Source organism: Telluria sp. AC161 (genome assembly GCF_979258535.1).
The window spans coordinates 1-57671 of the sequence record NZ_OZ409861.1; the positions used below are offsets into that span (position 1 = coordinate 1).

General features: G+C 59.6%; 29 protein-coding genes, 8 tRNA genes, 12 rRNA genes, 1 pseudogene and 1 riboswitch. Of the genes and pseudogenes, 29 read left to right on the top strand and 21 right to left on the bottom strand.

Going from position 1 to position 57671, the window contains the following annotated elements; all coding sequences use genetic code 11:
- Window positions 1-250: 250 nt before the first annotated feature.
- The 5 genes from ACZ0AJ_RS00005 to rrf (ACZ0AJ_RS00025) all read left to right on the top strand — a co-directional run bounded on the left by ACZ0AJ_RS00005 (window position 251) and on the right by rrf (ACZ0AJ_RS00025) (window position 5434).
- Window positions 251-1783, top strand: a 16S ribosomal RNA gene (locus tag ACZ0AJ_RS00005).
- A gap of 85 nt (window positions 1784-1868) precedes the next feature.
- Window positions 1869-1945, top strand: a tRNA-Ile gene (locus ACZ0AJ_RS00010).
- A 24-nt stretch (window positions 1946-1969) separates the two neighbouring features.
- Window positions 1970-2045: transfer RNA gene (locus ACZ0AJ_RS00015), tRNA-Ala, on the top strand.
- A 244-nt stretch (window positions 2046-2289) separates the two neighbouring features.
- Window positions 2290-5165: ribosomal RNA gene (locus ACZ0AJ_RS00020) — 23S ribosomal RNA — on the top strand.
- Window positions 5166-5321: 156 nt separating this feature from the next.
- Window positions 5322-5434, top strand: a 5S ribosomal RNA gene (rrf, locus tag ACZ0AJ_RS00025).
- Together the 16S, 23S and 5S rRNA genes with 2 tRNA genes alongside form the textbook arrangement of a ribosomal RNA operon.
- Before the next feature lie 165 nt (window positions 5435-5599).
- On the opposite strand, the gene ACZ0AJ_RS00030 is transcribed toward rrf (ACZ0AJ_RS00025), so the two are convergent.
- The 13 genes from ACZ0AJ_RS00030 to cobT all read right to left on the bottom strand — a co-directional run bounded on the left by ACZ0AJ_RS00030 (window position 5600) and on the right by cobT (window position 18734).
- Window positions 5600-7066 (bottom strand): cobyric acid synthase, encoded by a 1467-nt coding sequence (locus ACZ0AJ_RS00030; RefSeq protein WP_499453077.1) that lies wholly within the window; start codon window positions 7064-7066, stop codon window positions 5600-5602.
- Window positions 7063-7956, bottom strand: a complete 894-nt coding sequence (locus ACZ0AJ_RS00035; RefSeq protein ID WP_499453079.1) for a cobalamin-binding protein — start codon at window positions 7954-7956, stop codon at window positions 7063-7065. The genes ACZ0AJ_RS00030 and ACZ0AJ_RS00035 overlap by 4 nt, the downstream gene beginning before the upstream one ends.
- Window positions 7953-8933, bottom strand: a complete 981-nt coding sequence (cobD, locus tag ACZ0AJ_RS00040; protein WP_499453081.1) for a threonine-phosphate decarboxylase CobD — start codon at window positions 8931-8933, stop codon at window positions 7953-7955. The genes ACZ0AJ_RS00035 and cobD overlap by 4 nt, the downstream gene beginning before the upstream one ends.
- Window positions 8926-9870 (bottom strand): adenosylcobinamide-phosphate synthase CbiB, encoded by a 945-nt coding sequence (gene cbiB, locus ACZ0AJ_RS00045; protein WP_499453083.1) that lies wholly within the window; start codon window positions 9868-9870, stop codon window positions 8926-8928. The genes cobD and cbiB overlap by 8 nt, the downstream gene beginning before the upstream one ends.
- Window positions 9864-10424, bottom strand: a complete 561-nt coding sequence (cobU, locus tag ACZ0AJ_RS00050; RefSeq protein WP_499453085.1) for a bifunctional adenosylcobinamide kinase/adenosylcobinamide-phosphate guanylyltransferase — start codon at window positions 10422-10424, stop codon at window positions 9864-9866. Before cobU ends, cbiB begins: the two co-directional genes overlap by 7 nt.
- Complete coding sequence (locus ACZ0AJ_RS00055) at window positions 10421-11731, bottom strand: cobyrinic acid a,c-diamide synthase CobB (protein ID WP_499453087.1); 1311 nt, start codon at window positions 11729-11731, stop codon at window positions 10421-10423. Before ACZ0AJ_RS00055 ends, cobU begins: the two co-directional genes overlap by 4 nt.
- Window positions 11731-12357, bottom strand: a complete 627-nt coding sequence (gene cobO, locus ACZ0AJ_RS00060) for a cob(I)yrinic acid a,c-diamide adenosyltransferase (RefSeq protein WP_499453089.1) — start codon at window positions 12355-12357, stop codon at window positions 11731-11733. The genes ACZ0AJ_RS00055 and cobO overlap by 1 nt, the downstream gene beginning before the upstream one ends.
- Window positions 12354-13133, bottom strand: a complete 780-nt coding sequence (locus ACZ0AJ_RS00065; RefSeq protein WP_499453091.1) for an ABC transporter ATP-binding protein — start codon at window positions 13131-13133, stop codon at window positions 12354-12356. The genes cobO and ACZ0AJ_RS00065 overlap by 4 nt, the downstream gene beginning before the upstream one ends.
- The gene (locus ACZ0AJ_RS00070; protein ID WP_499453093.1) at window positions 13130-14152 is read right to left on the bottom strand and encodes a FecCD family ABC transporter permease; all 1023 of its coding nucleotides are present in this window, start codon (window positions 14150-14152) and stop codon (window positions 13130-13132) included. Before ACZ0AJ_RS00070 ends, ACZ0AJ_RS00065 begins: the two co-directional genes overlap by 4 nt.
- A gap of 60 nt (window positions 14153-14212) precedes the next feature.
- A complete protein-coding gene (locus ACZ0AJ_RS00075; RefSeq protein WP_499453095.1) occupies window positions 14213-16045 on the bottom strand; it encodes a TonB-dependent receptor domain-containing protein in 1833 nt (610 codons plus the stop codon).
- Between the two features lie 65 nt (window positions 16046-16110).
- Window positions 16111-16346: riboswitch (cobalamin riboswitch) on the bottom strand.
- 20 nt (window positions 16347-16366) lie between these two features.
- The gene (locus tag ACZ0AJ_RS00080) at window positions 16367-16909 is read right to left on the bottom strand and encodes a histidine phosphatase family protein (RefSeq protein ID WP_499453097.1); all 543 of its coding nucleotides are present in this window, start codon (window positions 16907-16909) and stop codon (window positions 16367-16369) included.
- The gene (locus ACZ0AJ_RS00085; protein ID WP_499453099.1) at window positions 16909-17691 is read right to left on the bottom strand and encodes an adenosylcobinamide-GDP ribazoletransferase; all 783 of its coding nucleotides are present in this window, start codon (window positions 17689-17691) and stop codon (window positions 16909-16911) included. The genes ACZ0AJ_RS00080 and ACZ0AJ_RS00085 overlap by 1 nt, the downstream gene beginning before the upstream one ends.
- A complete protein-coding gene (cobT, locus tag ACZ0AJ_RS00090) occupies window positions 17688-18734 on the bottom strand; it encodes a nicotinate-nucleotide--dimethylbenzimidazole phosphoribosyltransferase (RefSeq protein ID WP_499453101.1) in 1047 nt (348 codons plus the stop codon). The genes ACZ0AJ_RS00085 and cobT overlap by 4 nt, the downstream gene beginning before the upstream one ends.
- Window positions 18735-19196: 462 nt before the next feature.
- On the opposite strand from cobT, the gene ACZ0AJ_RS00095 reads away from it, so the two are divergent.
- The 7 genes from ACZ0AJ_RS00095 (at window position 19197) to ACZ0AJ_RS00125 (ending at window position 27983) form a co-directional block, all read left to right on the top strand.
- Window positions 19197-20729, top strand: a 16S ribosomal RNA gene (locus ACZ0AJ_RS00095).
- Between the two features lie 82 nt (window positions 20730-20811).
- Window positions 20812-20888, top strand: a tRNA-Ile gene (locus tag ACZ0AJ_RS00100).
- A gap of 22 nt (window positions 20889-20910) precedes the next feature.
- A tRNA-Ala gene (locus ACZ0AJ_RS00105) sits at window positions 20911-20986 on the top strand.
- 220 nt (window positions 20987-21206) lie between these two features.
- Window positions 21207-24098 (top strand): 23S ribosomal RNA (locus ACZ0AJ_RS00110).
- A 157-nt stretch (window positions 24099-24255) separates the two neighbouring features.
- Window positions 24256-24368: ribosomal RNA gene (gene rrf, locus ACZ0AJ_RS00115) — 5S ribosomal RNA — on the top strand.
- Between the two features lie 49 nt (window positions 24369-24417).
- Window positions 24418-26775: a TIGR02680 family protein gene (locus ACZ0AJ_RS00120; protein ID WP_499453103.1), complete on the top strand. Its 2358-nt coding sequence runs from the start codon at window positions 24418-24420 to the stop codon at window positions 26773-26775.
- Window positions 26772-27983: a TIGR02679 family protein gene (locus ACZ0AJ_RS00125; RefSeq protein ID WP_499453105.1), complete on the top strand. Its 1212-nt coding sequence runs from the start codon at window positions 26772-26774 to the stop codon at window positions 27981-27983. Before ACZ0AJ_RS00120 ends, ACZ0AJ_RS00125 begins: the two co-directional genes overlap by 4 nt.
- Here the strand turns inward: ACZ0AJ_RS00125 and ACZ0AJ_RS00130 are convergent.
- Window positions 27980-28255 (bottom strand): hypothetical protein, encoded by a 276-nt coding sequence (locus ACZ0AJ_RS00130; protein WP_499453107.1) that lies wholly within the window; start codon window positions 28253-28255, stop codon window positions 27980-27982. The two genes, ACZ0AJ_RS00125 and ACZ0AJ_RS00130, sit on opposite strands and share 4 nt — an antisense overlap.
- A gap of 143 nt (window positions 28256-28398) precedes the next feature.
- Here ACZ0AJ_RS00130 and ACZ0AJ_RS00135 point away from each other — a divergent pair.
- The 7 genes from ACZ0AJ_RS00135 (at window position 28399) to ACZ0AJ_RS00165 (ending at window position 36732) form a co-directional block, all read left to right on the top strand.
- Window positions 28399-29931, top strand: a 16S ribosomal RNA gene (locus ACZ0AJ_RS00135).
- An 82-nt stretch (window positions 29932-30013) separates the two neighbouring features.
- A tRNA-Ile gene (locus ACZ0AJ_RS00140) sits at window positions 30014-30090 on the top strand.
- Between the two features lie 22 nt (window positions 30091-30112).
- Window positions 30113-30188, top strand: a tRNA-Ala gene (locus tag ACZ0AJ_RS00145).
- 228 nt (window positions 30189-30416) lie between these two features.
- Window positions 30417-33308 (top strand): 23S ribosomal RNA (locus tag ACZ0AJ_RS00150).
- 127 nt (window positions 33309-33435) lie between these two features.
- Window positions 33436-33548: ribosomal RNA gene (rrf, locus tag ACZ0AJ_RS00155) — 5S ribosomal RNA — on the top strand.
- 176 nt (window positions 33549-33724) lie between these two features.
- The gene (locus tag ACZ0AJ_RS00160) at window positions 33725-35203 is read left to right on the top strand and encodes a DUF2868 domain-containing protein (protein WP_499453108.1); all 1479 of its coding nucleotides are present in this window, start codon (window positions 33725-33727) and stop codon (window positions 35201-35203) included.
- Complete coding sequence (locus tag ACZ0AJ_RS00165; RefSeq protein ID WP_499453109.1) at window positions 35200-36732, top strand: DUF3482 domain-containing protein; 1533 nt, start codon at window positions 35200-35202, stop codon at window positions 36730-36732. The genes ACZ0AJ_RS00160 and ACZ0AJ_RS00165 overlap by 4 nt, the downstream gene beginning before the upstream one ends.
- Here the strand turns inward: ACZ0AJ_RS00165 and ACZ0AJ_RS00170 are convergent.
- Window positions 36710-38824 (bottom strand): TonB-dependent receptor family protein, encoded by a 2115-nt coding sequence (locus ACZ0AJ_RS00170; protein WP_499453111.1) that lies wholly within the window; start codon window positions 38822-38824, stop codon window positions 36710-36712. The genes ACZ0AJ_RS00165 and ACZ0AJ_RS00170 overlap by 23 nt on opposite strands.
- A gap of 548 nt (window positions 38825-39372) precedes the next feature.
- Between ACZ0AJ_RS00170 and ACZ0AJ_RS00175 the strand changes: the two genes are divergently transcribed.
- The 5 genes from ACZ0AJ_RS00175 to rrf (ACZ0AJ_RS00195) all read left to right on the top strand — a co-directional run bounded on the left by ACZ0AJ_RS00175 (window position 39373) and on the right by rrf (ACZ0AJ_RS00195) (window position 44526).
- Window positions 39373-40905: ribosomal RNA gene (locus ACZ0AJ_RS00175) — 16S ribosomal RNA — on the top strand.
- An 84-nt stretch (window positions 40906-40989) separates the two neighbouring features.
- Window positions 40990-41066, top strand: a tRNA-Ile gene (locus tag ACZ0AJ_RS00180).
- Window positions 41067-41090: 24 nt separating this feature from the next.
- A tRNA-Ala gene (locus ACZ0AJ_RS00185) sits at window positions 41091-41166 on the top strand.
- 244 nt (window positions 41167-41410) lie between these two features.
- Window positions 41411-44286: ribosomal RNA gene (locus tag ACZ0AJ_RS00190) — 23S ribosomal RNA — on the top strand.
- Window positions 44287-44413: 127 nt separating this feature from the next.
- Window positions 44414-44526, top strand: a 5S ribosomal RNA gene (rrf, locus tag ACZ0AJ_RS00195).
- A gap of 172 nt (window positions 44527-44698) precedes the next feature.
- Here the strand turns inward: rrf (ACZ0AJ_RS00195) and ACZ0AJ_RS00200 are convergent.
- The 5 genes from ACZ0AJ_RS00200 to ACZ0AJ_RS00220 form a co-directional block, all read right to left on the bottom strand.
- The gene (locus tag ACZ0AJ_RS00200) at window positions 44699-45040 is read right to left on the bottom strand and encodes a DUF1840 domain-containing protein (RefSeq protein WP_258838209.1); all 342 of its coding nucleotides are present in this window, start codon (window positions 45038-45040) and stop codon (window positions 44699-44701) included.
- 69 nt (window positions 45041-45109) lie between these two features.
- Entirely contained in the window at window positions 45110-46663 is a 1554-nt protein-coding gene (locus ACZ0AJ_RS00205) for a putative ABC transporter permease subunit (RefSeq protein ID WP_499453113.1), read from the bottom strand.
- On the bottom strand, window positions 46660-47394 hold the full coding sequence (locus ACZ0AJ_RS00210) for an ABC transporter ATP-binding protein (protein ID WP_499453115.1): 735 nt from the start codon (window positions 47392-47394) through the stop codon (window positions 46660-46662). The genes ACZ0AJ_RS00205 and ACZ0AJ_RS00210 overlap by 4 nt, the downstream gene beginning before the upstream one ends.
- Before the next feature lie 8 nt (window positions 47395-47402).
- A complete protein-coding gene (locus ACZ0AJ_RS00215; protein WP_499453117.1) occupies window positions 47403-47909 on the bottom strand; it encodes a hypothetical protein in 507 nt (168 codons plus the stop codon).
- Window positions 47910-47985: 76 nt separating this feature from the next.
- Window positions 47986-49527: a YifB family Mg chelatase-like AAA ATPase gene (locus ACZ0AJ_RS00220; RefSeq protein WP_499453119.1), complete on the bottom strand. Its 1542-nt coding sequence runs from the start codon at window positions 49525-49527 to the stop codon at window positions 47986-47988.
- 237 nt (window positions 49528-49764) lie between these two features.
- Between ACZ0AJ_RS00220 and ACZ0AJ_RS00225 the strand changes: the two genes are divergently transcribed.
- Both ACZ0AJ_RS00225 and ACZ0AJ_RS00230 read left to right on the top strand, forming a co-directional pair.
- Complete coding sequence (locus tag ACZ0AJ_RS00225; RefSeq protein ID WP_499453120.1) at window positions 49765-50691, top strand: ABC transporter ATP-binding protein; 927 nt, start codon at window positions 49765-49767, stop codon at window positions 50689-50691.
- Between the two features lie 9 nt (window positions 50692-50700).
- Window positions 50701-54282, top strand: coding sequence for an ABC transporter permease/M1 family aminopeptidase (locus ACZ0AJ_RS00230; RefSeq protein WP_499453122.1), 3582 nt, complete (start codon window positions 50701-50703; stop codon window positions 54280-54282).
- A 248-nt stretch (window positions 54283-54530) separates the two neighbouring features.
- On the opposite strand, the pseudogene ACZ0AJ_RS00235 reads toward ACZ0AJ_RS00230, so the two are convergent.
- Window positions 54531-54764: pseudogene (locus ACZ0AJ_RS00235) on the bottom strand (accessory factor UbiK family protein); the annotation flags it as partial.
- Between the two features lie 273 nt (window positions 54765-55037).
- Here ACZ0AJ_RS00235 and ACZ0AJ_RS00240 point away from each other — a divergent pair.
- The 3 genes from ACZ0AJ_RS00240 to ACZ0AJ_RS00250 are packed head-to-tail and all read left to right on the top strand — an operon-like array spanning window position 55038 to window position 57545.
- On the top strand, window positions 55038-55772 hold the full coding sequence (locus ACZ0AJ_RS00240; RefSeq protein WP_499453124.1) for a TorF family putative porin: 735 nt from the start codon (window positions 55038-55040) through the stop codon (window positions 55770-55772).
- A gap of 19 nt (window positions 55773-55791) precedes the next feature.
- On the top strand, window positions 55792-56130 hold the full coding sequence (gene glnK / locus ACZ0AJ_RS00245) for a P-II family nitrogen regulator (RefSeq protein ID WP_137171558.1): 339 nt from the start codon (window positions 55792-55794) through the stop codon (window positions 56128-56130).
- 14 nt (window positions 56131-56144) lie between these two features.
- Entirely contained in the window at window positions 56145-57545 is a 1401-nt protein-coding gene (locus ACZ0AJ_RS00250) for an ammonium transporter (RefSeq protein ID WP_183556644.1), read from the top strand.
- Window positions 57546-57671 lie beyond the last annotated feature (126 nt).

Consider the following 57671-nt stretch of genomic DNA (forward strand, 5'->3'; position numbering starts at 1 on the left):
CTCTGCTGCAGCGAACAAAACGATTCGCTACTAACAGCAAGATGCACCGAATAAAGTTCTTTAAAAATTAACAGTCGATAAGTGTGGGCGTTTGATGAAGGTGCCAAGAATTTCGGTTCTTGATTACTTAAATTATCAAATGTTCACAAAAAAGAAATACGTTGTCTCAGCAATGAGATAGCGGTCAGTATTTTGAGTGAGCGACCCCTGCCGCAAGGTAGGGTGGCAGAAATGCCAACAAACAGAGATTGAACTGAAGAGTTTGATCCTGGCTCAGATTGAACGCTGGCGGCATGCTTTACACATGCAAGTCGAACGGCAGCGCGGGGCAACCTGGCGGCGAGTGGCGAACGGGTGAGTAATATATCGGAACGTACCCAAGAGTGGGGGATAACGTAGCGAAAGTTACGCTAATACCGCATACGATCTAAGGATGAAAGCAGGGGATCTTCGGACCTTGTGCTCCTGGAGCGGCCGATATCTGATTAGCTAGTTGGTGAGGTAAAGGCTCACCAAGGCCACGATCAGTAGCTGGTCTGAGAGGACGACCAGCCACACTGGAACTGAGACACGGTCCAGACTCCTACGGGAGGCAGCAGTGGGGAATTTTGGACAATGGGCGAAAGCCTGATCCAGCAATGCCGCGTGAGTGAAGAAGGCCTTCGGGTTGTAAAGCTCTTTTGTCAGGGAAGAAACGGTGAGGGCTAATATCCCTCGCTAATGACGGTACCTGAAGAATAAGCACCGGCTAACTACGTGCCAGCAGCCGCGGTAATACGTAGGGTGCAAGCGTTAATCGGAATTACTGGGCGTAAAGCGTGCGCAGGCGGTTTTGTAAGTCTGACGTGAAATCCCCGGGCTCAACCTGGGAATTGCGTTGGAGACTGCAAGGCTAGAATCTGGCAGAGGGGGGTAGAATTCCACGTGTAGCAGTGAAATGCGTAGAGATGTGGAGGAACACCGATGGCGAAGGCAGCCCCCTGGGTCAAGATTGACGCTCATGCACGAAAGCGTGGGGAGCAAACAGGATTAGATACCCTGGTAGTCCACGCCCTAAACGATGTCTACTAGTTGTCGGGTTTTAATTAACTTGGTAACGCAGCTAACGCGTGAAGTAGACCGCCTGGGGAGTACGGTCGCAAGATTAAAACTCAAAGGAATTGACGGGGACCCGCACAAGCGGTGGATGATGTGGATTAATTCGATGCAACGCGAAAAACCTTACCTACCCTTGACATGTACGGAAGACCGAAGAGATTTGGTTGTGCTCGAAAGAGAACCGTAACACAGGTGCTGCATGGCTGTCGTCAGCTCGTGTCGTGAGATGTTGGGTTAAGTCCCGCAACGAGCGCAACCCTTGTCATTAGTTGCTACATTTAGTTGAGCACTCTAATGAGACTGCCGGTGACAAACCGGAGGAAGGTGGGGATGACGTCAAGTCCTCATGGCCCTTATGGGTAGGGCTTCACACGTCATACAATGGTACATACAGAGGGCCGCCAACCCGCGAGGGGGAGCTAATCCCAGAAAGTGTATCGTAGTCCGGATCGCAGTCTGCAACTCGACTGCGTGAAGTTGGAATCGCTAGTAATCGCGGATCAGCATGTCGCGGTGAATACGTTCCCGGGTCTTGTACACACCGCCCGTCACACCATGGGAGCGGGTTTTACCAGAAGTAGGTAGCTTAACCGCAAGGAGGGCGCTTACCACGGTAGGATTCGTGACTGGGGTGAAGTCGTAACAAGGTAGCCGTATCGGAAGGTGCGGCTGGATCACCTCCTTTCTAGAGTAGCACCACGAAACTGAGAAGTTTCATTATCAAGCGTCCACGCTTATCGACTGTTGAACAAGTAAAGAACAGTTTTATCGGGGCTGTAGCTCAGCTGGTTAGAGCACCGTGTTGATAACGCGGGGGTCGTTGGTTCGAGTCCAACCAGCCCTACCAATCAGCACCAAGCATCACCTGAATGGGGGATTAGCTCAGCTGGGAGAGCACCTGCTTTGCAAGCAGGGGGTCGTCGGTTCGATCCCGTCATCCTCCACCATTTAGATGGTAAAAGTTCAAACGTAAGCCTGGCGAATACGCCAACGCGGTTTAGGTTTGGTCTTTTCGAGATCACTGTTTTTTCGTTCTTTAACAATCTGGAAGAAGTAAAGTTTTTAAGTATGTAGCGCAAATCGGAAACGAGATGTGATGCATGCTTGGGTAGTAGTATTTGTATCATTGCAACACAGCTGTACTCTTGTACCTGTGACGATCTCTGTTGTCAGCAGAGGCCAACGTTATAGGGACAAGCGAATAAGTGCACATGGTGGATGCCTTGGCGATTACAGGCGATGAAGGACGTAGTAGCTTGCGATAAGCTGCGGGGAGCTAGCAAACGAGCTTTGATCCGCAGATTTCCGAATGGGGAAACCCGGCCTTTATAGGTCATTGCATACTGAATACATAGGTATGCAAAGCGAACGCGGCGAACTGAAACATCTAAGTAGCTGCAGGAAAAGAAATCAACCGAGATTCCCAAAGTAGTGGCGAGCGAAATGGGATGAGCCTGTATGTAATAGTCGATCGGATAGTGGAAGCCTCTGGAAATAGGCGCCATAGAGGGTGATAGCCCCTTACACGAAATTCGAACGGTGGTACTAAGCATACGACAAGTAGGGCGGGACACGAGAAATCCTGTCTGAACATGGGGGGACCATCCTCCAAGGCTAAATACTCGTAATCGACCGATAGTGAACCAGTACCGTGAGGGAAAGGCGAAAAGAACCCCGGGAGGGGAGTGAAATAGATCCTGAAACCGTGTGCATACAAACAGTAGGAGCGGACTTGTTCCGTGACTGCGTACCTTTTGTATAATGGGTCAGCGACTTACATTCAGTGGCGAGGTTAACCGTATAGGGGAGCCGTAGAGAAATCGAGTCCGAATAGGGCGACAGTCGCTGGGTGTAGACCCGAAACCAAGTGATCTACCCATGGCCAGGATGAAGGTGCGGTAACACGCCCTGGAGGTCCGAACCCACTAATGTTGAAAAATTAGGGGATGAGCTGTGGGTAGGGGTGAAAGGCTAAACAAACTTGGAAATAGCTGGTTCTCTCCGAAAACTATTTAGGTAGTGCCTCAAGTATCACCATCGGGGGTAGAGCACTGTTATGGCTAGGGGGTCATTGCGACTTACCAAACCATTGCAAACTCCGAATACCGATGAGTGCGAGCTTGGGAGACAGACATCGGGTGCTAACGTCCGGTGTCAAGAGGGAAACAACCCAGACCGCCAGCTAAGGTCCCAAAGATTGGCTAAGTGGAAAACGAAGTGGGAAGGCTAAAACAGTCAGGATGTTGGCTTAGAAGCAGCCATCATTTAAAGAAAGCGTAATAGCTCACTGATCGAGTCGTCCTGCGCGGAAGATGTAACGGGGCTAAGCCAGTCACCGAAGCTGCGGATATGTCTTAGGACATATGGTAGGAGAGCGTTCTGTAAGCCTGCGAAGGTGTCTTGTAAAGGATGCTGGAGGTATCAGAAGTGCGAATGCTGACATGAGTAGCGATAATGGGGGTGAAAAGCCTCCACGCCGTAAGCCCAAGGTTTCCTGTTCAACGTTCATCGGAGCAGGGTGAGTCGGCCCCTAAGGCGAGGCAGAGATGCGTAGCTGATGGGAAGCAGGTTAATATTCCTGCACCGTCGTATGATGCGATGGGGGGACGGATCGCGGAAGGTTGTCTGGCTGTTGGAATAGCCAGTTTTTGACTCATAGAAGGTGCTTAGGCAAATCCGGGCACGTAATTCAAGGGGTCGAGACGAGGAACTTAGGTTCTGAAGCAATCGGAAGTGGTTCCAAGAAAAGCCTCTAAGCTTCAGTCATACGAGACCGTACCGCAAACCGACACAGGTGGGCGAGATGAGTATTCTAAGGCGCTTGAGAGAACTCGGGAGAAGGAACTCGGCAAATTGGTACCGTAACTTCGGGATAAGGTACGCCCTAGTAGTTTGATTGGTTTACTCCATGAGGATGAACGGGTTGCAATAAAATGGTGGCTGCGACTGTTTAATAAAAACACAGCACTCTGCAAACACGAAAGTGGACGTATAGGGTGTGACGCCTGCCCGGTGCTGGAAGATTAAATGATGGGGTGCAAGCTCTTGATTGAAGTCCCAGTAAACGGCGGCCGTAACTATAACGGTCCTAAGGTAGCGAAATTCCTTGTCGGGTAAGTTCCGACCTGCACGAATGGCGTAACGATGGCCACACTGTCTCCTCCCGAGACTCAGCGAAGTTGAAATGTTTGTGATGATGCAATCTACCCGCGGCTAGACGGAAAGACCCCATGAACCTTTACTGTAGCTTTGCATTGGACTTTGAATCAATCTGTGTAGGATAGGTGGGAGGCTTTGAAGCGGACACGCTAGTGTTCGTGGAGCCAACCTTGAAATACCACCCTGGTTCATTTGAGGTTCTAACCTTGGTCCGTTATCCGGATCGGGGACAGTGCATGGTAGGCAGTTTGACTGGGGCGGTCTCCTCCTAAAGTGTAACGGAGGAGTTCGAAGGTACGCTAATTACGGTCGGACATCGTGATGATAGTGCAATGGCATAAGCGTGCTTAACTGCGAGACCGACAAGTCGAGCAGGTACGAAAGTAGGACATAGTGATCCGGTGGTTCTGTATGGAAGGGCCATCGCTCAACGGATAAAAGGTACTCTGGGGATAACAGGCTGATTCCTCCCAAGAGTTCATATCGACGGGGGAGTTTGGCACCTCGATGTCGGCTCATCACATCCTGGGGCTGTAGCCGGTCCCAAGGGTATGGCTGTTCGCCATTTAAAGTGGTACGTGAGCTGGGTTTAAAACGTCGTGAGACAGTTTGGTCCCTATCTGCCGTGGGCGTTGGAAATTTGAAGGGGGCTGCTCCTAGTACGAGAGGACCGGAGTGGACGAACCTCTGGTGTACCGGTTGTCACGCCAGTGGCATTGCCGGGTAGCTAAGTTCGGAAGAGATAACCGCTGAAAGCATCTAAGCGGGAAACTTGCCTTGAGATGAGATTTCCCAGAGCCTTGAGCTCTTTAAAGGGTCGTTCGAGACCAGGACGTTGATAGGCTGGGTGTGGAAGTGCAGTAATGCATTAAGCTAACCAGTACTAATTGCCCGTACGGCTTGTCCCTATAACCTTGGTAGTCCAGGGTTGCAAGAGTTCAGCTGTTGTTGATACAAATACGACCCCAAAATAAAAACTACTTCTTCCAGATTCAGAGTGTCACCTGACGTAGGGTGGACGGCTATGCCATCCACGCGTTCAAGCGACATTCGTACAAGTTATGCCTGATGACCATAGCAAGTCGGTCCCACCCCTTCCCATCCCGAACAGGACCGTGAAACGACTTTGCGCCGATGATAGTGCTGCAACCAGTGTGAAAGTAGGTTATCGTCAGGCTAGTTATATAGAAAAGCCCCACTCAGTGATCTGAGTGGGGCTTTTCGCTTTGGGCGACGATATTCACACAACCAAATAACCCGTGCCACCCGACCGATGTGACGCAAAAAAAGCCCGCTGATTCACATCAGCGGGCTTTTGCGCATCCAGAGGAATCGCGCCTGCTTATGCCCGATCCTCCAAATCAATCAACCTGTCCAGCAATCCTTCTACTGACGCCGCAATACGATCCAGACTGGCTTCACGCAGTTGCGCAGTATTGACCACCTGCTCGCTGCGCGATCCGGCCCAGCGCAGCAGGGCGCTGCAGGCATCCGGATGATCGAACAGGCCATGCAGATACGTCCCCATGATCTGGCCATCTGCCGACATCGCGCCTTCACCGCGTCCGTCGATTGCAAACACGGGCCGCGTCATCGCAGCACCACTCGATACGCCCATATGGATTTCATACCCACTGACGCGACCCGACGCATCGCCCGGCATGAAGGCACACAGTCCCTCGACCCGCGTCAACTGCTTGTCACGTGTGAGCTCGGTATCGATATCGAGTAGCCCGAGTCCATTCGACACACCTGGCGTACCTTCGACACCATGCGGGTCACCAACTGTCTTGCCCAGCATCTGGAACCCGCCGCACACGCCCATGACCTTGCCGCCGTAACGCAGGTGGCGCGCAATCTGCTCACGCCACCCATGCGTATCGAGCCAGGCCAGATCGCCGCGCGTGTTCTTGCTGCCCGGGAGGATGATCAGGTCGGCGCCGGGAATCGCTTCCGCCTCACGCACGAAACGCAGATCGACATCGGGATGCGCGCGCAGCGCATCGAAATCGGTGTGGTTACTCATGCGCGGCAGGCTGGGCACGACCACGCGAAACGCGCCCTTGCCCGTTTGCGCCGCCTGCACGGCGTCCTCCGCATCGAGGAACAGCCCGTGCAGATAGGGCAGCACGGCGAGTACCGGCTTGCCGGTCTGCGCCTCGAGCCAATCCAGCCCGGGTTCGAGCAGCTTGATGTCGCCGCGGAAGCGGTTGATGACAAACCCGATCACGCGGTCGCGCTCCGACTGCGACAGGCACGATAACGTGCCGACCAGGTGTGCGAACACGCCGCCGCGATCGATGTCGGCAACCAGGATGACCGGGCAGTCGACTGCTTCGGCAAAGCCCATATTGGCAATGTCGCGGTCGCGCAGATTGATTTCGGCCGGACTGCCGGCGCCTTCGACGATCACCGCCTCGTACTGGGCCAGCAGGCGCGCATGCGATTCGAGCACCGCGCCCATCGCGATCGGCTTGTACTGGTGGTAGTCGCGCGCATTCATGTCGGCGCGCACGCGGCCATGGATGATGACCTGGGCGCCAGTGTCGCTCGATGGCTTGAGCAGCACCGGGTTCATGTCGGTGTGCGCCTCGATGCCGGCGGCAATGGCCTGCAGCGCCTGGGCGCGGCCGATCTCGCCGCCATCGCGTGTGACCGCGCTATTCAGGGCCATGTTCTGTGGCTTGAACGGCGCGACCTTCACGCCGCGCTGCATCAACAGCCGGCATAGCGCTGCGACCACCGTGGTCTTGCCGGCGTCCGACGTCGTCCCTTGCACCATCAGGGTTCGATAGGGGAACGTGTTCATTTCGGGCGCCGCTGGCGTGCCTGCTCCAGCGCCTCGCACATCGTGGCGGTGCCCTGGATCATGCGTGGCCCAGCGCGATTGAGCAAATGGCCGTCGAGCGTGAACAGATTATTGCGGCTCACTGCGGTCATGGTGCCGTAGGTTTTCCACAACTGCACGCCGCCGTAGTTTTTTTCGGCCGTCGCGATGATCACTTCAGGATTTTCCTGCAGCACGCTTTCGAGCGTGACCACGGGCGCCGTCACGGCCAGCTTGTCGAAGACGTTCACGCCGCCGCACAGGTGCATCGCATCGGTCAGGATGTGTTTTCCGCTGAGCGTGTACAGCGGCTTGTCCCATACCTGGTAAAAGACGCGCACCGGCGCGCGGCCTGCGTACTGCTTGCGCAGGCTGGCCAGCTGCGTGCGCAGCGCGGCCGCCGCCGTCTTGGCTGCCGCATCGGTCCCCATCAACTGGCCAAGCCGCTCGACGCTGTCCGGAATGGCGTCCAGTGTCTGCGCATCGCTCTGGAACACCGGGATGCCGAGCTGGCGCACCATCTCGATCTGCCTGTCCGAGCTGTTGTGGCGCCAGGCCACGATCAGGTCGGGCTTCAGCGAGATCAGGAGTTCCATGTCGATCTCGCGGTTCGATCCGATGCGTGGAATGCGCTTGGCGGCCTCCGGATAATCGCTATAGTTCACGGCGCCCACGACGCGGGTGCCGCCACCGGCCGCGAACAGCAGCTCCGTCACGCTCGGTGCGAGCGAGATGATGCGCAGTGCCGGCTTGGCGACCGTGACGGTCTGGCCGCCGTCGTCCTTGACCGTAATCGCGGCTTGCGCACAGTTGATCGACAGGCCTGCAATCACGAAAGTCGTCAGGGCAGCCATCAGCATCGTTGTTTTCATCGTTGGTTCCATTCGTGAAGTGCGTGTTCAAAGCGGTGCCATTCAGGTTCGCCTGCCGGCAGGCCGACGCGGATACCGCGTCCGGCATCCCGGAACAGCCGGCACCAGATGCCACGCGCCGCCATGTGGGTATGGAAGGCTTCGGGCTGCGTCTGCGGCCACCAGCGAAACAGCGCCGTGCCACTGCTGGCGATGCCGTGGTCCAGCAACAGGCGGCTCATCCGATCGCCGGACTGGCGCAGACTGGCACGCGTCGCCTGCTGCCAGGCGCTATCTGTCAGCGCAGTCAGGGCAATCTCCTGCGCCGGTCCGCTGATGGTCCATGGCCCCAGCAGGTCAGCCAGATCGCGCAGCAGGCTGTCATGCGCGGCGACGAATCCCAGGCGCAGGCCCGCGAGGCCAAAGAACTTGCCGATCGAGCGCAGCACGATGAGGCCGGGGTGCGAGGCGTGCATCGCCACGCTGAGCGCCGTCGCGGTGTCGCCAAAGGCTTCGTCGACGACCAGCCAGCCGCCGCGCGCCTGCAGGCGTGTGGCCCAGTCGAGCAGGCGTTCTGGCGCGATCGTCTCGCCGGTCGGGTTATTCGGATTGACGACGACGACGACATCGCTGACGTCGACCGCCGCTTCCAGCTCGGCATACGCAACCTGCCGCAACCGGTGGCCATGCTGGCCCCAATGGTGCGCGTGCTCGGCATACGATGGCGCCGACACGGCGACACGCGACGGTGCGCGCAGGCGGGGCAGGGCCTGGATTGCGGCCTGGGTGCCGGCCACCGGCAGCACGTGCGGCGCCTGGTAGTACGCGCAGGCCGCCGCCAGCAGCGCAGGATCCGGCTCGGGCAGGCGCAGCCAGGCCCCGGGCGATGGCGTCGGCGCCGGATAGCCATGCGGGTTGATCCCGGTTGACAGGTCGATCCAGTCGTCGCGCCCATAATGCCGCGCGGCGTCGCGCAGGTTGCCGCCGTGTTCAAGCATGCGGCGCGCCGATCATGGTCAATACCGCCAGCAGGCAGACGACGCCGAGCCAGAGCAGCGTCGTGCGCAGCACCAGTTGCCAGGCGCGCTGGATGTCGCCAGCACAGGCGGCCGGGCCGGTGCCCAGTGGTGGGCGTTGTTCGACCTCGCCATCGTAGACGGCTGCGCCGCCGAGGGATACGCCCAGTGCACCGGCGCCGCTGGCCATTACTGGCCCGGCGTTCGGGCTGCTCCACGCCGGTGCCTGCGTGCGCCAGCAGTGCCAGGCGCGCGCACGCTCCGCACCGGCCAGCAGCACATACGACAGCGCGGTCAGGCGCGCCGGCACATAGTTCATCACGTCGTCGATGCGCGCTGCAGGGCGGCCGAACAGATTGAAACGCGCGCTGCGATAACCCCACATCGCATCGAGCGTATTGGTGAGCCGGAACAGCACCGCGCCCGGCCCGCCCAGCAGGATGAACCAGAACAGCGTGCCGAACACGGCGTCGTTGCCGTTTTCAAGGAGCGACTCGGCGCTCGCCTTGGCCAGGTCGGACTCGCTGGCGTTGGCAGTGTCGCGGCTGACGATGCGGGCGGTCAGCGCGCGCGCTTGGGCCAGGTCGCCGCCGCGCAGCGCCGCGTAGATCGGGATCGTATGGTCGCGCAGGCTGCGCAGGCCGATGCACAGATACAGCAGCGCCGCGTGCAGCCACAGGCCGGCGACATCGGTCAGCAGCACGAACAAGGCAGTCAATGGCAGCACTGCCAATGCCCACGCCAGGCTGCCACGCGGCAGGCGCAGGTTGCCGCGGTTCAGGCGCCGTTCGATGAAGCTTGCCAGATTGCCGAAGCCGACCAGCGGATGCCAGCGCCGCGTCTCGCCCAGCAGCAGGTCGAGCACAACACCGGCCACCAGCAGCAGCGCCACCGTCGACAACGACAAGCCAGTCAGCACAGGGAACCCTTCAGAACAAGTGGCAGGCCGGCCGCCACCAGCACCGCGCGCTCCACGCGCGCAGCCACGGCCTGATTCAGGCGCCCGGCTTCGTCGGCAAAGCTGCGCGAGATTGCGCCCCAGGGCACGATGCCCATGCCGACTTCGTTCGACACGAAGACCACGTCGCCCGGCAAGCCCGCATCGAGCAGGTCCAGCAGGGCCGCGCGCTCTTCATGGAACCGGTCCGGCAGGTTCAATGTGCCGACCTCGGGATACTCCCGGCCATCGCAGAACATCAGGTTGCTGAGCCACAGCGTCAGGCAATCGACCAGCACCAGGCGGCCCGGCAGGCATTCGGTGCGCAGCGTCTGCGCCAGCGCCAGTTCTTCCTCGACCGTGCGCCATTCGGGTGGCCGCTGTTCACGGTGCAGCGCAATGCGCGCCGCCATCTCGCCATCACCCGCGCGCGAGGTGGCGATGTACACGACTTCCCGGCCCGACTCGCGCGCCAGCCGTTCTGCGAAGGCGCTCTTGCCCGAGCGTGCGCCGCCGAAGACCAGCGTCGCGCTCATGGCGCACCGCCAAACAGCGCGGCAACCGCGCGCGGGTTGGACGGGAAGTAGCCGTGGAAGTAGGACGCGAAGAGCGAACCGACGCGGTACACCGCTTCGCCCGGTGTCTGCGTACGCTGCTTGACGGTATGCGCCTGCGGCGGGACGTCGGTGGCCAGCAGCGAATAGTGGAAGGTGTGTCCCCGCAGTTCGCCCTCCGGCGTGGCCAGCGCATGCATCCCGAGGCCAGCCAGGCGCGGTTGCATCGCCACTTCGCCCGGCAGCACGCCGGCCATCTCCCAGCGCCGGCCATCGCTGTCGGTCAAGCCATCGGCCAGGGCCATCATGCCGCCGCATTCGGCCACGATCGGCACGCCGCGCGCATGGGCCGCGCGGATCGATTCCCGCCAGCGCGTTGCGCCTTGCAGCGCCGCGCCATGCAGCTCGGGATAGCCGCCCGGCAGATACACGGCATCGGCATGGTCTGGCACCGCGTCGTTTGATAGCGGTGCAAAGTACCTGATCTGCGCGCCCAGCGCCTTGAGCAGCTCGACGTTCGCCGGATACACGAACATGAATGACGGATCATGCGCGATCGCGATCGTGCGGCCGGCAAGCGGCGTGTCGATCTGCGCCGGGACGGCGTGCGCCGGTGCCAATGCGGGCGCCATCACAGGCAGCGCATCCCACGCCGCCTCATCGAACTCGATGCTGTCGGCCAGCGCGTCAAGGATGCGCTGCAGCTCTTCGACTTCACCCGGCAGCACCAGGCCCAGTTGCCGTTCGGGCAGGTGATGCTCCTGGCGCGCCAGGGTGCCGATCAGGGGAATGTCGCGCAGCGACTCCTTGACCATCGCCGCGTGGCCGCTGCTGGCAACGCGGTTGGCGATCACGCCTGCCATCTGCACGGGGCCATAGTCACGCAAGCCTTGCGCCACGGCGCCGGCCGTCTGCGCCATCGCCGATGCATCCAGCACGGCGAGTACGGGGATGCCGAACGCGCGCGCCAGGTCGGCGCTCGACGGCGTGCCGTCGTACAGGCCCATCACGCCTTCGACGAGGATCGCGTCGGCCTCTGCGGCCGCATCTTGCAGGCGCTGGCGGCAGGCTTCAGGGCCGACCATCCACAGATCCAGATTGTGGACCGGCGTGCCGCACGCGCTCTCCAGCATCACCGGATCGACGAAGTCGGGACCGCACTTGAACACGCGCACGCGCTTGCCCATGCGGATCAAACGCCGCGCCAGCGCGGCCGTGACGGTGGTCTTGCCCTGGCCGGAGGCCATTGCCGCCACCAGCACCACGCGCGCGCCGGGATGCGCGTTCATTACCACTCCGTCCCGGCCTGGGCGCCGATCCCCGCCTTGAACGCGTGCTTGACGACATTCATTTCAGTGACGGTGTCGGCGACCGCCACCAGTTCGGGCGGCGCCCCACGGCCCGTGATGACCACGTGCTGCATGGTGGGGCGGTCGAGCAGGTCGGCGATTACGGTGTGCACGTCGACGTACCCGTATTTGAGCGCGATATTCAGTTCGTCCAGCACCACCATGCCGATGGCAGGATCGGACAGGAACTGCTTGGCCAGCGCCCACGCCTCGGTCGCTTTTTCGATGTCGCGCTCGCGGTTCTGGGTTTCCCAGGTATAGCCTTCGCCCATCGCATGGAAACGCACTTCGTCCGGGAAGCGGCGCAGGAAGGTTTCTTCGCCGGTCGACAGCGCGCCCTTGATGAACTGGACCACGCCGACCTGCATGCCATGGCCCAGCGCGCGCGCCACCATGCCGAACGCGCTCGAGCTCTTGCCTTTACCGTTGCCGGTATTGACGATGATGATGCCGATCTCCTTGTCGGCCGACGCGATCTTTGCGTCGATGACGGCTTTCTTGCGCTCCATGCGCACGCGGTGGCGTTCGTTCAGCGCAGCGGTTTGTTCGGGAGTCATGTCGTTCATGCGGAATCCTCTTGAGGGATGAAGATGCGGCGGCCGTGATGTTCGATCATCTCGATCGGGTGGCCGAGGTAGTCGCCCAGCAGAGCAGGCTGCATGGTCTGTTCATTGGTGCCGGCGTGCCAGCGGCCATCGCCCATCAGCAGCAGCACGTGCGTCGAGATGCGCGAAGCCAGGTTCAGGTCGTGGCCGATCATGACCACGGTGTGATTCCGCTCGCGGCACAGGCGCGCAAGCAGGCCTGTCACGCTCACCTGATGGGCCAGGTCGAGCGCATTGGCTGGCTCGTCGAGCAGCAGCAGCGGGGTTTGTTGGGCCAGCAGGGCGGCAATCGCCACGCGCTGGCGCTCGCCGCCGGACAGCGTACGCACGTCGCGCGCGGCCAGGTCGCTCACGTCCATCGACGCCAGGGCTTCCAGCGCAACCTGATGGTCGTCCCTGCCTTCCCAGTAGCGGTTGGCGTGGTACGGGTGGCGCGCCGAGAGTACGCTCTCGAGGACCGTGTAGGCAAAGGCATCGTGGCGCGACTGGGCGAGAAAGGCACGTTCGCGCGCCAGGTCGGTCAGCGGCCAGGCCGCCAGGGCGCGCCCGCCGATGTGGATGGCGCCGCCGTCGGGCTGGTGCAAGCCTGCCAGCGTGCGCAGCAAGGTGCTCTTGCCGGCGCCATTGCGGCCGATGATGCTCCAGCATTCGCCCGGTTGCGCGGCCCAGTCGAGGCCCTGCACCAGGGTGCGCCCGGCAATGGACAAGCGCAGGTCGTGGGTGGCGATAACGGTCATTTGCGCATGCGGTGCAGTTGATACAGGAAGACCGGCGCACCGATCATCGCCGTGATGGCGCCGACCGGCAGCTGCTGCGGCGCGACGATCGTGCGTGCCAGCGTATCGCACAGCACGAGGAACGCGCCGCCGCTCAGGACGACGGCGGGAATCAGCACGCGGTGATCAGGGCCAAAGGCGAAGCGGCAGGCGTGCGGCACGATCAGGCCGACGAAGCCGACGGCGCCAGCACTGGTGACGGCGCTTGCCGTGAGCAGGGCCGACACAAAAAACAGGCCCTTGCGCAGCGCGCTCACACGCACACCCAGCGTGACGGCGTTTTCGGCGTGCAGCGCGACCATGTTCATGGCGCGCGCGCTGCGCATGGCAAACAGCAGTGCGCCGACCAGCACGATCCACGGCGCCAGACGCAGCGGCGCGCCGGCCAGATCGCCAATCAGCCAGAAGATCATGCTGCGCAGGCGTCCCTCCGGCGCGATCGACAGCATGAGAGTGACGAGGGAGCCGCACAGGGCCGAGACGATCACGCCGGTCAGCAGCAGCATTGAGGCGCCGCCTTCGGCAGCCTGGCCGCTGCGCAGGTCGCGCCGCGCCAGTGCGTACAGGAGCAGGGAGACGCCGACGGCGCCGACCAGCGCGGCCGCATCGACCATCAGCGTGGACGCCATGAGTAGCAAGGCGAGGAGGGCGCCGACCGAGGCGCCGGACGAGACGCCCAGCACATACGGGTCGGCGAGAGGATTGCGTAATAGCGCCTGCATCATCAGGCCGGCCAGGGCGAGGGCGCCGCCGGTGGCAAAGGCCACCAGCGCGCGGCTGGCGCGCAGGTCGAGCAGGGATGCGGACAGGGATTCGGGTTGGCCATTGGCCAATTGGCGCAGGGCGTCGGGGATGTCGCTGAGCGGCACGCGGATGGAACCGGTCATGCCCGAGAACAGCAGGGTGGCGATGGCCAGGACCAGCATGGCGCCGACGATGAGCGTGGCGCGTTGGCGTAATGGCGGGACGGGTGCTTGCATGCGGGCCCTGATAGTTGATCGATGCCCGCGGCGCGTGCGCCGCGGGCGGAAAATGCCAGCTTAACGGATGCCGTAGCGCAGCGACGCGAACCAGGTGCGGCCGCTGGTGCCGTAGTTGCGCGCCACTTCGTAGTTCTTGTCCGTGACGTTGTTCACGCGCAGCAGCAAGGACCAGTCGGGCGTGAACTGGTACGTGGTGTACAGGTTCAGCAAGCCGTAGCCACCCAGGCGGCTGGTATTGGGCGCGTTGTCGAAACGATCCCCCGACACGGTCAGCTCGGCGCCGCTCTTGAACTGGCCCATCACGTAGTCGGCCGCGAAGTTGGCGTGCTTCTTCGCGCGGCGCGCCAACTGGCGGCCGGTGGTGTCGTCACGCGGATCCTGCCAATCGAGGCTGGCGCGCAGGTTCACGTCCATCAGGCGCGTGCTGCCGGCCAGCGAGAAGCCTTCGAGCGTCGCTTCGTTGACGTTGTAGGCGCAGCTGCGGTTGATACCATCCGGGCAGGGCGTGCTTGATACGATCATGTCGGTCAGGCGGTTGTGGAAGTACGTGGCGTCGAGCGTGTAGCCGTTGCCGTCGTAGCGCAGGCCCACTTCACGGTTGCGGCCTTTTTCCGGCTTGTTCGTCGCCAGGCCGTAGCCCGGGAAGTACAACTCGTTGAAGGTCGGGGCGCGGAAGCTCGTGCCGATGCTGGCGGTGGCGCGCAGGCCGTTGCCGAACTCGTAGCCGTAGCCGGCGGCGCCAGTATTCTGGCTGCCGTAGACCGAGCGGTCCTGGCGCGCGCTGACGTCGAACAGGTGATTGGCGCGCTTGGCCGAGTAGGCCGCGGCATACGAATTGGTAATGCGCGTCTGGCGCATCGACGAGACTTCTTCCTTGCGGTGGTTGAACAGCAGCTGCAGGGTATCCTGGCCGATGGCGACGTTGTTCTGCCACGAGAATTCGTTCTGCTTGGTGTCGATCTGGCTGGCGCCGCTGGCCGTGGCATTGCTGAAGTTGCCCGACTTGTCTTCCGAACGCGCGTACTGCACGGTGCTGCGCCAGTTCGGCAGGAACTGGTTGGTCATGTAGACGGCTGCGGTATTGATGTCCGAGTCGCTGTGCACATCGTAGCTGCCGGAGCCACTGGCATCGTACTGGCTGAACGTGCGGCTGACCAGGAACTGGGCGCCGATCTCGTGGCCCGGTGCGAGCGCCATCGACACACGGCCGTTGGCGTTGCGGCGGCGATAGCCGTCTTCGTCGGCGTTGTAGCCTGACGCGCCGGGCCGCGTTGACGAAAAGCCGTCCGACTCTTCGTAGCCGGCGCCGAAGGCATAGTTGATGGCATTCGGGCCACCGCTGCTGCCGAAGATGCCTGCATCGCCCTGCAGCGTCGCGTTGCTGCCCGCGCCGAGCGAAGCGGTGACGACAGGTGCGCCTTCGCCCTTGCGCGTGAAGATCTGGATCACGCCGCCGATGGCGTCGGCGCCGTACAGCGTGCTCAGTGGCCCGTAGACGATTTCGATGCGGTCGATGGCGCCCAGCGGGATTGCATTCCAGCTGGCGGTGCCGGTGGTGGACGAGCCGATGCGCACGCCGTCGAGCAGCACGACGATCTGATTGGCGTTTGCGCCGCGCACATAGACGCTGGTCGTGGTGCCGGCCGGGCCGTTGCGGGCGATCTCGATGCCGCGCTGGCGCTGCAGGATGTCGGCCACCGAGCCAGCGCCCGAGCGCGCGATTTCTTCGGCGTTGATGACGGTGGTGTCGGCGACCAGGTCCGCAGCGAGTTGCGGCGTGCGGGTCGCGGTGACGACGACGGTGTCAGCAACTTCGGCGATGGCGGTGGACGAGATGAGGGCGAGTGCGAGCGACACGGCGGCCGCTTGCCGGCTTACTGGAAAATTCATGAGTGGTTCTTATCAAAGGCATCCCGCCGACGTCCCCGTGGGCTGGATTCAAAGGATCGCGCTGTGCGCGTATCCACCTTTTGGCCGGTATCCGGGCTGACAAGTATGGCCGTCCGACCTTCCCATGCTCAGAAAAGCACAGTGGTATGAGGGGGCGGTTTGCCGCAGGACCCGATGAGAGGCTGCAGCACTTGCTTACCGTTGCGGGGGCAGCACGCGTTGGCCCTGTGAAGGGCTTCGTGTTTCCCGTTTAACTGCACCTGCGAACGCAGGCGCGAGCACCAAAACGCGCTCATTATAAGGTGGTTGAACCGGGCATTGTCATATTTCCAGCACCATGACTTCGCCGTAGCCGATCTGGTGTGGTGTCGATGCCGCACGCAGCGCAGCATCCTCCAATGTACCGCCGCCGGACATGGCGTACAGCAGGCGCATGGCGCCGGCGTGGCAGATGACGAGTGCTGCGGCGCACCCTGCGCGCTGGATGTCGGCCCGAAACGCGGCCACGCGCACAGCCACCTGCAGGACGTTTTCGCCGCCGCCAGGGCGGTAGTGGAGCAGGTCGGCGTTCCAGGCATCGATTTCGTCCCGCGCGATGTCATCCCAGTGGCGCAGCTCCCACGCGCCAAAGTCCATCTCGGCCAGGCGCGCGTCGAACGTGGGTGCGCTTGACAGCTGCTGCGCCAATACGGCGCTGCGTTGCAAAGGGCTAGCGTAGACCGGCATTGCGCCTGGCAGGTTCTGATGATTCAGCGCCGCCAGCACGCGTGCGGTGTCTGTTGCCTGCGCCGGCAGGTCGGTGCGGCCGTAGCAGTGCCCGGCCGGCACGTCCGGTCTCGGATGGCGCACGAGGTAGAGGCGCATCAGGCCAGCGCGCCGCGGCCGAGTGTGGCCAGCACCGCGATATAGATGGCGACTTCCGCCAATTGCTGCACGGCGCCAAGGCAGTCGCCGGTATAGCCTTGTAGCCGGCGCGTGAATGTGCGGGCCAGCCAGCGCGTCGCCAGCAAGGCCGCAAACAGCGCCGCGCCAATCGCGGCCAGGTCGAGCAGGCCGACGGCGAGCAGCGCGAGCGCCGGGACCAGCACCGTGAGCGTTGCGATCCCGAATTCGGCGCTGCTCATGCGCACGGCCAGCGGCTTGGCCTTGCCTTCCGCGCGGGCATATTCCATCTGCCAGATCAGGGACGTGGCGGCCAGGCGCGAAAGCGGGTGGGCCAGCAGCAGGGCGCCGACAGCAGTCAAGGGCGGCAGCGTGGCGAGTGCGGCCAGCTTCGCGCCCAGCATGCAGACGATACCGATCGCGCCATACGCACCGACGCGCGAATCCTTCATGATCTCGAGCGCGCGCTCTTTCGTCATGCCGCCGCCCAGACCGTCGCAGGTATCGGCGAAGCCGTCTTCGTGAAAGGCGCCGGTGAGGTAGATGGTCGCGGCGGTGGAGAGTACCGCGGCCACTGGCGCTGGCAGCCAGTGCGCGGCGATGAAATAGATAGCCGCGCCGATGGCGCCTACCACGATGCCCACCAGCGGGAAGTAGCGCGACGCGTGATTGAGCCAGGCCGGCTCGAAGCCGACCCAGTGCGGGATCGGGATCCGCGTGAAAAACTGCAGCGCAATGAAGAACAGGCGCAGTTGATGGATCATCCCGCGTGCTCGCCCAGTTGTCCCGAGACCTGGGCCGATGCGAAGGTCGCCATCTCGCTCAGGAAGTTGGCCGCTGCGTGCAGCAGGGGCAGGGCAAGGGCGCTGCCAGTGCCTTCGCCCAGGCGCAGGCCCAGGTCGAGCAGCGGCCGTGCCCCAAGCTGATCGAGCAGCAGAGCGTGGCCATGCTCGCCGGAGCAGTGCGCGAACACGCAATAGTCGAGGATCGCCGGTTGCAGGCGCGCAGCGACCAGCAGCGCGCTGGTGACGATGAAGCCGTCGATCAGCAGCACCTTGCGCAGGCTGGCTGCCTGTAGCATGGCGCCGGCCATCATCGCGATTTCGAAGCCGCCGAAGGTGGCCAGGACCTCGAGCGGTTCGTGTACGCTGGCGTGATGCGCGATGGCCGCGGCGACTACGCGCTCTTTATGGCGGATGCCGTCAGGCGTCAGGCCGGTGCCGGCGCCGACGCAGGCAGCCGCCGGCTGGCCGGTCAGCTTGTGCATCAGCGCTGCCGCAGCGGTCGTGTTCCCGATGCCCATCTCGCCGAAGCCCACGACATTGCCGGGCAGGTTGCGCGCCAGGGCCATGCCGTGTTCGAGGGCGGTAGCACAGTGCTGCGCCGACATTGCCGGTTCGACGGCGAAGTTGTTCGTGCCGTTGGCGACTTTACGGTCGAGCAGACCAGCGCGCACGCCGAAGTCGTGGTTCACGCCAGCGTCGATCACGCGCAGCGCGCAGCCGTTCTGGCGCGCGAACACATTGATGGCCGCGCCATTGGTGAGGAAGTTTTCGACCATCTGCCAGGTGACGTCCTGGGGATAGGCGGAAATGCCTTCGGCGACCACGCCATGGTCGGCGGCAAAAACGAGGATGGCAGGCTGGTCGATCGTCACACGGGTTGTCTGCTGGATCAGGCCCAACTGGGTGGCGAGATCCTCTAGACGCCCCAGGCTGCCAAGCGGCTTGGTCTTGTTATTGATCGCAGCGGCCAGGGATTGGGACAGCGCCGCATGGGCGATCGGGGCAATAACAGGAATATGCATGAGTAATGAAAAGGTCGCTATGGGCGGCGGCCACGATATCACAAGAGAAAGCATTGCAAGACCATCCTGGCTTTGTTATAGTCTCGCTCCTCGACGCAGACGCCGCCTCAAACGCAGCGACAGCGAAGAAAAAGAAGGAAAGAAGGGGTTGACGAAAAATGAGAAACACTTCATAATCTCGCCTCTCTGCTGCTAACGAACACAACGCTTCGTAGCAAACAGCAGAAGCAGCACCGAATAAAGTTCTTTAAAAATTAACAGTCGATAAGTGTGGGCGTTTGATGAGGGTGCCAAAGACTTCGGTCTTTGATTACTTAAATTATCAAATGTTCACAAAAAAGAAATACGTTGCTCAGCAATGAGTAACGGTCAGTATTTTGAGTGAGCAAACACTTCCCAATGGGAAGGGTTTGGACTGATTAAACGGTCCAACCGAATGCCGGAAACGGCATTACAGAGATTGAACTGAAGAGTTTGATCCTGGCTCAGATTGAACGCTGGCGGCATGCTTTACACATGCAAGTCGAACGGCAGCGCGGGGCAACCTGGCGGCGAGTGGCGAACGGGTGAGTAATATATCGGAACGTACCCAAGAGTGGGGGATAACGTAGCGAAAGTTACGCTAATACCGCATACGATCCAAGGATGAAAGCAGGGGATCTTCGGACCTTGTGCTCCTGGAGCGGCCGATATCTGATTAGCTAGTTGGTGAGGTAAAGGCTCACCAAGGCCACGATCAGTAGCTGGTCTGAGAGGACGACCAGCCACACTGGAACTGAGACACGGTCCAGACTCCTACGGGAGGCAGCAGTGGGGAATTTTGGACAATGGGCGAAAGCCTGATCCAGCAATGCCGCGTGAGTGAAGAAGGCCTTCGGGTTGTAAAGCTCTTTTGTCAGGGAAGAAACGGTGAGGGCTAATATCCCTCGCTAATGACGGTACCTGAAGAATAAGCACCGGCTAACTACGTGCCAGCAGCCGCGGTAATACGTAGGGTGCAAGCGTTAATCGGAATTACTGGGCGTAAAGCGTGCGCAGGCGGTTTTGTAAGTCTGACGTGAAATCCCCGGGCTCAACCTGGGAATTGCGTTGGAGACTGCAAGGCTAGAATCTGGCAGAGGGGGGTAGAATTCCACGTGTAGCAGTGAAATGCGTAGAGATGTGGAGGAACACCGATGGCGAAGGCAGCCCCCTGGGTCAAGATTGACGCTCATGCACGAAAGCGTGGGGAGCAAACAGGATTAGATACCCTGGTAGTCCACGCCCTAAACGATGTCTACTAGTTGTCGGGTTTTAATTAACTTGGTAACGCAGCTAACGCGTGAAGTAGACCGCCTGGGGAGTACGGTCGCAAGATTAAAACTCAAAGGAATTGACGGGGACCCGCACAAGCGGTGGATGATGTGGATTAATTCGATGCAACGCGAAAAACCTTACCTACCCTTGACATGTACGGAAGGCCGAAGAGATTTGGCTGTGCTCGAAAGAGAACCGTAACACAGGTGCTGCATGGCTGTCGTCAGCTCGTGTCGTGAGATGTTGGGTTAAGTCCCGCAACGAGCGCAACCCTTGTCATTAGTTGCTACATTTAGTTGAGCACTCTAATGAGACTGCCGGTGACAAACCGGAGGAAGGTGGGGATGACGTCAAGTCCTCATGGCCCTTATGGGTAGGGCTTCACACGTCATACAATGGTACATACAGAGGGCCGCCAACCCGCGAGGGGGAGCTAATCCCAGAAAGTGTATCGTAGTCCGGATCGCAGTCTGCAACTCGACTGCGTGAAGTTGGAATCGCTAGTAATCGCGGATCAGCATGTCGCGGTGAATACGTTCCCGGGTCTTGTACACACCGCCCGTCACACCATGGGAGCGGGTTTTACCAGAAGTAGGTAGCTTAACCGTAAGGAGGGCGCTTACCACGGTAGGATTCGTGACTGGGGTGAAGTCGTAACAAGGTAGCCGTATCGGAAGGTGCGGCTGGATCACCTCCTTTCTAGAGTAGCACCGGTGGCGAAAGCCACATCATCAAGCGTCCACGCTTATCGACTGTTGAACAAGTAAAGAACAGTTTTATCGGGGCTGTAGCTCAGCTGGTTAGAGCACCGTGTTGATAACGCGGGGGTCGTTGGTTCGAGTCCAACCAGCCCTACCAATCAGCACTAGCATCACCTAATGGGGGATTAGCTCAGCTGGGAGAGCACCTGCTTTGCAAGCAGGGGGTCGTCGGTTCGATCCCGTCATCCTCCACCAAAAAGTTCAAACGTAAGACTCCGGTTTTAGGTTTGATCTTTTCGAGATCACTGTTTTTTCGTTCTTTAACAATCTGGAAGAAGTAAAGTTTTTAAGTATGTAGCGCAAATCGGAAACGAGATGTGATGCATGCTTGGGTAGTAGTATTTGTATCATTGCAACACAGCTGTACTCTTGTACCTGTGACGATCTCTGTTGTCAGCAGAGGCCAACGTTATAGGGACAAGCGAATAAGTGCACATGGTGGATGCCTTGGCGATTACAGGCGATGAAGGACGTAGTAGCTTGCGATAAGCTGCGGGGAGCTAGCAAACGAGCTTTGATCCGCAGATTTCCGAATGGGGAAACCCGGCCTTTATAGGTCATTGCATACTGAATACATAGGTATGCAAAGCGAACGCGGCGAACTGAAACATCTAAGTAGCTGCAGGAAAAGAAATCAACCGAGATTCCCAAAGTAGTGGCGAGCGAAATGGGATGAGCCTGTATGTAATAGTCGATCGGATAGTGGAAGCTTCTGGAAATAAGCGCCATAGAGGGTGATAGCCCCTTACACGAAATTCGAACGGTGGTACTAAGCATACGACAAGTAGGGCGGGACACGAGAAATCCTGTCTGAACATGGGGGGACCATCCTCCAAGGCTAAATACTCGTAATCGACCGATAGTGAACCAGTACCGTGAGGGAAAGGCGAAAAGAACCCCGGGAGGGGAGTGAAATAGATCCTGAAACCGTGTGCATACAAACAGTAGGAGCGGACTTGTTCCGTGACTGCGTACCTTTTGTATAATGGGTCAGCGACTTACATTCAGTGGCGAGGTTAACCGTATAGGGGAGCCGTAGAGAAATCGAGTCCGAATAGGGCGACAGTCGCTGGGTGTAGACCCGAAACCAAGTGATCTACCCATGGCCAGGATGAAGGTGCGGTAACACGCCCTGGAGGTCCGAACCCACTAATGTTGAAAAATTAGGGGATGAGCTGTGGGTAGGGGTGAAAGGCTAAACAAACTTGGAAATAGCTGGTTCTCTCCGAAAACTATTTAGGTAGTGCCTCAAGTATCACCATCGGGGGTAGAGCACTGTTATGGCTAGGGGGTCATTGCGACTTACCAAACCATTGCAAACTCCGAATACCGATGAGTGCGAGCTTGGGAGACAGACATCGGGTGCTAACGTCCGGTGTCAAGAGGGAAACAACCCAGACCGCCAGCTAAGGTCCCAAAGATTGGCTAAGTGGAAAACGAAGTGGGAAGGCTAAAACAGTCAGGATGTTGGCTTAGAAGCAGCCATCATTTAAAGAAAGCGTAATAGCTCACTGATCGAGTCGTCCTGCGCGGAAGATGTAACGGGGCTAAGCCAGTCACCGAAGCTGCGGATATTTTTCTCGTAATTTATTACTTGATCAATATGGTAGGAGAGCGTTCTGTAAGCCTGCGAAGGTGTCTTGTAAAGGATGCTGGAGGTATCAGAAGTGCGAATGCTGACATGAGTAGCGATAATGGGGGTGAAAAGCCTCCACGCCGTAAGCCCAAGGTTTCCTGTTCAACGTTCATCGGAGCAGGGTGAGTCGGCCCCTAAGGCGAGGCAGAGATGCGTAGCTGATGGGAAGCAGGTTAATATTCCTGCACCGTCGTATGATGCGATGGGGGGACGGATCGCGGAAGGTTGTCTAGCTGTTGGAATAGCTAGTTTTTGACTCATAGAAGGTGCTTAGGCAAATCCGGGCACGTAATTCAAGGGGTTGAGACGAGGAACTTAGGTTCTGAAGCAATCGGAAGTGGTTCCAAGAAAAGCCTCTAAGCTTCAGTCATACGAGACCGTACCGCAAACCGACACAGGTGGGCGAGATGAGTATTCTAAGGCGCTTGAGAGAACTCGGGAGAAGGAACTCGGCAAATTGGTACCGTAACTTCGGGATAAGGTACGCCCTAGTAGTTTGATTGGTTTACTCCATGAGGATGAACGGGTTGCAATAAAATGGTGGCTGCGACTGTTTAATAAAAACACAGCACTCTGCAAACACGAAAGTGGACGTATAGGGTGTGACGCCTGCCCGGTGCTGGAAGATTAAATGATGGGGTGCAAGCTCTTGATTGAAGTCCCAGTAAACGGCGGCCGTAACTATAACGGTCCTAAGGTAGCGAAATTCCTTGTCGGGTAAGTTCCGACCTGCACGAATGGCGTAACGATGGCCACACTGTCTCCTCCCGAGACTCAGCGAAGTTGAAATGTTTGTGATGATGCAATCTACCCGCGGCTAGACGGAAAGACCCCATGAACCTTTACTGTAGCTTTGCATTGGACTTTGAATCAATCTGTGTAGGATAGGTGGGAGGCTTTGAAGCGGACACGCTAGTGTTCGTGGAGCCAACCTTGAAATACCACCCTGGTTCATTTGAGGTTCTAACCTTGGTCCGTTATCCGGATCGGGGACAGTGCATGGTAGGCAGTTTGACTGGGGCGGTCTCCTCCTAAAGTGTAACGGAGGAGTTCGAAGGTACGCTAATTACGGTCGGACATCGTGATGATAGTGCAATGGCATAAGCGTGCTTAACTGCGAGACCGACAAGTCGAGCAGGTACGAAAGTAGGACATAGTGATCCGGTGGTTCTGTATGGAAGGGCCATCGCTCAACGGATAAAAGGTACTCTGGGGATAACAGGCTGATTCCTCCCAAGAGTTCATATCGACGGGGGAGTTTGGCACCTCGATGTCGGCTCATCACATCCTGGGGCTGTAGCCGGTCCCAAGGGTATGGCTGTTCGCCATTTAAAGTGGTACGTGAGCTGGGTTTAAAACGTCGTGAGACAGTTTGGTCCCTATCTGCCGTGGGCGTTGGAAATTTGAAGGGGGCTGCTCCTAGTACGAGAGGACCGGAGTGGACGAACCTCTGGTGTACCGGTTGTCACGCCAGTGGCATTGCCGGGTAGCTAAGTTCGGAAGAGATAACCGCTGAAAGCATCTAAGCGGGAAACTTGCCTTGAGATGAGATTTCCCAGAGCCTTGAGCTCTTTAAAGGGTCGTTCGAGACCAGGACGTTGATAGGCTGGGTGTGGAAGTGCAGTAATGCATTAAGCTAACCAGTACTAATTGCCCGTACGGCTTGTCCCTATAACCTTGGTAGTCCAGGGTTAGCAAGAGTTCAGCTGTTGTTGATACAAATACGACCCCAAAATAAAAACTACTTCTTCCAGATTCAGAGTGTCACCTGACGTAGGGTGGATGGCTATGCCATCCACGCGTTCAAGCGACATTCGTACAAGTTATGCCTGATGACCATAGCAAGTCGGTCCCACCCCTTCCCATCCCGAACAGGACCGTGAAACGACTTTGCGCCGATGATAGTGCTGCAACCAGTGTGAAAGTAGGTTATCGTCAGGCTAGTTATATAGAAAAGCCCCGCTCAGTGATCTGAGTGGGGCTTTTCGCTTTGGGCCTTCAGAAGTTCCCCCGCATTGACCTGGGCGCAACCCCGCACTATAGTCGCCAATCGACCTGGCAGCTCGTCGAGTTTCGCGAGGGCGTCACCGATGTCGCCGCGCGCGCCGGCCTGGAAGCCGCGCTGGAAGCAGCAGGCCTGCTTGACGCCTGGGTTAGTCCCGACGGCGCCATCGACGCCGGCGCCGATGCGCCGCGATTCGACACGCTGCTACGCGCGCGGACCGTGCAGCCAGCCTCGCTTGTTGCCTGGTTGGCGCCGTCGCAATCGTGCCCGGTCGACCCGCGCCAGGTCGAATCCTTGCTCGCATCGATCGCCTGCAGTGATGGTGACGATGACCTGGTTGCCGAAGCCTGGGTGGCGCCCGACGGGCGCTTTCGTATAGGACCGTTGAGCGGCGCCTGGAACAAGCCGGCCGCCGCGTACATCGGTGCGGCCAGCCGTGCCGAAGCGCGCCGACGGCGCATTGCGGAAATTGGCGCGCTGCTGGTCGCGCTGGGGCGCGAGCAGGCCCTGCTCGACGATGCACTTGCGCGCCTGGCGCTGCGGCGCAGCCACGCTGGCTTGGACTGGGACGCAGCGCCGTCGGACACGGCGTTGCGCAGCGCGCACGTGCAGGTCGGCGCGCTGGAGCGTGAGCGGCGCCAGGCGGCCGAGCGCGTGGCTGGCGCCGAGTCGCGACTCGTTGTCGCTCTCGATGCCTGGCGCGCGGCGCGTACGGCACTGCTGCGCGACGCCGCCGACCTGCAACTACCCCCCGAAGAAGACGCACTGGCGGCGGTGTCAGTAGCGCTCGACGCAGCCGGGCAGGCGCTTCAGGATCTGCTGCTGCAGGCCCAGAGCGTCCGGCAGGCATTGCCGGAGCGGCGGCGCCAGCAACAACGCGCCGACGAGAGGCGCCAGGAACTGGCAGAGCGGGAAGAGCACCACGCGCGTTGCGCCGAAGCAGTCGAGGAGGCCAGAACGCGCCTGGACACGCTGCGCGAACGCGTCGGTGCGCAGGTGAGTGAGCTCACGGCCCGTCTGGCTGCCACGCGGCAGGCAGTGGTCAACGGCGAAGCGGCGCTCAAGCTTGCCCGCAACCGGCTTGGCGCGGCCAGCGAGGCGCGAGCGCGCAGCGAGCAGCGCGCCGAGAGTGCGGCGGCCGTCCTGGAAGAACGGACCTTACTGCGCCATGGCGCCGTGAGGGGCCTCGAGCAATTCAATGCCACCGGCTTGTTGGCCATCGCGCTGCCCGAACTCGAGTTACCGGCCGCCGGCTGGGGCTTTGACGCCGCGCTGGGCGTGGCGCGCCGCGCCGAGCAACTGTTGCAGGAAGTCGACGCCGAGGACGCCGACTGGTCGCGCGTGCAAAGCGCGTTCTCGCGCGACTATTCCGATTTGCTTACCGCGCTTACGGCACTGGGCCATCAGGGGCAGGCCGAGCCAAGCGACTACGGCATGATCGTGACAATCGTCTACCAGAACCGGCTGCAGCGGCCGGATGTCATCGAAGCTGCCGTGCGCGGTGAAATCGTCCAGCGCCACGAGCTGCTGACTGCGCGCGAAACCGAGGTCCTGGAAAACCACCTGCAGGCCGAAGTGGCAGCGGCAATCCAGCGCCGCCTGCAGGAGGCCGACCGGCGCGTGGCCGCCATCAACGCCGAACTGGCAAAGCGTCCGACATCGACCGGTGTGCGCTTTCGCCTGTTGTGGCAAGAACTGGAGGAGGGCAGCGAGGGCGCGCCGGTGGGACTCGACGCGGCGCGCAAGCGCCTGCTCAACACGAGCTACGATGCCTGGTCGCCAGAGGATCGGCAAGTGGTGGGAAGGATGCTGCAGAACCGCATCGCGACCGAACGCGCGCGCGACGATGCCAGTCGCAGCGGCAGCCTGCTCGAACTGCTGGCGCGCGCGCTGGATTACCGGCGCTGGCACCGCTTCCGCGTGCAGCGTTGGCAAGACGGGCAATGGCGGCCGCTGTCGGGGCCTGCGTCCAGTGGCGAACGTGCACTGGGCCTGACCGTGCCCCTGTTCGCCGCAGTGTCGAGTTTTTATACGCATGCCGGATCGCGCCACGCGCCACGTCTGGTACTGCTTGATGAAGCCTTTGCCGGCATCGATGACGCCGCGCGTGCACACTGCATGGCTCTGGTGCGCGAGTTCGACCTGGACTTCGTCATGACCAGTGAGCGTGAATGGGCCTGTTACGCCGAACTGCCGGGCGTGTCGATTTGCCAGCTGCAGCGGCACGAAGGCATCGATGCTGTGTATGTATCGCGCTGGAGTTGGGATGGCCGCGCGAAACGACTCGAAGAAGATGGCGTGCGGCGCTTCCCTGACGTGGCCGACGCCACCACCGCCGCATGAGCGAAGTGAACGCACGACTGACGCGCTTGCTCGGCGGCGTAGTCCTGGCGCCACTGCGGGCGCGGCTGCGCAGCCGGTATCAACGCGGCCGCAGTGGCGGTGTGGTCACGCTTGGTAAGCTGGATCGGGGAGAGCGCGATGCCCTGGCCGGGCTGCTCGGCCGGCGTCCGAGCGAAGGCGGATCGCTGCGCTTCGATATCGACGAACTCGACGCGCGCCTGCGTGAAGCCGGACTGGCCACGTCCTTGCGCCATGCGCTCGAGCTGCTCGACGGGCCGCTGATCGACCTGGTTTCCGCGCGTGCGGAAACGGCGCGCCAGTGGGATGCCATTCGCCTGACGGCGGTCAATGTGCGGTTGGCCGCCTTTCTCGCCGATGGCCGCGGCCTGGGCCTGCTCAAGCGGCTGGCCAATGACCTGCCCGTCGCGGCGCAGCTGATCGATCAGGTACAGACCGTGCTGGCCCAACTACCGGCGGCGGCTGTCACACGATCGCATCTGGCGGCGCAGTTGCTGGGCGATGCGCATGCACTCGACCCAGGCAGCCCGGTTGCCACCATTGTGCTGGCGGTCCTGCGGCGTGCGCGCGCCGACGATGACGACTACCAGGGCGAGGAAACAGTGCGCGAGCTGTGGGCGGCTGCTGGTGTAATGGTCAATGAGCTAGCGCGGCCGGCGTTGTTCCTGAACTTGCCGCGCCACGCAGGCCGTGACTGTGCCACTGGTGAGCCGGACTACCTGTCGCTGCGCGCGCTGCTGCGCTCTGCGCCGGCCTGGGACGTTGCCAAGCGCGACGTCTATGTTTGTGAAAACCCGAACCTGGTGGCGATCGCTGCCGACACGCTGGGGCGGCACTGCGCGCCGTTGGTCTGCACCGACGGCATGCCTGCCGCAGCGCAACGAACCTTGTTGTTGCAACTGGCTGCAGCTGGTGCACGGCTGCGGTATCACGGCGACTTCGACTGGCCCGGAATAGCGATTGCCAATACGGTCGTTGACATGGTCGGTGCGGCGCCCTGGCGCTTTGACGCAGCCGATTACTGCGCCGCACTTGAACGCAGCATCGGCGCCAGTCGGCCGCTGGCGGGAAACCCGGTGCAGGCGCGGTGGGATGGCGCTCTGACTGCAGCGATGCAGGTGCGGGGCCGCGCGTTCGATGAAGAAGCGCTTGCCGGAGCGCTGCTCGTTGATTTGGACGGGCGTTGTTAACGTGGCCCTTGCCAGAGGCGTATTTGGCTTGCCGTGATTCGCCCCCTCATGAAAACGACAACGAAATCAAATAGTTGCGGTAACACTAAGGCCGCTTGATTTTGCGGGATGTCAAAAAAGAAGTTGACGAACATCGAAAAACACTGCATAATCTCTTTCCTCTGCTGCTGACGAACAAAACGATTCGAAGCAAGCGGCAGATGAAGCAGCACCAGATAAAGTTCTTTAAAAATTAACAGTCGATAAGTGTGGGCGTTTGATGAAGGTGCCAAGAACTTCGGTTCTTGATTACTTAAATTATCAAATGTTCACAAAAAAGAAATACGTTGCTTCAGCAATGAAGTAACGGTCAGTATTTTGAGTGGGCGACCCCTGCAGCAATGCAGGGTGGCAGAAATGCCAACAAACAGAGATTGAACTGAAGAGTTTGATCCTGGCTCAGATTGAACGCTGGCGGCATGCTTTACACATGCAAGTCGAACGGCAGCGCGGGGCAACCTGGCGGCGAGTGGCGAACGGGTGAGTAATATATCGGAACGTACCCAAGAGTGGGGGATAACGTAGCGAAAGTTACGCTAATACCGCATACGATCTAAGGATGAAAGCAGGGGATCTTCGGACCTTGTGCTCCTGGAGCGGCCGATATCTGATTAGCTAGTTGGTGAGGTAAAGGCTCACCAAGGCCACGATCAGTAGCTGGTCTGAGAGGACGACCAGCCACACTGGAACTGAGACACGGTCCAGACTCCTACGGGAGGCAGCAGTGGGGAATTTTGGACAATGGGCGAAAGCCTGATCCAGCAATGCCGCGTGAGTGAAGAAGGCCTTCGGGTTGTAAAGCTCTTTTGTCAGGGAAGAAACGGTTTGGGCTAATACCCTGAGCTAATGACGGTACCTGAAGAATAAGCACCGGCTAACTACGTGCCAGCAGCCGCGGTAATACGTAGGGTGCAAGCGTTAATCGGAATTACTGGGCGTAAAGCGTGCGCAGGCGGTTTTGTAAGTCTGACGTGAAATCCCCGGGCTCAACCTGGGAATTGCGTTGGAGACTGCAAGGCTAGAATCTGGCAGAGGGGGGTAGAATTCCACGTGTAGCAGTGAAATGCGTAGAGATGTGGAGGAACACCGATGGCGAAGGCAGCCCCCTGGGTCAAGATTGACGCTCATGCACGAAAGCGTGGGGAGCAAACAGGATTAGATACCCTGGTAGTCCACGCCCTAAACGATGTCTACTAGTTGTCGGGTTTTAATTAACTTGGTAACGCAGCTAACGCGTGAAGTAGACCGCCTGGGGAGTACGGTCGCAAGATTAAAACTCAAAGGAATTGACGGGGACCCGCACAAGCGGTGGATGATGTGGATTAATTCGATGCAACGCGAAAAACCTTACCTACCCTTGACATGTACGGAAGGCCGAAGAGATTTGGTTGTGCTCGAAAGAGAACCGTAACACAGGTGCTGCATGGCTGTCGTCAGCTCGTGTCGTGAGATGTTGGGTTAAGTCCCGCAACGAGCGCAACCCTTGTCATTAGTTGCTACATTTAGTTGAGCACTCTAATGAGACTGCCGGTGACAAACCGGAGGAAGGTGGGGATGACGTCAAGTCCTCATGGCCCTTATGGGTAGGGCTTCACACGTCATACAATGGTACATACAGAGGGCCGCCAACCCGCGAGGGGGAGCTAATCCCAGAAAGTGTATCGTAGTCCGGATCGCAGTCTGCAACTCGACTGCGTGAAGTTGGAATCGCTAGTAATCGCGGATCAGCATGTCGCGGTGAATACGTTCCCGGGTCTTGTACACACCGCCCGTCACACCATGGGAGCGGGTTTTACCAGAAGTAGGTAGCTTAACCGCAAGGAGGGCGCTTACCACGGTAGGATTCGTGACTGGGGTGAAGTCGTAACAAGGTAGCCGTATCGGAAGGTGCGGCTGGATCACCTCCTTTCTAGAGTAGCACCGGAGACGAAAGTCTCATCATCAAGCGTCCACGCTTATCGACTGTTGAACAAGTAAAGAACAGTTTTATCGGGGCTGTAGCTCAGCTGGTTAGAGCACCGTGTTGATAACGCGGGGGTCGTTGGTTCGAGTCCAACCAGCCCTACCAATCAGCACTAGCATCACCTAATGGGGGATTAGCTCAGCTGGGAGAGCACCTGCTTTGCAAGCAGGGGGTCGTCGGTTCGATCCCGTCATCCTCCACCATTACGGTAAAAGTTCAAACGTAAGTCATCATCTAGTAGTTAGGTGAATGGATTTAGGTTTGGTCTTTTCGAGATCACTGTTTTTTCGTTCTTTAACAATCTGGAAGAAGTAAAGTTTTTAAGCACATGCGACAGCATGTGCTTGGGTAGTAGTATTTGTATCATTGCAACACAGCTGTACTCTTGTACCTGTGACGATCTCTGTTGTCAGCAGAGGCCAACGTTATAGGGACAAGCGAATAAGTGCACATGGTGGATGCCTTGGCGATTACAGGCGATGAAGGACGTAGTAGCTTGCGATAAGCTGCGGGGAGCTAGCAAACGAGCTTTGATCCGCAGATTTCCGAATGGGGAAACCCGGCCTTTATAGGTCATTGCATACTGAATACATAGGTATGCAAAGCGAACGCGGCGAACTGAAACATCTAAGTAGCTGCAGGAAAAGAAATCAACCGAGATTCCCAAAGTAGTGGCGAGCGAAATGGGATGAGCCTGTATGTAATAGTCGATCGGATAGTGGAAGCCTCTGGAAATAGGCGCCATAGAGGGTGATAGCCCCTTACACGAAATTCGAACGGTGGTACTAAGCATACGACAAGTAGGGCGGGACACGAGAAATCCTGTCTGAACATGGGGGGACCATCCTCCAAGGCTAAATACTCGTAATCGACCGATAGTGAACCAGTACCGTGAGGGAAAGGCGAAAAGAACCCCGGGAGGGGAGTGAAATAGATCCTGAAACCGTGTGCATACAAACAGTAGGAGCGGACTTGTTCCGTGACTGCGTACCTTTTGTATAATGGGTCAGCGACTTACATTCAGTGGCGAGGTTAACCGTATAGGGGAGCCGTAGAGAAATCGAGTCCGAATAGGGCGACAGTCGCTGGGTGTAGACCCGAAACCAAGTGATCTACCCATGGCCAGGATGAAGGTGCGGTAACACGCCCTGGAGGTCCGAACCCACTAATGTTGAAAAATTAGGGGATGAGCTGTGGGTAGGGGTGAAAGGCTAAACAAACTTGGAAATAGCTGGTTCTCTCCGAAAACTATTTAGGTAGTGCCTCAAGTATCACCATCGGGGGTAGAGCACTGTTATGGCTAGGGGGTCATTGCGACTTACCAAACCATTGCAAACTCCGAATACCGATGAGTGCGAGCTTGGGAGACAGACATCGGGTGCTAACGTCCGGTGTCAAGAGGGAAACAACCCAGACCGCCAGCTAAGGTCCCAAAGATTGGCTAAGTGGAAAACGAAGTGGGAAGGCTAAAACAGTCAGGATGTTGGCTTAGAAGCAGCCATCATTTAAAGAAAGCGTAATAGCTCACTGATCGAGTCGTCCTGCGCGGAAGATGTAACGGGGCTAAGCCAGTCACCGAAGCTGCGGATATTTTTCTCGTAATTTATTACTTGATCAATATGGTAGGAGAGCGTTCTGTAAGCCTGCGAAGGTGTCTTGTAAAGGATGCTGGAGGTATCAGAAGTGCGAATGCTGACATGAGTAGCGATAATGGGGGTGAAAAGCCTCCACGCCGTAAGCCCAAGGTTTCCTGTTCAACGTTCATCGGAGCAGGGTGAGTCGGCCCCTAAGGCGAGGCAGAGATGCGTAGCTGATGGGAAGCAGGTTAATATTCCTGCACCGTCGTATGATGCGATGGGGGGACGGATCGCGGAAGGTTGTCTAGCTGTTGGAATAGCTAGTTTTTGACTCATAGAAGGTGCTTAGGCAAATCCGGGCACGTAATTCAAGGGGTTGAGACGAGGAACTTAGGTTCTGAAGCAATCGGAAGTGGTTCCAAGAAAAGCCTCTAAGCTTCAGTCATACGAGACCGTACCGCAAACCGACACAGGTGGGCGAGATGAGTATTCTAAGGCGCTTGAGAGAACTCGGGAGAAGGAACTCGGCAAATTGGTACCGTAACTTCGGGATAAGGTACGCCCTAGTAGTTTGATTGGTTTACTCCATGAGGATGAACGGGTTGCAATAAAATGGTGGCTGCGACTGTTTAATAAAAACACAGCACTCTGCAAACACGAAAGTGGACGTATAGGGTGTGACGCCTGCCCGGTGCTGGAAGATTAAATGATGGGGTGCAAGCTCTTGATTGAAGTCCCAGTAAACGGCGGCCGTAACTATAACGGTCCTAAGGTAGCGAAATTCCTTGTCGGGTAAGTTCCGACCTGCACGAATGGCGTAACGATGGCCACACTGTCTCCTCCCGAGACTCAGCGAAGTTGAAATGTTTGTGATGATGCAATCTACCCGCGGCTAGACGGAAAGACCCCATGAACCTTTACTGTAGCTTTGCATTGGACTTTGAATCAATCTGTGTAGGATAGGTGGGAGGCTTTGAAGCGGACACGCTAGTGTTCGTGGAGCCAACCTTGAAATACCACCCTGGTTCATTTGAGGTTCTAACCTTGGTCCGTTATCCGGATCGGGGACAGTGCATGGTAGGCAGTTTGACTGGGGCGGTCTCCTCCTAAAGTGTAACGGAGGAGTTCGAAGGTACGCTAATTACGGTCGGACATCGTGATGATAGTGCAATGGCATAAGCGTGCTTAACTGCGAGACCGACAAGTCGAGCAGGTACGAAAGTAGGACATAGTGATCCGGTGGTTCTGTATGGAAGGGCCATCGCTCAACGGATAAAAGGTACTCTGGGGATAACAGGCTGATTCCTCCCAAGAGTTCATATCGACGGGGGAGTTTGGCACCTCGATGTCGGCTCATCACATCCTGGGGCTGTAGCCGGTCCCAAGGGTATGGCTGTTCGCCATTTAAAGTGGTACGTGAGCTGGGTTTAAAACGTCGTGAGACAGTTTGGTCCCTATCTGCCGTGGGCGTTGGAAATTTGAAGGGGGCTGCTCCTAGTACGAGAGGACCGGAGTGGACGAACCTCTGGTGTACCGGTTGTCACGCCAGTGGCATTGCCGGGTAGCTAAGTTCGGAAGAGATAACCGCTGAAAGCATCTAAGCGGGAAACTTGCCTTGAGATGAGATTTCCCAGAGCCTTGAGCTCTTTAAAGGGTCGTTCGAGACCAGGACGTTGATAGGCTGGGTGTGGAAGTGCAGTAATGCATTAAGCTAACCAGTACTAATTGCCCGTACGGCTTGTCCCTATAACCTTGGTAGTCCAGGGTTACAAGAGTTCAGCTGTTGTTGATACAAATACGACCCCAAAATAAAAACTACTTCTTCCAGATTCAGAGTCTCGTTGCATGTGCAACGAAGCTCGTACAAGTTATGCCTGATGACCATAGCAAGTCGGTCCCACCCCTTCCCATCCCGAACAGGACCGTGAAACGACTTGGCGCCGATGATAGTGCTGCAACCAGTGTGAAAGTAGGTTATCGTCAGGCTAGTTATATAGAAAAGCCCCACTCAGTGATCTGAGTGGGGCTTTTCGCTTTGGGCGGTCGCTTTGTCATGCTCGCTCATCGATGTGACGAGCACGGTGCGCCACCCCACCGCCAACGCCCGTGAATCTGGTGCACAATGCATGCATCAGCATTGTCATTTCAATCACGGGAACAGCATGAATGAACAGGTTGCACGCAATGTCGTGCTGGCGCGCGCGATCGAGCACGCCGACGTTGGCCATACCGTACTGAGCGACGACGATCGAAAGTACGCTACCCGCAGCGCACGCGAGCTCGCCGCATGGCAGGCGGCCGATAGCCATACGGCCGTCAACCAGCAGCACTTCCTGCAGCAGCGCGCCGAGCAAATCCTCAAGCGCCTCGGCGAACGCACGCCGGCCTTCGGCGCTTTCCAGCGCCGCGCCCCCGGCATGCGCGGGATCTGGTTTGCACTGCCGTTCATTGCCTTCGTGCTTGGTGCCGCGCTAGACCGCATCGCCGATCCGCACCGGGTCGACTTGTTATCCGCGCCGTTCCTTATCATCATCGCCTGGAACCTGCTGGTGTACCTGGGTCTTTTGGTATGGGCGGTCGTGCCTGCCGCGCGCAAGAAGAAGAGCGGTGCGCCGCTGCTGCGCCGACTGAGCGTGGGCAAGGCCGTGGCGCCACGCAAGCTGCCTACTGCACTGGCCGAAGGCGTTGCCCACTTTCTGGCCGATTGGGCCGTGCTCAGTGAGCCACTCACGCGTGCGCGCCTGAGCCGCACGGTGCATCTCGCGGCTGCCGGCTTCGCACTCGGCGCCGTCGCGTCGCTGTATGCGCGTGGCCTGCTGACCCAATACGTAACGGGCTGGGAAAGCACTTTCCTCGATGCCCAGCAAGTCCATACGCTGCTGTCGTGGCTCTTCACGCCGGCACTGACCGTGTTCCCGTTCCTGCAAGGCTTCACACTGGCCGAGATCGAGCAACTGCGCTTCGGCGGTAGCGCCGGCCTGCCGGTTGGCGAACGCTGGGTCCATTTGTATGGTGCGACGTTGCTGCTGCTGGTGATCATTCCACGCGTGCTGCTCGCCATTGTTGCGGGCCTGCGCGCGCGCCATCTGTCGCGTCACTTCCCTCTGGACCTCGACCAGCCGTATTACCGCAAACTGGCCGACAGCATCGGCACCAGTGCGCCGGCCGTGCTGCGCGTGATCCCTTACACCTACACGCTCGACGAGCCACGTGACCGCGGCCTGTGGGCGATCGCCGCTGCGGCGCTGGGCGGGCAGGCGAGGGTGCAGTTGCTGCCGTCGGTCACATATGGCATCGAACCGAAGGACGCATTACGCGAGACGATGCTGAACGAAGCCGGCATCACCGTCACCACCGTGCTGTTCAGCTTAGCTGCGACGCCGGAGAAGGAAAATCACGGCGCGCTGCTCGACTACCTGGTCAAGCATGTGCCGCGCGGTGTCGCCGTGCTGCTGGACGAATCGGCGCTGCTCGAGCGTATCGGCGACCAGGTAGGCGCCGAACGCGCCGCCGAGCGTCATTCGCTGTGGCGTCAGTTCTGCAGTTTCCATGGCACCTCGGCCCATGTCGTCAATTTGCTCGAACCGGACAAGTATCCGCTTGAACTGGGTGCGGGCCTGACCCTGCCGGAGCTGCGATGATCCAGCCTGCCAAGATCCAGTTCGCCCTCGTCTCGCATACGAACAACGGCAAGACCACGCTGGCGCGTACGCTCGTTGGGATGGATGTCGGCGAAATCCGCGATGCTGCACACGTAACCCAGATTTCGCAAGGCTACCCGCTGCTGTCCACACCCGCTGGCGACTCGCTCGTGTTGTGGGACACGCCCGGTTTCGGCGATTCGGTGCGTCTGCACAAACGCCTGGCCATGGCCGGCAATCCAATCGGCTGGTTCCTGCGCGAAGTCTTCGACCGCTATCGCGACCGTCCGTTCTTCCTGAGCCAGCAGGCACTGCGCGCCGCGCGTGAAGAAGCCGACGTGGTGCTGTATCTGGTCAACTCGTCCGAGTCGCCACAGGATGCGGGCTACCTGCCGTCCGAGATGAATATCCTCGAATGGCTTGGCAAACCCGTCGTCGTGCTGCTGAACCAGATCGGGCCACCGCGTCCGGCCAGCGAAGAACAGGCCGAGCCACAGCGCTGGAAACAGCATCTGGCCCAGTACTCGGTGGTCAAGGAAGTGCTGCCGCTTGACGCCTTCGCGCGTTGCTGGGTACATGAACACGTATTCTATGAATCGGTCACGCACCTGATCGCAGCCGAGAAGCAGCCCGCCTATGCGCGCCTGCTGTCTGCCTGGGCGGCGCGCAATCGCGAGCGCTATGCAAGTGCCCTGCAGATGAACGCCGAACAGATTGCCGCTGCCGCGCGCGACACCGAGGCGTTGGAGAACCAACGACCGGGCATGTTGCGCAGCGCGTTGAAAGCGGTCGGCATCGGCAAGGACGAAGCGCGCCGTCAGGAGCTGGCGATGGCAGCGCTCGTGCAGCGCCTGAACGACGGCATCAATCACGCGACGGCGCGCATGCTGTCCCTGTATCGCATCGATCCGGGGCAGGCGGTCGCTGTCAATGCGCGCGTGCGCGACAACTTCGCGGTCAACGCGCCAGTGGACAAGGCGCAGGCTGGATTATTGGGTGCGGTGGTGGCGGGTGCAACCACCGGCCTGTCGGCTGACTTGATGGCGGGCGGCCTGACGATGGGCGCCGGCGCTTTATTGGGTGCGATCGCCGGGGGCATCACGGCTGCCGGCGCCGCGTGGGGCTTCAATCAGGGGACCGATCGTAACCAGGCAAACGTGAAGTTCGCCGATCCCTTCCTGCAGCAGATGCTGACCGGGGCGATCCTGCGCTACCTGGCGGTGGCGCATTTCGGCCGCGGGCGCGGCAACTACGTCGAAAGCGAAGCACCGCCGTTCTGGCAGGCCGAGGCCGAAAGCGCACTGGCTGCTCACAGCGTCGATAGTGCGCGCCTGTGGCAATCCGTGCGCGCCGCGCCGGACCTGGGCGCAGCCACCAAACTGGTGCAGGCTGTTCTGGTGCCGGCGGTGACGGCGACGCTCGCGCGCCTGTATCCGGATGTCGCGCTGCCGGGGCAGGAGCCGACTGCAGCGACAGCGGCACCGGCGCCGGCCCCGGTTGACCTGACTAAAACTGATACTGCGCGCTGACGCCCAGTAGCCAGTTACTGCCAGGCGCCGCTTCGTAATAGCGGCGGTTGGCGTCGCCCACGATCACCGAGCCGACATAGTCTCGGTCGAACAAGTTGTTCAGGCGCGCAAACTGGCGCAGGCGCCAGCCGCCAAACTGCTGGCTCGCCTGCACTCGGGCATTGACGACCGCGTAGCCCGGCGCTGTCTGCGCAGTATTGGTGTCTTCCGCATACACACGGCTGTTGGCGACCGTCTCGAGCGCGACGCCATAACGGCCCGCCGCTTCGGTCCAGCCCAATTCTCCGTAGAAGCTCGACTTGGGCACGCCCGGCAGGCGGCTGCCCTTTGGCACGGCGCCGAAGCCTTCGTCGTAGATCGCATGCAGCATGCTCATGGCGATGCGCGCATTCCAGCCGGCGCCCAGCTCCGCGTCCACCGACAGCTCGCCACCCTGGCGCAGCGTGGCGCTCGCGTTGCGATAGCTGGTGCGGCCACCCGACGATGCATCGACCACCAGTTCATCCTTGGTCTTTACCTGGAACACGGCGGCGTTGACGCGCACGCCGCGGGCCACCATCGCCTTGGCGCCGACTTCGAGGTGCGTGCCGATCGCCGGCTCCAGTGCGAAGTTAAAGCCCCCGCCCGTGCCTGAATAGAACGACTCGTTCATCGTTGGCGTTTCGAAGCCGCGCGCCGCGCTCGCATACACGTTCAGCGTGGGCGAAATCTTGTACAGCACACCGACCAGCGGCGTCGTATGACGGAAGTCGGTGCCGCCGCTGTCGTTGCCGTTGGAGAGATACCGGTCCTCGACGTCGAAGTCCACTCGACTGTGACGCAGGCCGCCGGTGAGCACCCACTGGTCGCGTTCCCATTCGACTTGCACGTATGGGTCGACGCTGGTCACGTCGTTCTGTTCATCGCGGCGCAGATTGCCTTTCACGCCAAAGGTCGTGCCGATGAAGTTCTCGAAACCCTGGCGCGCATCCTTGGATTGCGCCATTTCGAGGCCTGCCGTGGTGCGCAGCGTACCACCGGCGACGGTGCGCACCGCACGCCAGTTGGCGTCGATGCCATAGAAGTCGCGGTCGAAATCGATGACGCCGCCCGAGTGCGTGGCCGGCGCCTGGAAGCCGCGCGAGAACGACTGGTACTGGATCACGCGGCGGTTGCCGCCGTAAGCCGTAACCTGCAGGCGATCTTGGCCGAAGCGCTGCTCGAACGTCGCGCCGAACTGCTGATGATCGATGCTCTTGCGCGTGTCGTAGCGATCGGCCAGCGTGCGCTGCGGCGATTGCGTATCGGTGGTGTCGATCTCCCCCGCGCGTGGATCGCGGCGGAAGGTATCCCATGTCACGCCGAGCGGATCCTGCGTATCGTCTTGGCGCAGCCCGCTGGCCGTGATCACCAGGCGGCTGGTCGACGTTGGCTCGACCACCAGCTTGGCATAGGCCTGGTCGCGTGTGGCTGCACTGTGATCGCGGTAGCCATTGGTTTCGAAGCGCGACGCATCGATCAGGTAGCCGATACCGCCGCTGCGGCCCGACGCATTCGTGTCGAGCTTGCGCTGGCCGTAGCTGCCGCCGGTGAAGCTGGCTTCAACGGTCGGCCTGTCGGTCGGTTCGCGCGTGAACAGCTGGACCACGCCGCCCGAGTGATTGCCATACAACGCAGAGAAGGGGCCGCGCAGCACTTCGATGCGCTCGGCGACATCGAGGTTGAAGGTCGCGGCCTGACCCTGGCCGTCCGGCATGGTGGCCGGGATGCCATCGGCAACGAGACGCACGCCGCGCACACCGAATGCCGAACGCGTGCCGAAGCCACGTGACGAGATTTGCAGGTCTTGTGCGTAGTTCTCGCGATTGCGCACGACGACGCCAGGCACCGCGGCCAGCGCTTCGGAGGCATTCACACGCAACTGCGCGGCGCCGATCTGCGCCGCATCGACGACATCGATCGCGGCGGGCAGGTCGAAACTGGTATGTTCAGCGCGGGTGCCACTGATGACCACCACGTTCATCGGATTGCGGATGTCATCGGCAATGGCGGCGAGCGGCCAGCAGGCGCACAGGGCGGCGATCGTGGTACGGCGCAGGACAGGATGCTTCATTATTTCCCCAAAGTATTGCGTACAGAGTTGGTCTTATATTATTTAACCGGGGAATATACCTTGGGCGCCAGAATCCTGCTGGGGACGTAGCCGCATGACGAAAACGTACGGTGTGAAGAATCTTTTGTAGGAGGGCTTGCGGAACCTTGGCGAGGTTTGTTATAGTTCGCCTCCGCTTCGGCACTGACCGAAAAAGTTAACGTAATCAAGTGGTTACGGGAGCAGAGTCTACAGAGAAATCTGAGACGAAGCGAAAAGAAAGAGTTGACGAGATTTCGGAAACACAGCATAATCTCTCTTCTCTGCTGCAGCGAACAAAACGATTCGCTACCAACAGCAAGATGCACCGAATAAAGTTCTTTAAAAATTAACAGTCGATAAGTGTGGGCGTTTGATGAAGGTGCCAAAGACCTCGGTCTTTGATTACTTAAATTATCAAATGTTCACAAAAAAGAAATACGTTGCTCAGCAATGAGTAACGGTCAGTATTTTGAGTGAGCGACCCCTGCCGCAAGGCAGGGTGGCAGAAATGCCAACAAACAGAGATTGAACTGAAGAGTTTGATCCTGGCTCAGATTGAACGCTGGCGGCATGCTTTACACATGCAAGTCGAACGGCAGCGCGGGGCAACCTGGCGGCGAGTGGCGAACGGGTGAGTAATATATCGGAACGTACCCAAGAGTGGGGGATAACGTAGCGAAAGTTACGCTAATACCGCATACGATCCAAGGATGAAAGCAGGGGATCTTCGGACCTTGTGCTCCTGGAGCGGCCGATATCTGATTAGCTAGTTGGTGAGGTAAAGGCTCACCAAGGCCACGATCAGTAGCTGGTCTGAGAGGACGACCAGCCACACTGGAACTGAGACACGGTCCAGACTCCTACGGGAGGCAGCAGTGGGGAATTTTGGACAATGGGCGAAAGCCTGATCCAGCAATGCCGCGTGAGTGAAGAAGGCCTTCGGGTTGTAAAGCTCTTTTGTCAGGGAAGAAACGGTGAGGGCTAATATCCCTCGCTAATGACGGTACCTGAAGAATAAGCACCGGCTAACTACGTGCCAGCAGCCGCGGTAATACGTAGGGTGCAAGCGTTAATCGGAATTACTGGGCGTAAAGCGTGCGCAGGCGGTTTTGTAAGTCTGACGTGAAATCCCCGGGCTCAACCTGGGAATTGCGTTGGAGACTGCAAGGCTAGAATCTGGCAGAGGGGGGTAGAATTCCACGTGTAGCAGTGAAATGCGTAGAGATGTGGAGGAACACCGATGGCGAAGGCAGCCCCCTGGGTCAAGATTGACGCTCATGCACGAAAGCGTGGGGAGCAAACAGGATTAGATACCCTGGTAGTCCACGCCCTAAACGATGTCTACTAGTTGTCGGGTTTTAATTAACTTGGTAACGCAGCTAACGCGTGAAGTAGACCGCCTGGGGAGTACGGTCGCAAGATTAAAACTCAAAGGAATTGACGGGGACCCGCACAAGCGGTGGATGATGTGGATTAATTCGATGCAACGCGAAAAACCTTACCTACCCTTGACATGTACGGAAGACCGAAGAGATTTGGTTGTGCTCGAAAGAGAACCGTAACACAGGTGCTGCATGGCTGTCGTCAGCTCGTGTCGTGAGATGTTGGGTTAAGTCCCGCAACGAGCGCAACCCTTGTCATTAGTTGCTACATTTAGTTGAGCACTCTAATGAGACTGCCGGTGACAAACCGGAGGAAGGTGGGGATGACGTCAAGTCCTCATGGCCCTTATGGGTAGGGCTTCACACGTCATACAATGGTACATACAGAGGGCCGCCAACCCGCGAGGGGGAGCTAATCCCAGAAAGTGTATCGTAGTCCGGATCGCAGTCTGCAACTCGACTGCGTGAAGTTGGAATCGCTAGTAATCGCGGATCAGCATGTCGCGGTGAATACGTTCCCGGGTCTTGTACACACCGCCCGTCACACCATGGGAGCGGGTTTTACCAGAAGTAGGTAGCTTAACCGCAAGGAGGGCGCTTACCACGGTAGGATTCGTGACTGGGGTGAAGTCGTAACAAGGTAGCCGTATCGGAAGGTGCGGCTGGATCACCTCCTTTCTAGAGTAGCACCACGAAACTGAGAAGTTTCATCACCAAGCGTCCACGCTTATCGACTGTTGAATAGTAAAGAACAGTTTTATCGGGGCTGTAGCTCAGCTGGTTAGAGCACCGTGTTGATAACGCGGGGGTCGTTGGTTCGAGTCCAACCAGCCCTACCAATCAGCACCAAGCATCACCTGAATGGGGGATTAGCTCAGCTGGGAGAGCACCTGCTTTGCAAGCAGGGGGTCGTCGGTTCGATCCCGTCATCCTCCACCATTTAGATGGTAAAAGTTCAAACGTAAGCCTGGCGAATACGCCAACGCGGTTTAGGTTTGGTCTTTTCGAGATCACTGTTTTTTCGTTCTTTAACAATCTGGAAGAAGTAAAGTTTTTAAGTATGTAGCGCAAATCGGAAACGAGATGTGATGCATGCTTGGGTAGTAGTATTTGTATCATTGCAACACAGCTGTACTCTTGTACCTGTGACGATCTCTGTTGTCAGCAGAGGCCAACGTTATAGGGACAAGCGAATAAGTGCACATGGTGGATGCCTTGGCGATTACAGGCGATGAAGGACGTAGTAGCTTGCGATAAGCTGCGGGGAGCTAGCAAACGAGCTTTGATCCGCAGATTTCCGAATGGGGAAACCCGGCCTTTATAGGTCATTGCATACTGAATACATAGGTATGCAAAGCGAACGCGGCGAACTGAAACATCTAAGTAGCTGCAGGAAAAGAAATCAACCGAGATTCCCAAAGTAGTGGCGAGCGAAATGGGATGAGCCTGTATGTAATAGTCGATCGGATAGTGGAAGCCTCTGGAAATAGGCGCCATAGAGGGTGATAGCCCCTTACACGAAATTCGAACGGTGGTACTAAGCATACGACAAGTAGGGCGGGACACGAGAAATCCTGTCTGAACATGGGGGGACCATCCTCCAAGGCTAAATACTCGTAATCGACCGATAGTGAACCAGTACCGTGAGGGAAAGGCGAAAAGAACCCCGGGAGGGGAGTGAAATAGATCCTGAAACCGTGTGCATACAAACAGTAGGAGCGGACTTGTTCCGTGACTGCGTACCTTTTGTATAATGGGTCAGCGACTTACATTCAGTGGCGAGGTTAACCGTATAGGGGAGCCGTAGAGAAATCGAGTCCGAATAGGGCGACAGTCGCTGGGTGTAGACCCGAAACCAAGTGATCTACCCATGGCCAGGATGAAGGTGCGGTAACACGCCCTGGAGGTCCGAACCCACTAATGTTGAAAAATTAGGGGATGAGCTGTGGGTAGGGGTGAAAGGCTAAACAAACTTGGAAATAGCTGGTTCTCTCCGAAAACTATTTAGGTAGTGCCTCAAGTATCACCATCGGGGGTAGAGCACTGTTATGGCTAGGGGGTCATTGCGACTTACCAAACCATTGCAAACTCCGAATACCGATGAGTGCGAGCTTGGGAGACAGACATCGGGTGCTAACGTCCGGTGTCAAGAGGGAAACAACCCAGACCGCCAGCTAAGGTCCCAAAGATTGGCTAAGTGGAAAACGAAGTGGGAAGGCTAAAACAGTCAGGATGTTGGCTTAGAAGCAGCCATCATTTAAAGAAAGCGTAATAGCTCACTGATCGAGTCGTCCTGCGCGGAAGATGTAACGGGGCTAAGCCAGTCACCGAAGCTGCGGATATGTTTTAGGACATATGGTAGGAGAGCGTTCTGTAAGCCTGCGAAGGTGTCTTGTAAAGGATGCTGGAGGTATCAGAAGTGCGAATGCTGACATGAGTAGCGATAATGGGGGTGAAAAGCCTCCACGCCGTAAGCCCAAGGTTTCCTGTTCAACGTTCATCGGAGCAGGGTGAGTCGGCCCCTAAGGCGAGGCAGAGATGCGTAGCTGATGGGAAGCAGGTTAATATTCCTGCACCGTCGTATGATGCGATGGGGGGACGGATCGCGGAAGGTTGTCTGGCTGTTGGAATAGCCAGTTTTTGACTCATAGAAGGTGCTTAGGCAAATCCGGGCACGTAATTCAAGGGGTCGAGACGAGGAACTTAGGTTCTGAAGCAATCGGAAGTGGTTCCAAGAAAAGCCTCTAAGCTTCAGTCATACGAGACCGTACCGCAAACCGACACAGGTGGGCGAGATGAGTATTCTAAGGCGCTTGAGAGAACTCGGGAGAAGGAACTCGGCAAATTGGTACCGTAACTTCGGGATAAGGTACGCCCTAGTAGTTTGATTGGTTTACTCCATGAGGATGAACGGGTTGCAATAAAATGGTGGCTGCGACTGTTTAATAAAAACACAGCACTCTGCAAACACGAAAGTGGACGTATAGGGTGTGACGCCTGCCCGGTGCTGGAAGATTAAATGATGGGGTGCAAGCTCTTGATTGAAGTCCCAGTAAACGGCGGCCGTAACTATAACGGTCCTAAGGTAGCGAAATTCCTTGTCGGGTAAGTTCCGACCTGCACGAATGGCGTAACGATGGCCACACTGTCTCCTCCCGAGACTCAGCGAAGTTGAAATGTTTGTGATGATGCAATCTACCCGCGGCTAGACGGAAAGACCCCATGAACCTTTACTGTAGCTTTGCATTGGACTTTGAATCAATCTGTGTAGGATAGGTGGGAGGCTTTGAAGCGGACACGCTAGTGTTCGTGGAGCCAACCTTGAAATACCACCCTGGTTCATTTGAGGTTCTAACCTTGGTCCGTTATCCGGATCGGGGACAGTGCATGGTAGGCAGTTTGACTGGGGCGGTCTCCTCCTAAAGTGTAACGGAGGAGTTCGAAGGTACGCTAATTACGGTCGGACATCGTGATGATAGTGCAATGGCATAAGCGTGCTTAACTGCGAGACCGACAAGTCGAGCAGGTACGAAAGTAGGACATAGTGATCCGGTGGTTCTGTATGGAAGGGCCATCGCTCAACGGATAAAAGGTACTCTGGGGATAACAGGCTGATTCCTCCCAAGAGTTCATATCGACGGGGGAGTTTGGCACCTCGATGTCGGCTCATCACATCCTGGGGCTGTAGCCGGTCCCAAGGGTATGGCTGTTCGCCATTTAAAGTGGTACGTGAGCTGGGTTTAAAACGTCGTGAGACAGTTTGGTCCCTATCTGCCGTGGGCGTTGGAAATTTGAAGGGGGCTGCTCCTAGTACGAGAGGACCGGAGTGGACGAACCTCTGGTGTACCGGTTGTCACGCCAGTGGCATTGCCGGGTAGCTAAGTTCGGAAGAGATAACCGCTGAAAGCATCTAAGCGGGAAACTTGCCTTGAGATGAGATTTCCCAGAGCCTTGAGCTCTTTAAAGGGTCGTTCGAGACCAGGACGTTGATAGGCTGGGTGTGGAAGTGCAGTAATGCATTAAGCTAACCAGTACTAATTGCCCGTACGGCTTGTCCCTATAACCTTGGTAGTCCAGGGTTACAAGAGTTCAGCTGTTGTTGATACAAATACGACCCCAAAATAAAAACTACTTCTTCCAGATTCAGAGTCTCGTTGCATGTGCAACGAAGCTCGTACAAGTTATGCCTGATGACCATAGCAAGTCGGTCCCACCCCTTCCCATCCCGAACAGGACCGTGAAACGACTTTGCGCCGATGATAGTGCTGCAACCAGTGTGAAAGTAGGTTATCGTCAGGCTAGTTATATAGAAAAGCCCCGCTCAGTGATCTGAGTGGGGCTTTTCGCTTTGGGCGATCGATATTCACGCAATCAAACAACTGCTACCACTCGACTGATATGACGCAAAAAAAGCCCGCTGATTCACATCAGCGGGCTTTTTACATGCAGACAAGAATAAGCCAAAGCCTGCTTACACACCCCAAAGGATATCGGTCTTGTTATCACGCGCCGAGCGCAGCATTTCCAGCAGCGGATACATGCGGGTCGAGAAACTGACGACCTCGATCGCCTGATGGTCATGGTCGTCTTCATCGCGGTGATGCGCATGAACATCGTGCGCCACCTGATCCGATACCTGATGCTTGCGGGACTCTTCGATCTCCTCTTCGACCAGCGAAATCACCTGCGTGGCTTCGGCCGAGGTAATCACGCCGCGTTCCGGCTCCTTGTGCAGAAGGTCAAGGATACGTTTGGCATGTTCCTGATACATCAGAACTTCTGGATACGTTTTGCATTTAAATGTAATCAACATAGCTATCTCTTGGTTTTGTTAGTAATTAAACGATAGCACGACTCGTGCCCCTTCACAGTGCGGTCGCGCTCACATCGGTCGAGGCCGCAACATCCACGCAGTGGCAGGGACGGCAATGGCAATGACCGCAGCCCCTGCGGCTGTGACGATACCCATGGCGTCCAGTGGCCCGAGTGTGGCTGCCGACAGCAGCCAGCCCAACGCGCCCCATGCCAGGCTGTTGAACAATTCAAGCACGTTCATCACGAAGCCACCCTTGCCACGCCCCTTGAAATTACTGCGCACGCCAGGCCGACCGCACCAGAACACCACCAGACCGGCGCCCATGACGGCGCCGCACACGACCAGGAATCCGACCAGCCCGGCGGCCGGCATCCGCATTGTCAGCCATAGCAGAGGAACCGCCACCAACCCCAGCACCGGCATCATCGCCGCTGCCAGCTTGGCGCGCCGCACCGTGCGCTGCGACGCGGGCGATACCAGCAGCAGATCCGGCGCATCCTCGGCCGACAACGCAATCCATGCCAACGCACCTGTCAGCGAACTGCACAGCAACGCCAAGCCCGCGCCGATGGCTTGCACCTGCACATCGGCACGCTTGAAAATCAGGAAGAACAACGGCAGCAAAAACAGTATTTGCAGCATCACCTGCGACAGCAATTGCGGATCGCGCACGATCAGGCGCCATTCCTTGATGACCACCGTGCGAAACAGGCTACGCCCGAAGCGGGGCTGCGCCGTTGTCGATGACGCCTTGCCCGCAGCGAGTGACGACGTCGACGCGGCCAGTTGCAGCCCGCGCGCAAAGAAGCGATGCGTGCGCCAGGTCGTCAGCATGAACATGCTGCACGCGAGGGCGCCCAGTAGCAGCACTGGCAACTGCTCACCCAGCATCGCCCGGGCCGGCAGCCAGAGCAGGCTATCCGCTACATTCTGTGCCTGCACCAGTCCCAGCACGGTATCGCGAATGCCATCCTGCGTTTGCCTCGACGTGAGCGCATGCAGCTGCGACGCGATGACCAGCAGCGCGCCAGCCAGCGCCCCCACGATCTGCGCCACGACGCGTGTACGGCGCGCACCGAGCACGCGCACGAGGCCAAGCGTGAGCAGCATGGCGCCACAGCTGCACAGCACCGCAAGGGCGATCACGCCCGGATAAATCCCGAGCCAGCGAAATTGGCCCTGCAGCAGCCCCGCATGCGCGAACGGCGCCAGCAAAAACAGGTACAGCGCCGCCGTACCCGCACACACGCCCAGCAGCCGCACCGTGAAAATGCTGCGCGAGGGCAGGGGTGACGACAGCAGCAAATCGAGGTCGCTACGCTCGAACATGACGACGACGCATGCCTTGATCGCCGATGACAGCATGAAGGTCGTGGCCACGATCAGCAGGGCGGACACCGCCAGCAGGATGCGCGGATCGTCGCCCGGCATCCCTGCCAGCTGGCGCACGACAAACCAGCCCCCCACATGCATGGCGATACAGCCAGCGGCCGCCAGACCGAGCGCCAGATTGCCTGGCCGGCGCCGCCCGTCCGCCGCTTTGCCGCCGGCTGCATTGAACCAGGCAAGCCGCAGCTCGTGCTGCAGCAGCCAGCCGACGCTGCCCGGCGCCAGCCTCATGGTGCGGCCATCAGGTGCAGGAACATGTCTTCGAGGCTGCCGCCCGGCGTACGTTCGCGCAGCGCGTCCAGCGTGCCTTCGGCGATCAGCCGGCCCTGGCGAATGATCCCGATGCGGTGCGCCAGGCGCTCGGCCACTTCCAGGATGTGCGTTGTCAGGATGACGGTGCCGCCCTTGGCCACGTGCGCCAGCAGCAGGTCTTTCACCTGGCGCGCTGCCGCTGCATCCAGGCCAGTGAGCGGCTCGTCGAGGATCAAGAGTTTCGGGTCGTGGATCAGGGCGCCGGCCAGTGCGAGCTTCTGCTTCATCCCGCGCGAAAAACCTTCGGTCAGCTCGTCCGCATGCTGGCTCAGGTCGAGCCAGTCGAGCAGTTCGCGTGCGCGCGGTTCGGCGTCCTGCGCCGGCACGCCCCACAGGCCGGCGACAAATTCGAGGTACTCGTACGGCTTGAGCTTCCCGTACAACATTGGCTCGTCCGGCAGATAGGCGAGCTTCGCTTTGGCAGCTGCCGGCGCCGCAGTCATGTCCACGCCCAGCACCTCAATCGTGCCGGCGTCGGGCGCCAGCAGGCCCGTGACCAGGCGCAGCGTCGTCGTCTTGCCAGCGCCGTTCGGCCCGAGCAGCGCATAGAACTCGCCGCGCCGGACCAGCAGGTCGAGGCCATCGACGGCAGGGCGGCCGAACTGCTTGCGCAGGCCGACCAGGCGCAGGGCGGGGAACTGGTCATCCATGGGTGACCTCAAAAGCTCGTGAAGGATGTGAGGAACTGCTCGACCTGTTCCGGCGGCGTCTTGCCGGCGGGGCCCAGCACGATGACCTGGTAGACGCGGTTGCCCTTCGCGGCGAAGCGCCCGCTCAGATGCATTGGCGCGCCCTGGCCGGCGCCCGTGGCATCCACGTTCAGGTCACCAGTGGCCGCAGCGTCGGGCGCGCCGATATTGCGCAGCAGCGCCAGGCGCATGGCCGGCAGCGCCGCCTGCGCGCGCGCCGCATCGGGTGCGACAGCGGTGCCCACGGCGAACGTCGTGTTGTCCACCTTGGCCGCCGTCATCGTCATCTCGACCTGCAGGCCGTTCAGATCCACCGTGCGGGTCAGGGTCGCAGGCTTGGCCGGAAACAGCGCCTTGAAGCGGCCGTCCTCGCTCGTATGATCACGCCAGTTATAGGCCGGATTGCAGCCGGCCAGCAGCGCGCCCGCCAGGAGGATCGGGACAATCTGCAGGGCACGCACGATAGAGGGTCGCATGCGTCGATGGTAACAGCAGCGCTGCAGAACGCAACACCTGCAACTCACGCTGCGATTCACGCTGCTGTTCATGCTGCTACTCACGCTGCAACGCGCGCCGGTACCCAATGGCCTCGGCCACGTGCGTGGCTGCCACATGTTCGCTGCTGGCCAGATCGGCCACCGTACGCGCCACTTTAAGAACGCGGTGATACGCACGCGCCGACCAGTGCAGATGCCGGGCCGTGGCATGCAACAGGCGTTCTCCGGAATCGTCAGGCGCGCAATAGCGGTCGATATCGCGCGGGCCGAGGTGGCTGTTGGGCCACCCCTGGCGCGCCATCTGCACCGCACGCGCCTCTGCTACCCGCGCTGCGATCACGCTGCTCGGTTCCCCGTCGCCGCGTGCGCCCATGCTCTCGGGCCCCAGCGCCGCGACCGGCAACTGGATATCGATGCGATCGAGCAGAGGGCCCGAGATGCGGCTCTGGTAACGCCGCACGGAGTCTTCGGTACAGCGGCACTTGCCGCTGGCATGACCGAGCCAGCCGCACGGACACGGATTCATCGCTGCAATGAGCTGGAAGCGCGCCGGAAAATCGGCCTGGTGCGCCGCGCGCGAAATCGTGATCTGCCCCGACTCGAGCGGCTCGCGCAGCACCTCGAGCACGCGCCGGTCGAACTCGGGCAGCTCGTCCAGAAACAATACCCCATGATGCGCGAGCGAGACTTCGCCGGGCCGCGGCACGCTGCCGCCGCCCACCAGGGCCACGCCGGACGTCGTGTGATGCGGGCTGCGAAATGGCCGCTGGCGCCAGCGTTGTGGCGAGAAGCCGCCCGCGAGCGATTGCACGGCAGCCGATTCGAGCGCTTCGGCGTCACTCATCAACGGCAGCAAGCCAGGCAGGCGCGCCGCCAGCATGCTCTTGCCCGCGCCGGGCGGGCCGACCAGCAAACATGAATGCGCGCCGGCCGCCGCCACCTCGAGCGCGCGCTTGGCATGCTGCTGGCCCTTGACCTCGGCGAAATCGGGGTAGCACACCGCATGCGCAAGGGCCGGACCCACATGCCGCACCAGCTTAGGTGCATCGGGCGCATTGGCGAAGTGCGCGCAGACCTCGAGCAGCGTGCGCGCCGGCAGGATCTCGGCTGCTTCTACCAGCGCCGCTTCGTCGGCATTGGCCAGCGGCAGGATGAAGGCCCGGCCCTTTAGGTCGGTCTGTAAAGCAGATTGTGAAGAACCCGCGCGCACCATCGCGAACGCCATCGCCAATGCACCACGAATCGGCCGCAGCTCGCCCGACAGCGACAATTCGCCAGCGAACTCGTAGCGGTCCAGTGCATCGCCCCGGATCTGGTGCGATGCGGCCAGGATGCCCAGCGCAATCGGCAGATCGAATCGGCCGGATTCCTTGGGCAGATCGGCCGGCGCGAGATTGATCGTGATGCGGCGCGGCGGGATATCAAAGCCCGAATTCTGCAGCGCGGCGCGCACGCGATCCTTCGCTTCGCGCACTTCGGTGTCGGGCAAGCCGACGATCGTCCAGCCGGGCAGGCCGTTGGCCAGATGCACTTCGACATTGACGGGCGGCGCGGCCATGCCGGCCAGCGCGCGGCTTTTCAGGACGGCGAGACTCATCGGATTCCTTCTGTAGAACGCCAGGGTGCCCCATCCTAAAGCGCGGGTCGCACCACCGTTTGAGAGCGGACAGGCGTGCGCGCGCTTGCCCGTTCATGACCGATGCATATACCCGGGTTCTCGTCGTTCATGCCGCAATTCATACCGTCTGTCACAAAATGCAGACATTGCTTTTTGTTAACGTTACATTGATCGTGAACAGCACCACAACCGCAACCGTTCCCGGAGAATCAGTCCATGCTATCGATCAAGCAGCTCAACAAGACCTATGCCAATGGCGTCAAGGCGATCAACAACGTCAGTCTCGAGATCCCCAACGGCATGTTTGGCCTGCTCGGCCCGAACGGCGCCGGCAAATCGTCGCTGATGCGCACGATCGCCACGCTGCAGGACCCCGACAGCGGCAGCATCGATTTCAACGGCCTGGATGTGTTGAAGGACAAGGAGGGCTTGCGCCGCCAGCTCGGCTATCTGCCGCAGGACTTTGGCGTCTACCCCAAAGTGAGCGCCGAAAAGCTGCTGAACCATTTCGCCGTCCTCAAGGGCCTGACGGCCAAGGGCGAGCGCAAGGAGATGGTCGAGGCGCTGCTGCACCAGACCAATCTGTGGGAAGCGCGCTCGCGCGGCCTGGGCACCTTCTCTGGCGGCATGCGCCAGCGCTTCGGCATCGCGCAGGCGCTGCTTGGCGCGCCGCGCCTGGTGATCGTCGACGAACCGACCGCAGGTCTGGACCCCGATGAACGCAACCGCTTCCTGAACCTGCTGGCCAAGATCGGCGAACAGGTGGTCGTGATCCTGTCGACCCACATCGTCGAAGACGTCACCGATCTGTGCCCGCGCATGGCGATGATCGCGAAGGGCACCGTGCTGCTGCAGGGCGAGCCACAAGCTGCGATCGACACACTCAAGAGCCGCGTGTGGCGCCGCACCGTCAGCCAGGATGCGCTGGCCGACTACCAGCGCGATTTCAACGTGCTCTCCACGCGCCTGGTAGCGGGGCGGCCGCAGATCAACGTGTTCGCCGAATCGCAGCCGGACGACGGCTTCGTCAGCGTCGAGCCGGACCTGGAAGACGTCTACTTCCTCCAGATCCGCAACGCCAATCGCGCGGCCGTTTCGACGACCGATGCGGCGCCGGCGTCCACCGCACCGGTCGTGGCGTAAGGAGCCGGCATGCTACGGGAATTCTTCAAGTTCGAGCTGGGCATCCAGCTGCGCCAGCCACTGTTGTGGGTGTGCGCGCTGATCTTCGGCGCGCTGGCCTTTGGCGCGACCACCACCGATGCGATCCAGATCGGCGGCAGCATTGGTAACGTGAACCGCAATGCGCCGGTCGTCGTCGCGCAGCTGCTCGGCGTCTTCAGCCTCATGTCGATGTTCGTCGTCACCATCTTCATCGCCGGCTCGGTGCTGCGCGACGGCGACGTCGGCATTTCCGACATGCTGTTTGCCACGCCAATGAAAAAGCACGACTACCTCGTCGGCCGCTTCCTGGCGGGTCTGCTGGCCTGCATGGTGATCTTCGCGGTGATCGTGGCAGGGATGATGCTCGGTCCCCTGATGCCGTGGATCGACGCCGAGCGCGTGGGGCCGTTCCCCGGCGCGGCCTACCTGTGGGCGCTGTGCGTGCTGGTGGTACCGAACCTGCTGTTCATCGGTGCCTTGCTGATGCTGCTGGCCGCAACCACGCGCTCGATCATGATGGTGTATGTCGGCGTGATGGCGTTCTTCGTGCTGTGGATCCTGGCCGGCAAATTCACCAGCAATATCGACAATGAGTGGTTCGCCGTGCTGGCCGATCCGTTCGGCCTGCGCGCCCTTGGCCGCGCCACGCGCTACTTCTCGACTGCCGAATCGAATGCCGGCCTGCCGGCCATCGGCGGCTATATGCTGGCCAACCGGCTGTTGTGGAGCGTGGTCGGCCTGGCGCTGCTTGGCCTGACGCTGGCGCTGTTCAAGCCGCAGCGCGCCGGTACCGGCAAGCGCCTGTTCGGCAAGGCCAAAGCGGCAGCGCCGGCAGTGGGCACACCGGCGCACGTTGCGCTGCCACGCATCGCGCCGCGCTTCACACGCGCCACGCGCTGGACCCAGTGCTGGCATATCTTCGTCTTCGACGCGGTCGCCGTCTTCAAGAGCGTGCCGTTCCTGGTCATGCTGCTGTTCGGCGTACTCAATATGGTGGGCAGCTCGAGTCAGCTGCACCAGATGTTCGGCACCGATGTCTACCCGCGCACCTACCTGATGATCGAGCTGCTCAAGGGCAGCTACAACTTCCTGCTGCTGATCATCGTGATCTTCTACGCCGGTGAACTGATTTTCAAGGAGCGCCAGGCCGGCATCGCCGATGTGAGCGACGCGATGCCGATGCCGAACTGGGCGCCGCTGGTGGCGAAGAGCCTGGCCCTCGTGGGCGTGGTGCTGGCCTTCCTGTTTGCTGGGATCCTGACCGCGATCACTATCCAGCTGTACAAGGGCGGGGCGCCGATCGAACCGATGGTGTATCTGCAGGGCGTGTTCATGGCCGGCACGCCGTACATCCTGATGGCGCTGATCGCCGTGGCACTGCAGGTCGTCACGAACAACAAGTTTCTGGGCTACCTGTTCATGATCGTGCTGATCGTGTCGCAAATCGTCCTCTCGGTCCTGCACTTCGATCACAACCTGTACAACATCGCCCTGCTGCCCGAGACGCCGTACTCGGACATGAACGGCTTCGGCCACTTCATCGCAGGCTGGTCGTGGTTCGCGCTGTACTGGACCCTGTTTGCCGTGGCGGGCCTGATCGTGGCCCAGGCATTCTGGGTTCGTGGCCTGTCGGTCGAGTGGCGCACGCGCACGCGTGAAGCCACGCGGCGCCTGAAAAGCCCATCGGGCGTTGCATTGGGCGCCTGCACGATCGCGTTCGCGCTGGTGGGTGGGTGGATCTTCCACAATACCGTCACGCTGGGCCGCTACGAAGCGCAGAACGTGGCGATGGACAAGCAGGCCAGGTACGAAAAGATCTACCGCAAGTACAAGGACCTGCCGCACGTGAAAATCGTCGACGTGCGCGCCGCCGTGGACATCTACCCGGCCGAGCGGCGCGTGATGGTCAAGGGCCGTTACGTCTTCGAGAACAAGACGAGCCAGCCGCTGGACACGCTGCGCCTGCAGGTCAATCCGGACGTCGTGACCACGTTTGCCGGCCTGCCCGCGCACACGGTGGTCCTGGACGACCAGGTAGCGGGCTTCCGGATACTCAAGCTCGCGCAGCCGACGGCGCCAGGCGCCCGCCTGGCGCTGGACTTCACGGTCGACGTGCGCCGCCCCGGTTTTTCCAACGCGGGCAGGGGCGACACGCTCAACCTGAATGGCACGTTTTTCAACAACCGCGAGTTCTTCCCGCTGGTCGGCTACCAGAGCGAGTTCGAACTACTGGATCGCAACGAGCGCCGCAAGCGCGGCCTGGGCGAACCGGAACGCATGGCCAAGCTCGAAAACCAGGCGGCCCGCGCCAATACGATGTTCGGGGACGACGCCGACTGGATCAGTTTCGACACCACCGTCTCGACCAGCGGCGACCAGATCGCGCTGGCGCCGGGCTACCTGCAAAAGGCGTGGAAGGAAAACGGCCGCAACTACTATCGCTACAAGATGGACCAGAAGATGATGCCGTTCTTCGCCTATCTGTCGGCCAACTGGCAGGTCAGGAAAAGCGACTGGCATGGTATCCCGATCGAGATCTATCACGATCCGAAACACGCTTACAACGTGGACCGGATGATCGCGGGCACGCAAAAGTCGCTCGACTACTTCACGACCCAGTTCACGCCCTACCAGCACAAGCAGGTGCGCATCCTGGAATTTCCGAACTACCAGCGCTTCGCGCAATCGTTCGCCAACACGATCCCGTTCTCGGAAGCGATCGGCTTCATCGCCGACCTGCGCAACAAGGAAGACATCGACTACGTGTTCTACGTGACGGCGCACGAGATGGCGCACCAGTGGTGGGGCCACCAGGTCACGGCCGCGAATGTGCAGGGCGCGAGCATGCTGATCGAATCGCTGGCGCAGTACTCGGCGCTGATGGTGATGGAGAAGGAATACGGCCCGCACAAGATGCGCCGTTTCCTGCGCTATGAACTGGACCGCTATCTCAGTTCGCGCGGCGCCGAAAAGATCGAGGAACTGCCCCTGGTGCGCGTGGAGAACCAGGACTACATCCACTACCGCAAGGGCAGCCTGGTCTTCTACCGCCTGCGCGATGAGATCGGCGAGGCGGCGCTCAACCGCGCCCTCAAGCGCTTCCTGCAGGACAAGGGCTATCAAGAGGCGCCGTTTGCGACATCCGCCGAACTGGTCGACTACATCCGCGCCGAAGCCCCGGTCGGCAAGCACGCGCTGATCGCCGACCTGTTCGAGCGCATCGTCTTCTACGATAACCGCGTGACCGAGGCGAAGGCCGTCAAGCGCCCGGACGGACAGTGGGACGTGACGATGAAACTGCACCTGGCGAAGATGCAGGCCGACGGCAAGGGACAGGAAACCCCGCGCACCTATGATGAGGCAGTGGAGATCGGCGTGTTCGCACGGGCGAAGGATGCCAAGGAATCGGACGAGCGCGTGCTGTTATTGGAGAAGCGTGTACTGCGGGGAGAGAATCCGACTGTGACGGTGACCGTCAAAGAGCGGCCGTTCGATGTGGGTATCGATCCGTACAACAAGCTGATCGACCGCGTGGCGCGTGACAACCGCAAGGAAGTCAGCGTCGATTGAAGTCCGGGTAGTAGCGTGGGCGGGTTTCCCGCCCACGTGTTGACTGTTTAATGCTTGTCGAGCGTTGGCGGCACGACGATCGTCGGATCTTCGGGTGCAGCCGGGAATGGCGCGGTAGCCGACGGCGCAGCGCCTGGCATTGGAATCGCTGAGCTGCCCGAGGTCGGAAAAGCGGCCGATGCCGATGCCGATGCCGCTGTCGCCGAGGTTGCCGATGACGTTGACGACGCCGCCGTGGTGCTGCCTGCACCCAGCTTGGCTTCCAGCTCGCTCACGCGCAGTTCGAGTGCCTCAAGCTTGCTGCGGGTCTTGGCCAGCACCTGGGCCTGGATATCGAATTCCTCGCGCGTGACCAGATCGAGCTTGGAAAAGCCCGACGTCATGGCCGCCTTCACATTGCGTTCAATGTCCTTGGCCGGGCCGCTCTCGAGCGCCTGGTTGATCTTGCCCTGCAAGTCGCTGAAGAAGTTGCTATTACTCATATCCATTTCCCTTTCTGCCGAGGCCGCACGCTCCATGATGGTGCAATGTGACCTGATGTAGTGCGCCGAACGGCCGTCTGGGTGCCGTGTGCGGTCCGTTGTGTTGTAGCAAAACCGATGTGGGGCGTGTTTACCAAAAAAACAAGGACCTTTTTCCCGTTTGTGAGCTGGGTTATGAGCTGGCACGCATCCTGCTAAATAAAGCATAGATAAAGAACATCACAAGGATCCATAAGCAGTCATTTTTCATGTTGTTCATCAAGGGGGTTTGTCATGAAGTGCAAAGCAAAATTCAGCGCAGTTGTCCTGGCAGTGTCGGCACTCGCCAGCACGCAGGGCATGGCACAGGAACAACCCGCCGAACACCAGGTGAGCTACAACGCGAGCATCACCAGCGACTACCGTTACCGCGGCCTGTCGCAAACAGCCCTCGACCCGGCCCTCCAGGGCGGCGTCGACTACGTACATGGCCCATCCGGCTTCTACGTGGGCACCTGGCTTTCCACCATCAAATGGACGAAAGACCTGGGCGGCGACGGCAATATCGAATGGGACGTCTATGGCGGCAAGCGCGGTCAGTTGAGCGACGCGATCAGCTATGACATTGGCGGCCTGTATTACTACTACCCGGACAACGGGTTGAATCCGAGCGCGAACACGTTCGAGCTGTACGGCAAACTCGGCTACGGCCCGGCTTACATCAAGTACTCGCACTCGACGACCAATCTGTTCGGCACCGCCGACAGCAAGCGCAGCGGCTATCTGGACGTGGGCGCCGATATCGACGTCAGCAACGGCTTCATCCTGAACCTGCACGTCGGGCGCCAGAAACTGAAGAACAACAGCGCGTTTTCGTACACCGACTACAAGGTCGGCGTCACCAAGGACTTCGGCGTCGCCACCGTGGCGCTGGCGTGGCACAAGGCGAATACCGATGCCTACCTGAGCCCGCAAGGCAAGAATCTCGGCAAGTCCGCCGCCGTGCTGTCCGTCTCAAAAACTTTTTGATTGCAAAAGAGGCAATACCATGAAAATGATCACCGCCATCATCAAGCCCTTCAAGCTCGACGAGGTGCGAGAGGCACTGTCGGAAATCAACGTGCAAGGCATGACCGTGACCGAAGTGAAGGGTTTCGGTCGCCAGAAAGGCCACACCGAGCTGTACCGTGGCGCCGAGTACGTCGTCGACTTCCTGCCCAAGATCAAGATCGAAGCCGCGGTCGACGATGCCATCGTCGACCAGGTCATTGATGCGATCCAGGGCGCTGCCCGCACCGGCAAGATCGGTGACGGCAAGATCTTCGTGGCCGACCTGAACCAGGTCATCCGTATCCGTACCGGCGAGACCGGCAACGACGCACTGTAAGAGGGAATGTTTTCATGAAGCGTATAACTACAACGATACTGACCGCCTTGCTGGGCCTGGGCGTTGCCCTGCCGGCCATGGCGGCGCCGTCCATCAACAAGGGGGATACGGCCTGGATGTTCGTCGCCACGCTGCTGGTGATCCTGATGACCATTCCCGGCCTGGCGCTGTTCTACGGTGGCCTCGTGCGCGCCAAGAACATGCTGTCGGTGCTGATGCAGGTGATGATGGTGTTTGCCCTCGTGATCGTGCTGTGGTGTCTGTACGGCTACTCGCTGGCCTTCACGCAGGGCAACGCGTTCATCGGCGGCTTCGACCGGGCCTTCCTGCAAGGCATCTGGGATCCGGTCGCCGGCAAGTTTGCGATGGCTGCGACCTTCAGCAAAGAGACGATGATTCCCGAATTCATCTTCGTCGCCTTCCAGGGCACCTTCGCAGCGATTACCTGCGCGCTGATCGTTGGCGCCTTTGCCGAACGCGCCAAGTTCGCGGCCGTGCTGGTGTTCGTCGTGCTGTGGTTCACCTTCGGCTACCTGCCGGTCGCGCACATGGTCTGGTTCTGGGCCGGTCCTGACGCCATCACCGACGCTGCGTCGCTGCAAACCGTTACCGCAGCTGCCGGCTACCTGTGGCAGCAGGGCGCGCTCGACTTCGCGGGCGGTACCGTGGTCCATATCAATTCGGCCGTGGCCGGCCTGGTGGGTGCCTATGTGATCGGCAAGCGGATCGGCTACGGACGTGAATCGATGGCGCCACACTCGCTGCCGATGACGATGGTCGGCGCATCGCTGCTGTGGGTCGGCTGGTTCGGCTTCAATGCCGGCTCGGCGCTCGAAGCAGGCGACGTGGCGGCACTGGCGTTCCTCAACACGCTGCTGGCCACCGCCGGCGCGACCCTCACCTGGGTGCTGGGCGAGTGGATCTTCAAGCACAAGCCATCGATGCTGGGCGCCGCATCGGGCGCCGTGTCGGGCCTGGTGGCCATCACCCCAGGCGCCGGCTTCGTCGGTCCGATGGGCGCGCTGGTCATCGGCCTGCTGGCCGGTATCGTCTGCCTGTGGGGCGTGACGGGTCTGAAGCGCCTGCTGCGCGCCGACGATTCGCTCGACGTGTTCGGCGTGCACGGCGTGGGCGGTATCCTGGGCGCGATGCTGACCGGCGTGTTTGCGTCGCCGGCACTGGGCGGGCAGGGCGTGTGGGATTACACGACCAATGCGATGAACACGAGCTACTCGATCGTCGGCCAGCTGTGGATCCAGGCCCATGCGATCGGCGTGACCGTCATCTGGTCGGCCGTCGTCGCCTTCATCGCCTTCAAGCTGGTGGATATCGTGATCGGTCTGCGTGTGCCGGAAGAAGAGGAACGCGAAGGCCTGGACATCACGAGCCACGGCGAGTCGGCTTACCGCTACTGATCCGCTCAGTCGTCGGTTGTCCCTGAAAACGTCGTCTCCGCACAAGCGGGGACGGCGTTTTTTGCATTCTTCGCATTGCCCTTTAAAATACCCGGACCAACCCCATATGCGATTCCCAACTTAATT

Excerpts from the sequence above, each read along its gene's own strand:
- ACZ0AJ_RS00030 (WP_499453077.1), bottom strand. The coding sequence starts at position 7,066 with ATGAACACGTTCCCCTATCGAACCCTGATGGTGCAAGGGACGACGTCG.
- ACZ0AJ_RS00035 (WP_499453079.1), bottom strand. The coding sequence starts at position 7,956 with ATGAAAACAACGATGCTGATGGCTGCCCTGACGACTTTCGTGATTGCA.
- cobD (WP_499453081.1), bottom strand. The coding sequence starts at position 8,933 with ATGCTTGAACACGGCGGCAACCTGCGCGACGCCGCGCGGCATTATGGG.
- cobU (WP_499453085.1), bottom strand. The coding sequence starts at position 10,424 with ATGAGCGCGACGCTGGTCTTCGGCGGCGCACGCTCGGGCAAGAGCGCC.
- ACZ0AJ_RS00055 (WP_499453087.1), bottom strand. The coding sequence starts at position 11,731 with ATGAACGCGCATCCCGGCGCGCGCGTGGTGCTGGTGGCGGCAATGGCC.
- cobO (WP_499453089.1), bottom strand. The coding sequence starts at position 12,357 with ATGAACGACATGACTCCCGAACAAACCGCTGCGCTGAACGAACGCCAC.
- ACZ0AJ_RS00065 (WP_499453091.1), bottom strand. The coding sequence starts at position 13,133 with ATGACCGTTATCGCCACCCACGACCTGCGCTTGTCCATTGCCGGGCGC.
- ACZ0AJ_RS00070 (WP_499453093.1), bottom strand. The coding sequence starts at position 14,152 with ATGCAAGCACCCGTCCCGCCATTACGCCAACGCGCCACGCTCATCGTC.
- ACZ0AJ_RS00075 (WP_499453095.1), bottom strand. The coding sequence starts at position 16,045 with ATGAATTTTCCAGTAAGCCGGCAAGCGGCCGCCGTGTCGCTCGCACTC.
- ACZ0AJ_RS00080 (WP_499453097.1), bottom strand. The coding sequence starts at position 16,909 with ATGCGCCTCTACCTCGTGCGCCATCCGAGACCGGACGTGCCGGCCGGG.
- ACZ0AJ_RS00085 (WP_499453099.1), bottom strand. The coding sequence starts at position 17,691 with ATGATCCATCAACTGCGCCTGTTCTTCATTGCGCTGCAGTTTTTCACG.
- cobT (WP_499453101.1), bottom strand. The coding sequence starts at position 18,734 with ATGCATATTCCTGTTATTGCCCCGATCGCCCATGCGGCGCTGTCCCAA.
- ACZ0AJ_RS00125 (WP_499453105.1), top strand. The coding sequence starts at position 26,772 with ATGAGCGAAGTGAACGCACGACTGACGCGCTTGCTCGGCGGCGTAGTC.
- ACZ0AJ_RS00160 (WP_499453108.1), top strand. The coding sequence starts at position 33,725 with ATGAATGAACAGGTTGCACGCAATGTCGTGCTGGCGCGCGCGATCGAG.
- ACZ0AJ_RS00165 (WP_499453109.1), top strand. The coding sequence starts at position 35,200 with ATGATCCAGCCTGCCAAGATCCAGTTCGCCCTCGTCTCGCATACGAAC.
- ACZ0AJ_RS00170 (WP_499453111.1), bottom strand. The coding sequence starts at position 38,824 with ATGAAGCATCCTGTCCTGCGCCGTACCACGATCGCCGCCCTGTGCGCC.
- ACZ0AJ_RS00200 (WP_258838209.1), bottom strand. The coding sequence starts at position 45,040 with ATGTTGATTACATTTAAATGCAAAACGTATCCAGAAGTTCTGATGTAT.
- ACZ0AJ_RS00205 (WP_499453113.1), bottom strand. The coding sequence starts at position 46,663 with ATGAGGCTGGCGCCGGGCAGCGTCGGCTGGCTGCTGCAGCACGAGCTG.
- ACZ0AJ_RS00210 (WP_499453115.1), bottom strand. The coding sequence starts at position 47,394 with ATGGATGACCAGTTCCCCGCCCTGCGCCTGGTCGGCCTGCGCAAGCAG.
- ACZ0AJ_RS00215 (WP_499453117.1), bottom strand. The coding sequence starts at position 47,909 with ATGCGACCCTCTATCGTGCGTGCCCTGCAGATTGTCCCGATCCTCCTG.
- ACZ0AJ_RS00220 (WP_499453119.1), bottom strand. The coding sequence starts at position 49,527 with ATGAGTCTCGCCGTCCTGAAAAGCCGCGCGCTGGCCGGCATGGCCGCG.
- ACZ0AJ_RS00225 (WP_499453120.1), top strand. The coding sequence starts at position 49,765 with ATGCTATCGATCAAGCAGCTCAACAAGACCTATGCCAATGGCGTCAAG.
- ACZ0AJ_RS00230 (WP_499453122.1), top strand. The coding sequence starts at position 50,701 with ATGCTACGGGAATTCTTCAAGTTCGAGCTGGGCATCCAGCTGCGCCAG.
- ACZ0AJ_RS00240 (WP_499453124.1), top strand. The coding sequence starts at position 55,038 with ATGAAGTGCAAAGCAAAATTCAGCGCAGTTGTCCTGGCAGTGTCGGCA.
- glnK (WP_137171558.1), top strand. The coding sequence starts at position 55,792 with ATGAAAATGATCACCGCCATCATCAAGCCCTTCAAGCTCGACGAGGTG.
- ACZ0AJ_RS00250 (WP_183556644.1), top strand. The coding sequence starts at position 56,145 with ATGAAGCGTATAACTACAACGATACTGACCGCCTTGCTGGGCCTGGGC.